At 57.4% G+C, this 57459-nt stretch carries 53 protein-coding genes, 1 tRNA gene and 3 pseudogenes (2 of these 57 running past the window's edge); 26 read left to right on the plus strand and 31 right to left on the minus strand.

The features are described 5' to 3' along the window. Both PSQ90_RS08415 and PSQ90_RS08420 read left to right on the plus strand, forming a co-directional pair. A protein-coding gene (locus PSQ90_RS08415) for a heme biosynthesis protein HemY (protein ID WP_282212940.1) crosses the window boundary here: on the plus strand, positions 1–877 show its 3' portion. It extends 536 nt beyond the left edge of the window; the window shows 877 of its 1413 coding nt (coding positions 537–1413); its start codon lies beyond the left edge, outside the window; the stop codon is at positions 875–877. Between the two features lie 31 nt (positions 878–908). Further along, positions 909–984 (plus strand) — tRNA-Thr (locus PSQ90_RS08420). 165 nt (positions 985–1149) lie between these two features. Here the strand turns inward: PSQ90_RS08420 and hsdR are convergent. From hsdR to PSQ90_RS08485, 13 genes and pseudogenes are all read right to left on the minus strand, one after another. Next, complete coding sequence (gene hsdR, locus PSQ90_RS08425; RefSeq protein ID WP_282212941.1) at positions 1150–3471, minus strand: EcoAI/FtnUII family type I restriction enzme subunit R; 2322 nt, start codon at positions 3469–3471, stop codon at positions 1150–1152. After that, a complete protein-coding gene (locus PSQ90_RS08430; protein WP_282212942.1) occupies positions 3468–3710 on the minus strand; it encodes a hypothetical protein in 243 nt (80 codons plus the stop codon). The genes hsdR and PSQ90_RS08430 overlap by 4 nt, the downstream gene beginning before the upstream one ends. A 29-nt stretch (positions 3711–3739) precedes the next feature. Continuing rightward, positions 3740–4228, minus strand: a complete 489-nt coding sequence (locus PSQ90_RS08435) for a restriction endonuclease subunit S (protein ID WP_282213014.1) — start codon at positions 4226–4228, stop codon at positions 3740–3742. Between the two features lie 255 nt (positions 4229–4483). Further along, positions 4484–4819, minus strand: a pseudogene (locus tag PSQ90_RS08440) (restriction endonuclease subunit S); the annotation flags it as partial. Positions 4820–4901: 82 nt separating this feature from the next. Next, complete coding sequence (locus PSQ90_RS08445; RefSeq protein ID WP_282212943.1) at positions 4902–6350, minus strand: class I SAM-dependent DNA methyltransferase; 1449 nt, start codon at positions 6348–6350, stop codon at positions 4902–4904. 37 nt (positions 6351–6387) lie between these two features. Then, on the minus strand, positions 6388–7500 hold the full coding sequence (locus PSQ90_RS08450) for a tyrosine-type recombinase/integrase (protein WP_282212944.1): 1113 nt from the start codon (positions 7498–7500) through the stop codon (positions 6388–6390). Between the two features lie 479 nt (positions 7501–7979). After that, on the minus strand, positions 7980–9176 hold the full coding sequence (locus PSQ90_RS08455; protein WP_282212945.1) for an aminotransferase class V-fold PLP-dependent enzyme: 1197 nt from the start codon (positions 9174–9176) through the stop codon (positions 7980–7982). A gap of 59 nt (positions 9177–9235) precedes the next feature. Next, complete coding sequence (locus PSQ90_RS08460; protein ID WP_282212946.1) at positions 9236–10438, minus strand: aminotransferase class V-fold PLP-dependent enzyme; 1203 nt, start codon at positions 10436–10438, stop codon at positions 9236–9238. A 14-nt stretch (positions 10439–10452) separates the two neighbouring features. Further along, a complete protein-coding gene (locus PSQ90_RS08465; protein WP_282212947.1) occupies positions 10453–10914 on the minus strand; it encodes a RidA family protein in 462 nt (153 codons plus the stop codon). A 49-nt stretch (positions 10915–10963) separates the two neighbouring features. Then, positions 10964–11705: pseudogene (locus tag PSQ90_RS08470) on the minus strand (amino acid ABC transporter ATP-binding protein). Between the two features lie 5 nt (positions 11706–11710). Further along, positions 11711–12358 (minus strand): amino acid ABC transporter permease, encoded by a 648-nt coding sequence (locus tag PSQ90_RS08475; RefSeq protein WP_282212949.1) that lies wholly within the window; start codon positions 12356–12358, stop codon positions 11711–11713. A 1-nt stretch (position 12359) separates the two neighbouring features. After that, positions 12360–13025 carry an amino acid ABC transporter permease gene (locus PSQ90_RS08480; RefSeq protein ID WP_282212950.1) on the minus strand — a complete coding sequence of 222 codons (666 nt, stop codon included), beginning with the start codon at positions 13023–13025 and terminating at the stop codon, positions 12360–12362. An 83-nt stretch (positions 13026–13108) separates the two neighbouring features. Further along, positions 13109–13987, minus strand: a complete 879-nt coding sequence (locus tag PSQ90_RS08485; protein ID WP_282212951.1) for a transporter substrate-binding domain-containing protein — start codon at positions 13985–13987, stop codon at positions 13109–13111. A gap of 137 nt (positions 13988–14124) precedes the next feature. On the opposite strand from PSQ90_RS08485, the gene PSQ90_RS08490 reads away from it, so the two are divergent. Together PSQ90_RS08490 and PSQ90_RS08495 are read left to right on the plus strand one after the other, a co-directional pair. Continuing rightward, positions 14125–14853 (plus strand): IclR family transcriptional regulator, encoded by a 729-nt coding sequence (locus PSQ90_RS08490; protein WP_282212952.1) that lies wholly within the window; start codon positions 14125–14127, stop codon positions 14851–14853. 75 nt (positions 14854–14928) lie between these two features. After that, positions 14929–16164, plus strand: coding sequence for an NAD(P)/FAD-dependent oxidoreductase (locus tag PSQ90_RS08495; protein WP_282212953.1), 1236 nt, complete (start codon positions 14929–14931; stop codon positions 16162–16164). 33 nt (positions 16165–16197) lie between these two features. Here PSQ90_RS08495 and PSQ90_RS08500 read toward each other — a convergent pair whose 3' ends face one another. The 8 genes and pseudogenes from PSQ90_RS08500 to PSQ90_RS08535 form a co-directional block, all read right to left on the minus strand. Then, on the minus strand, positions 16198–16395 hold the full coding sequence (locus tag PSQ90_RS08500) for a hypothetical protein (RefSeq protein WP_282212954.1): 198 nt from the start codon (positions 16393–16395) through the stop codon (positions 16198–16200). A 297-nt stretch (positions 16396–16692) separates the two neighbouring features. Then, on the minus strand, positions 16693–17760 hold the full coding sequence (locus PSQ90_RS08505) for an ABC transporter ATP-binding protein (protein ID WP_282212955.1): 1068 nt from the start codon (positions 17758–17760) through the stop codon (positions 16693–16695). A gap of 17 nt (positions 17761–17777) precedes the next feature. After that, positions 17778–18617, minus strand: coding sequence for a carbohydrate ABC transporter permease (locus PSQ90_RS08510; protein ID WP_282212956.1), 840 nt, complete (start codon positions 18615–18617; stop codon positions 17778–17780). A 9-nt stretch (positions 18618–18626) separates the two neighbouring features. Beyond that, entirely contained in the window at positions 18627–19604 is a 978-nt protein-coding gene (locus PSQ90_RS08515) for a carbohydrate ABC transporter permease (RefSeq protein WP_407648190.1), read from the minus strand. Continuing rightward, positions 19553–20824, minus strand: a complete 1272-nt coding sequence (locus PSQ90_RS08520; protein ID WP_282212957.1) for an ABC transporter substrate-binding protein — start codon at positions 20822–20824, stop codon at positions 19553–19555. Before PSQ90_RS08520 ends, PSQ90_RS08515 begins: the two co-directional genes overlap by 52 nt. A gap of 38 nt (positions 20825–20862) precedes the next feature. Then, a complete protein-coding gene (locus PSQ90_RS08525; protein ID WP_282212958.1) occupies positions 20863–22038 on the minus strand; it encodes a PLP-dependent transferase in 1176 nt (391 codons plus the stop codon). Continuing rightward, complete coding sequence (locus PSQ90_RS08530; RefSeq protein ID WP_282212959.1) at positions 22035–22796, minus strand: FadR/GntR family transcriptional regulator; 762 nt, start codon at positions 22794–22796, stop codon at positions 22035–22037. The genes PSQ90_RS08525 and PSQ90_RS08530 overlap by 4 nt, the downstream gene beginning before the upstream one ends. A 238-nt stretch (positions 22797–23034) precedes the next feature. Next, positions 23035–25409: pseudogene (locus PSQ90_RS08535) on the minus strand (transketolase-like TK C-terminal-containing protein). Positions 25410–25535: 126 nt separating this feature from the next. Between PSQ90_RS08535 and PSQ90_RS08540 the strand changes: the two are divergent. Further along, positions 25536–26009 (plus strand): Lrp/AsnC family transcriptional regulator, encoded by a 474-nt coding sequence (locus PSQ90_RS08540; protein WP_282212960.1) that lies wholly within the window; start codon positions 25536–25538, stop codon positions 26007–26009. A 249-nt stretch (positions 26010–26258) separates the two neighbouring features. On the opposite strand, the gene PSQ90_RS08545 is transcribed toward PSQ90_RS08540, so the two are convergent. Further along, positions 26259–26756: a GNAT family N-acetyltransferase gene (locus PSQ90_RS08545; protein WP_282209922.1), complete on the minus strand. Its 498-nt coding sequence runs from the start codon at positions 26754–26756 to the stop codon at positions 26259–26261. Between the two features lie 111 nt (positions 26757–26867). Then, the gene (locus PSQ90_RS08550) at positions 26868–27635 is read right to left on the minus strand and encodes a Bax inhibitor-1/YccA family protein (RefSeq protein ID WP_282209923.1); all 768 of its coding nucleotides are present in this window, start codon (positions 27633–27635) and stop codon (positions 26868–26870) included. Between the two features lie 207 nt (positions 27636–27842). Between PSQ90_RS08550 and thpR the strand changes: the two genes are divergently transcribed. From thpR to PSQ90_RS08575, 5 genes are all read left to right on the plus strand, one after another. Then, positions 27843–28391, plus strand: a complete 549-nt coding sequence (gene thpR / locus PSQ90_RS08555) for an RNA 2',3'-cyclic phosphodiesterase (protein WP_282209924.1) — start codon at positions 27843–27845, stop codon at positions 28389–28391. 216 nt (positions 28392–28607) lie between these two features. Next, the gene (locus PSQ90_RS08560; RefSeq protein ID WP_282209925.1) at positions 28608–29129 is read left to right on the plus strand and encodes an invasion associated locus B family protein; all 522 of its coding nucleotides are present in this window, start codon (positions 28608–28610) and stop codon (positions 29127–29129) included. A gap of 100 nt (positions 29130–29229) precedes the next feature. Further along, positions 29230–29730, plus strand: a complete 501-nt coding sequence (locus PSQ90_RS08565; protein ID WP_282209926.1) for an invasion associated locus B family protein — start codon at positions 29230–29232, stop codon at positions 29728–29730. A 100-nt stretch (positions 29731–29830) separates the two neighbouring features. Further along, positions 29831–31033 carry a 23S rRNA (adenine(2503)-C(2))-methyltransferase RlmN gene (gene rlmN, locus PSQ90_RS08570; protein ID WP_282209927.1) on the plus strand — a complete coding sequence of 401 codons (1203 nt, stop codon included), beginning with the start codon at positions 29831–29833 and terminating at the stop codon, positions 31031–31033. 72 nt (positions 31034–31105) lie between these two features. Further along, positions 31106–31525 (plus strand): GNAT family N-acetyltransferase, encoded by a 420-nt coding sequence (locus tag PSQ90_RS08575; protein WP_282209928.1) that lies wholly within the window; start codon positions 31106–31108, stop codon positions 31523–31525. On the opposite strand, the gene PSQ90_RS08580 is transcribed toward PSQ90_RS08575, so the two are convergent. Beyond that, complete coding sequence (locus PSQ90_RS08580) at positions 31522–32169, minus strand: LysE family translocator (protein ID WP_282209929.1); 648 nt, start codon at positions 32167–32169, stop codon at positions 31522–31524. The genes PSQ90_RS08575 and PSQ90_RS08580 overlap by 4 nt on opposite strands. 113 nt (positions 32170–32282) lie before the next feature. Here PSQ90_RS08580 and PSQ90_RS08585 point away from each other — a divergent pair, with 113 nt between their 5' ends. The 8 genes from PSQ90_RS08585 to PSQ90_RS08620 all read left to right on the plus strand — a co-directional run bounded on the left by PSQ90_RS08585 (position 32283) and on the right by PSQ90_RS08620 (position 43739). Continuing rightward, positions 32283–33512 carry an argininosuccinate synthase gene (locus PSQ90_RS08585; RefSeq protein ID WP_282209930.1) on the plus strand — a complete coding sequence of 410 codons (1230 nt, stop codon included), beginning with the start codon at positions 32283–32285 and terminating at the stop codon, positions 33510–33512. A 121-nt stretch (positions 33513–33633) separates the two neighbouring features. After that, complete coding sequence (locus PSQ90_RS08590) at positions 33634–35715, plus strand: putative bifunctional diguanylate cyclase/phosphodiesterase (protein ID WP_282209931.1); 2082 nt, start codon at positions 33634–33636, stop codon at positions 35713–35715. Between the two features lie 284 nt (positions 35716–35999). Beyond that, a complete protein-coding gene (typA, locus tag PSQ90_RS08595; RefSeq protein WP_282213016.1) occupies positions 36000–37811 on the plus strand; it encodes a translational GTPase TypA in 1812 nt (603 codons plus the stop codon). A gap of 5 nt (positions 37812–37816) precedes the next feature. Continuing rightward, on the plus strand, positions 37817–38425 hold the full coding sequence (locus PSQ90_RS08600; RefSeq protein ID WP_282209932.1) for a DedA family protein: 609 nt from the start codon (positions 37817–37819) through the stop codon (positions 38423–38425). A gap of 309 nt (positions 38426–38734) precedes the next feature. Beyond that, positions 38735–39031, plus strand: a complete 297-nt coding sequence (locus tag PSQ90_RS08605) for a YggT family protein (RefSeq protein WP_282209933.1) — start codon at positions 38735–38737, stop codon at positions 39029–39031. Positions 39032–39041: 10 nt separating this feature from the next. Further along, positions 39042–39347: a DUF167 family protein gene (locus PSQ90_RS08610; protein ID WP_282209934.1), complete on the plus strand. Its 306-nt coding sequence runs from the start codon at positions 39042–39044 to the stop codon at positions 39345–39347. A 671-nt stretch (positions 39348–40018) separates the two neighbouring features. Beyond that, positions 40019–42160 (plus strand): sodium-translocating pyrophosphatase, encoded by a 2142-nt coding sequence (locus PSQ90_RS08615; protein ID WP_282209935.1) that lies wholly within the window; start codon positions 40019–40021, stop codon positions 42158–42160. 151 nt (positions 42161–42311) lie between these two features. Continuing rightward, complete coding sequence (locus PSQ90_RS08620) at positions 42312–43739, plus strand: diguanylate cyclase domain-containing protein (RefSeq protein ID WP_282209936.1); 1428 nt, start codon at positions 42312–42314, stop codon at positions 43737–43739. A gap of 5 nt (positions 43740–43744) precedes the next feature. Here PSQ90_RS08620 and PSQ90_RS08625 read toward each other — a convergent pair whose 3' ends face one another. Beyond that, positions 43745–44359 (minus strand): chloramphenicol phosphotransferase CPT family protein, encoded by a 615-nt coding sequence (locus PSQ90_RS08625; protein WP_282209937.1) that lies wholly within the window; start codon positions 44357–44359, stop codon positions 43745–43747. A gap of 6 nt (positions 44360–44365) precedes the next feature. Beyond that, positions 44366–44899 (minus strand): inorganic diphosphatase, encoded by a 534-nt coding sequence (ppa, locus tag PSQ90_RS08630; protein WP_282209938.1) that lies wholly within the window; start codon positions 44897–44899, stop codon positions 44366–44368. A gap of 121 nt (positions 44900–45020) precedes the next feature. Between ppa and PSQ90_RS08635 the strand changes: the two genes are divergently transcribed. Continuing rightward, positions 45021–45581 (plus strand): hypothetical protein, encoded by a 561-nt coding sequence (locus tag PSQ90_RS08635; RefSeq protein WP_282209939.1) that lies wholly within the window; start codon positions 45021–45023, stop codon positions 45579–45581. A 4-nt stretch (positions 45582–45585) separates the two neighbouring features. Here the strand turns inward: PSQ90_RS08635 and PSQ90_RS08640 are convergent, their stop codons facing one another. Next, entirely contained in the window at positions 45586–46026 is a 441-nt protein-coding gene (locus tag PSQ90_RS08640) for a tellurite resistance TerB family protein (protein ID WP_282209940.1), read from the minus strand. Positions 46027–46155: 129 nt separating this feature from the next. Continuing rightward, a complete protein-coding gene (locus PSQ90_RS08645) occupies positions 46156–46446 on the minus strand; it encodes a 4a-hydroxytetrahydrobiopterin dehydratase (protein WP_282209941.1) in 291 nt (96 codons plus the stop codon). A gap of 230 nt (positions 46447–46676) precedes the next feature. On the opposite strand from PSQ90_RS08645, the gene PSQ90_RS08650 reads away from it, so the two are divergent. From PSQ90_RS08650 to PSQ90_RS08665, 4 genes are all read left to right on the plus strand, one after another. Next, positions 46677–48986 (plus strand): putative bifunctional diguanylate cyclase/phosphodiesterase, encoded by a 2310-nt coding sequence (locus PSQ90_RS08650; RefSeq protein WP_282209942.1) that lies wholly within the window; start codon positions 46677–46679, stop codon positions 48984–48986. Positions 48987–49074: 88 nt separating this feature from the next. Further along, positions 49075–49893 carry an N-acyl amino acid synthase FeeM domain-containing protein gene (locus PSQ90_RS08655; protein ID WP_282209943.1) on the plus strand — a complete coding sequence of 273 codons (819 nt, stop codon included), beginning with the start codon at positions 49075–49077 and terminating at the stop codon, positions 49891–49893. 93 nt (positions 49894–49986) lie between these two features. Beyond that, positions 49987–50142 (plus strand): hypothetical protein, encoded by a 156-nt coding sequence (locus tag PSQ90_RS08660; RefSeq protein ID WP_282209944.1) that lies wholly within the window; start codon positions 49987–49989, stop codon positions 50140–50142. A gap of 54 nt (positions 50143–50196) precedes the next feature. Then, positions 50197–51552 (plus strand): di-heme oxidoredictase family protein, encoded by a 1356-nt coding sequence (locus tag PSQ90_RS08665; RefSeq protein ID WP_282209945.1) that lies wholly within the window; start codon positions 50197–50199, stop codon positions 51550–51552. 13 nt (positions 51553–51565) lie between these two features. Here the strand turns inward: PSQ90_RS08665 and PSQ90_RS08670 are convergent, their stop codons facing one another. The 3 genes from PSQ90_RS08670 to acnA form a co-directional block, all read right to left on the minus strand. Continuing rightward, entirely contained in the window at positions 51566–51913 is a 348-nt protein-coding gene (locus PSQ90_RS08670) for a DUF2794 domain-containing protein (protein ID WP_282213017.1), read from the minus strand. Positions 51914–52237: 324 nt separating this feature from the next. Further along, entirely contained in the window at positions 52238–52975 is a 738-nt protein-coding gene (locus PSQ90_RS08675; protein ID WP_282209946.1) for a DUF1223 domain-containing protein, read from the minus strand. Between the two features lie 106 nt (positions 52976–53081). After that, complete coding sequence (gene acnA, locus PSQ90_RS08680; protein ID WP_282209947.1) at positions 53082–55757, minus strand: aconitate hydratase AcnA; 2676 nt, start codon at positions 55755–55757, stop codon at positions 53082–53084. Positions 55758–55935: 178 nt separating this feature from the next. Between acnA and ccmA the strand changes: the two genes are divergently transcribed. The 3 genes in view from ccmA to PSQ90_RS08695 are tightly spaced (at most 9 nt apart) and all read left to right on the plus strand, a layout consistent with a single transcriptional unit that may run on beyond the window. Then, positions 55936–56571 carry a heme ABC exporter ATP-binding protein CcmA gene (ccmA, locus tag PSQ90_RS08685; protein WP_282209948.1) on the plus strand — a complete coding sequence of 212 codons (636 nt, stop codon included), beginning with the start codon at positions 55936–55938 and terminating at the stop codon, positions 56569–56571. Beyond that, the gene (ccmB, locus tag PSQ90_RS08690; protein WP_282209949.1) at positions 56568–57233 is read left to right on the plus strand and encodes a heme exporter protein CcmB; all 666 of its coding nucleotides are present in this window, start codon (positions 56568–56570) and stop codon (positions 57231–57233) included. Before ccmA ends, ccmB begins: the two co-directional genes overlap by 4 nt. A 9-nt stretch (positions 57234–57242) precedes the next feature. Then, positions 57243–57459, plus strand: the start of a protein-coding gene (locus tag PSQ90_RS08695; protein WP_282209950.1) for a heme ABC transporter permease. It continues 542 nt past the right edge of the window; only the first 217 of its 759 coding nucleotides appear in the window; it begins with the start codon at positions 57243–57245; the stop codon falls past the right edge of the window.

A 57459-nucleotide genomic window follows, 5' to 3' on the forward strand; every position in this document is an offset into this window, starting at 1 on the left:
GACGCTCGTCCCAAATGTGGACTGGGCCAGTGCGGCGGTATTTGATGATCTGGTGCGGCAAGGCGCCTGGGCGCAGGCGGTGGGCATGGTCAATGGCGAACCGGCCAATAATCGCGAGGAGCGGGCGCAAAAGCGGCGTCGGCAGGCGGTCATTGAAACGGCGCGAGCACGCGAAAATGAAACCAGTAATGCTCTGGACGCGCTTGATCACGCGCTGACGGCGCTCAAGCTATTGCCCGATTTTGTGCCCGCTGCGTTGATTGCAGCCCGCATCCACATTAATCGCGGCGAAACGCGCAAGGCGATGAGTCTGTTGCGGCGCATCTGGCGCGGCACTGGCCATCCTGACGTTGCCCGGCTTTACGCCCATGCCCAACCCGGTGCCTCGGCGGTTGATCGGCTCAAGCGCACCCGCGAACTGATCGCCACCCCGGTGGCCAATCGCGCGGAGGCGGTGGTTATGGCGCGCGCGGCGGTCGATGCCTATGATTGGGTCCTGGCGCGCGAGGCGCTCAAGTCGTTCGTTGGTGAACAAGCCAGCCAGGGCGTCGCCAGTCTGATGGCCGAAATTGAAGAGGGTCAGTCAGGCGATCAGGGCAAGGCGCGCGAATGGCTGGCCCGGGCGGTGCGCGCGCCGCGTGACCCGGCCTGGACCACCGATGGCCTAGTCAGCGATGAGTGGGAGCCGGTTTCTCCGGTGACCGGCAAGCTCGATGCGTTCGAATGGAAAGTGCCCGTTAGCCTCAGCGCGACCCGCAACCCGACGTCCGCAACCCCAACTCCCATCGCCCCACCGGCGCCGCTCAAGCCAGAACCGGCCAAACAAGATTCAGATGGCGACGTCTTGGCACTTGCACGGGCGGGCAACGCTGAGTAAAAGAACGCCCGTCAGCGCACCCCGCCGACACGCCGCATTAGCTCAGTTGGTAGAGCACATCATTCGTAATGATGGGGTCAGGTGTTCGAGTCACCTATGCGGCACCAGTTAACCAATTGAAATCGTTCAATGTTTGTTGAGTGTTCCTGATCGCTGGAGCGGCAATTGTCCGTGGGGCGCCACCGGGTCGCCACCACTTCAAGAATGCGTGGCTCCATGCCGAGTTCGCGGAGCAAATGGTCGAGCGGTCGATGACACAACCTTCGGCCACATCAGTCCGCATAAAGCTCGTGTTGAACATTCACGAAGGCGTTGCGGATCTCTTCAGTATTTCCCAGTCTGGATTTGGCATCGGCCAGAGTGCCGTAACGGGCCGTCAGGAAGGATGAAAGTTTGGAGAGCGACAGTTCGCTTTCGCCGTGCGCTGCATAGGCCTGCAGGACGCCGATGAGAAATTCGTGCATCTCGTCTTCGGTCGCCGCCAAGGCGCCGTTGGTAACGGCCTCAGCGCGCTGCGCGCGGGTTTTGGCGGGGATAGTGAAGCGGATATAGGCGAGCACGTCGAACAGGTCGCTATCGGGCGCGTCGATCATCTGGCGCATGTCGTTCAACTTGTCGGCGTCATAGCCCCGGTCTGCCAGCACCTCGATCAGCTTTTCGCGGCGGTCGGGGTCGCTCCATTCGGCACGTAGGGCGTCTTCGTCAAGGATCAAGCCAGACAGGTCGCCAAACAGCCGTTCAAAGAACTGTTGCGCTGACATCGGCTTGCCGTCCGGGCCCCAATAGGTCGTGGTGGCGATAAACTGGATTGATCTGGCCTTGCCGTCGGCCAGCTTGATGACCAACCTTTGTACCGGCTCAACCGGGTCAAGATCACTACCCTCCCCGTCGCCTTCGTTGCCGTTCTCGCCTTCGACAACGGCAGGACGGGACACCGGCGGCACCGGCTCCAGCGGCTCGCCGTCCCATCCGGGGTCTTCAAAATTCTCGTGGGCCCGGACGAAATCCCAGATGGTGAAATAGTCCTTGCCGTCATAGGTGCGGGTGCCGCGGCCGATGATTTGTTTGAATTCGATCATTGAGCGAACTGGGCGCATCAGCACGATATTGCGGATATTGCGGGCGTCAACGCCGGTTGAGAGCTTTTGCGATGTGGTCAAAATCGTAGGGATGGTTTTGCTATTGTCCTGGAAATTACGCAGGTGTTGTTCACCGACCGCGCCATCGTTGGCAGTAACGCGGTGGCAATAGTCGGGATTGGTGCTGGTTTTGACCTGATTGATTTGATCGCGCACCAGTGCCGCGTGCTCCTGGGTGGCGCAAAAAACCAAAGTCTTCTGGCGTTGGTCGATCTGGTTCATGAATTCGCGGACGCGGGCAAGTTCGCGGTCGGCGATAATGATGCGATTGTTGAAATCACCCTCGTCAAAGCTGTCGCCGATTTCCACTTCGCCGGAAAGCACTTCGTCTTCGGGGTGATAGACATATTCGTCGATGGTGCTGGCCATTTGACGTACCTTGAAAGGGGTCAGAAAGCCATCCTCGATGCCTTCGCGCAGTGAGTAGGTGTAAACCGGCTCGCCGAAATAGGCGTAGGTATCGGCGTTGTTCTTGCGCTTGGGCGTGGCCGTCATGCCGAGCTGGGCTGCCGGCTCGAAATATTCGAGCAACTTTCGCCACTCGCTCTCGTCCTTGGCGCCGCCGCGGTGGCATTCGTCGATGACGATGAAGTCGAAGAAATCGGGCGGGTATTGCAGATAGATCGGCTGGCTGTCGCCGGTCATGAAGGTCTGGAAGATGGTGAAGAACAGGCTGGCGTTTTTCGGTGGCTTGCCGTGGTTCTTGCGGATGTTGTCGGGGTCGATGCGGGTAATCGCGTCGTTTGGGAAGGCCGAAAAGGCGTTGTAGGCTTGATCGGCCAGAATGTTGCGATCGGCGAGAAACAGGATGCGCGGGCGACGGGTCGGCTCGTTGGTCAGGTTCCACTTGGCCTGAAAGAGCTTCCAAGCAATCTGGAAGGAGATGGAGGTCTTGCCGGTGCCCGTGGCGAGGGTGAGGAGGATGCGCCGGTCACCCTCGGCGATCGCGTCCAGCACGGCAGTAATCGCATTGTGCTGATAGTAGCGTGGGTCCCACTTGCCGCCATCGGTTTCGAAGGCTACCGCGCCGAACGCCTCGCGCCAGGCGTTGTGGTCGGCAAAGGTTCGATCCCACAATTCATCCGGCGTCGGGAAGGGCAGGGCGATGTCGCCTTCCTTGCCCGTCTCTATGTCGATGCCATACCAGTCAAGGCCATTGGATGCGTAGGCAAAGCGGGTCTTGAGGCGCTGCGCATAGTCCTTGGCCTGGCCGACGCCATTGCGGTGGCTGACGCTGGCCTTCTTGGCTTCGAGCACAGCCAGCTTGTGACCCTTGTGGATCAGCACATAGTCGCAGGACAGGGGCTTGCCACGCATGCCGCCGGTCTGAATGCGACCGGGACAGATGACCTCGCGCCGCAACTTCGAGCCGTCGACCTTGCCCCAGCCAGCCGCAGCGAGAACAGGGTCGATGCGCTCGGCGCGGGTGTCGGCTTCTGTCTCGTCGTGGGTCACAACAAACCCTCGATACCCAGCCCAGTCGCTCCGCCTTGGCAGGATGGGCATTTGCGGATGTGGAAATCGGAACCGTTGGCGCCATAGCGATGACCACAGATCGCGCCACCGGGATTGCGGCGCGCGCAGACGAGCACCCATACATATTGCAAATGATCGGTGCCGGGCCGATCGGTGCGCGCGATCAGGATCTGGTCATTCGGGTTGCTATCACCCGGCTTGCGCTGCGATACGGCCAAAGGAACACTCCAATCGGCTTAACTATGGCTCAGGTCAATTCGCCTGCAAAGGCTTTCTGCAATAGGGATTGGCGGAGATCGTGAATGTCTTGCAGGTTGGACTTATACTTTGAATGCAGCGCAGCAGTTGCGATCTCTAGTTCCGCGATATTGGTAACAACCGCTTTCTGTCGATCGATGCTGGGAACCTCGACCGGCATTTCTTTGATGATCCCCATGTTCAAACCGTCCATCACGGAGCCCGAAGCTTGCGCGGATAGATAGGACCGTGCCGCGGGACTGAATAGGAAGTATTGATGCATGTAGTCCGGCAGACATTTGTTCTGGTCCAACGAGATGCAGCATAAATGTTTTGTATTGATTGCGAGCGGAATGTCATCGGGGACAACGGCACAACGACCGCACGTACCCATGATCGTTATTATAACGTCACCCGGCCTGACCCTATACCGCTTAAGCTGCTGATATTTTTCATCGGTGATAAATCGGCTTTTGCCCCAACGAAATTTATTGGCCACCGCGTTGTCGATACCGAGTACCGCAATACCCTCGTCAACAAATTCGCTGTGCAGTAACTGGCTACCAAATGGCCCCGTTCGGACGGCTCCCTTGTCCGGCAGCGCTAGATCAGTGACCGTGGAAAGCAAAGTAGATTGGTCACCAGTTAGGGCCTCAAACTGCGCGGCGGCATAAGACTCAAACAAATCCCGCGCATTCTGCAGATTGGCTTCGGCATTGGCGCGGGCGCGGGCCAGACCCTCGAAGGCCTCGTCCAGAGCCTCAACAATTCGTTTTTGTTCTTTGAGCGGCGGCAGGGGAACGGGGAAATCGGTAATCATCCCCTTCTTGATATAGGGCATCGTGTTACCCAGCTTCTGCCCAAACAGCATAGGCTTAAGACCTGACTCGAAGACGTAGTAGAGAAAGTGCGGGAGTACTGAGTTGAAGTCCATTAGAACATACGTTCTTTGGTAGGCTTCAAACTTTCCGCTGCAGTAGCTTAAATTCCCGACGTCACCATTTCCAGCAATCAGCAGCGCCTCGCCTTCGAACGACCATTCGTCACTGTATGTGTGTTGCTTAGCACAGGTAAAAAACGGGTAGCGCCCCGATGGATTCCCTTGGTTTACGTCTTTTTTCCAGTCCTAACGGAGCAAACATCTTTTACCTGAACTTCCTTCCACCCCGCCCTCACAAGATCCCCCGGATGCTTTCGAGAATCTCGACCGTCTCGGCATCGCGCGCCAAAATGTCGGCGATGATGTCTTCTGGACCGCGCAGAGCTGCGGCTTCTGGCGCATTGGGGTTCTTCACCGACAGATCAAACGTTGCTTCATCCAGATCCGCGCGGTCTAAGATCCAGCTTTTTGGCCCGTTGGGCTGGGTTGGCTGCAACTCAACAAACTCGGCCAGATCGCCATCAGTGAGTGGATTAGTCTTGCCCATGCTGCGACCCGGATCGAGCTGGTAAATCCATATGTCGCGCGTCGGCGCGCCTTTATCAAAGAACAGCACCACGGTTTTAACCCCGGCGCCCTGAAATGTGCCGCCCGGCAGATCAAGAATGGTGTGCAGCGTGCAGGCCTCCAGCAATTCCTTGCGCAGGGCAATGCTGGCATTGTCGGTATTACTCAAAAAAGTGTTTTTGATCACCACTGCGGCGCGGCCACCGGCGCGCAGCTTGCGGATGAAATGCTGCAAGAACAAATAGGCCGTCTCGCCGGTGCGAATAGGGAAATTTTGTTGCACTTCGGGCCGCTCGCCGCCGCCAAAGGGGGGATTGGCGAGGACAATATCGTGGCGGTCTTTTTCCTGAATATCCATCACGTTCTCATTGAGCGAGTTGGTGTGGATAATATTGGGGGCCTCAATGCCGTGCAGGACCATGTTCATGATCCCGATAATATAGGCGAGAGATTTTTTCTCCTGCCCGTAAAAGGAGCGCTTCTGCAGCGTCTCATAGTCCGAGGCGCTGAGGTCGTCGCGGCGCATATGGTCATAGGCTTCGCACAAAAAGCCCGCTGAGCCGACAGCGCCGTCATAGACGGTTTCGCCCATTTTTGGATCGGTAACGGCGATCATGGCGCGGATTAGCGGGCGGGGCGTGTAATATTCGCCGCCATTGCGGCCGGCATTGCCCATGCGGCGAATACGGGTTTCGTAAAGCTGGGAGAGTTCGTGGCGCTCTTCTTGGGTATTAAAGTTGAGCGCATCGACGGTTTCGAGCACGTCGCGCAAAATATAGCCGGAGCGGAATTTATTGCGCAGTTCGGTGAACACCTCGCCGATCTTGTAATTGATCGTTTGTGGCCCGGTCGCCGACTGGCGAAAGCCGCCGAGATAGGGAAACAGTTTTTGATCAACAAAGGCGATCAAATCATCGCCAATCAGCGCAACATTGTGGTCGAACGCGCCATTCTTCTTCGGCGCGGCCCACTGGTCCCAGGTGAATTCGCCCTCGATGATGGGGGTGTAGCTCTTGCCTTCCAGCGTGGCCTGATCGCGGCGATCCGATTCAAGATCGTGCAGATATTTCAGAAACAGCACCCAGGAGATCTGCTCGACATAATCAAGTTCATTGCCAATGCCTTCTTCGGCGCGAAGGTCTTTTTCAATGCTATTAAAGGCGTTTTCGTACATATGAATCAATCAAATCAGTTGGCAGCTATGGAACGCACTATGATGCGCGTGCCTGCAGAAAGGCAAGAACCTGCGCCACAGTTTCGGGATCAGGTTCGCCCGTTTTGCCTTGCGCTGGAGCATTCCGCTGAGCCCAGAGTTCACCCATGATTTCGCTTTGGCGGTGGGCAGATACGGCGCCGTAGCTGGTCAACGTCGTCAACACCTGCTCGTGGCCGAGGTTCTGGCTCCAGGCCTTGAACTCCTCTGGTGTTCGGCAGATTCGTTCACCTAGCAATGCCAGGGTGCTGCGGAAGCTGTGTGGGTTGAAATAGGGCAGCCCTGCTGCTTCGAAGGCCGTCTTGAAGATGCGGCGGATAGCGGCGGCATCCTTCCAGTGCTTGCGATCAAGACCGAGAGCCTCGAAGTGCCCGCTCGCTCCCAGGCCGACGCGCGTGGCGGGAAACAGTGGATCATCAGGACCAAACAGCTGCGTGTTCGTCAGCTCATTGATCCAATCGGTAACGATCTGTACAAAATCGGCGCCGACCGGAAAGAACCAGGAGACAAAGCTTTTGCGCGCCTTGGTCCGCACGGTCCGTGCATCCTGATCGACAGTGCGGCACATCAGGTTGACGTGGCGAAGGGAAAAGGAGGCGATAGCATCGTCCCGCGCGCCGCTGAGCAGCGTAAACGCAAACACCGCGCGATCGCGTCGCTGCAGGATGGTTTCGGCTGGCATGGCGTGCAGAGCGTGCCGAATCTGTTCTACGCTGGGGACGGGCCGCGAACGCGACGCGCCAGCGATGCGCGCATCATTGGCGCTGGTATTGAAATAATCGGCGTCGGAATAGGTGATCTTGGATTTGTAACCGGGCTGACCGGCCAGCCATTTGAAGAACGCCTTGAGCGCCATCAGGCGTGAATGAATGGTTGCAGTGGCCAAGGGCTTACCGGTCGAGATGTTTTTCATCTCGTGCAGTTGGCGTTTGAATTTACGCGCCTGCTCAAGATGGAACTGCTTGAAATCACGGTGGCCCGTGCCCTCTTCAAACAGTGCAATTGCAGCCGCTACCTGGTCCACCGATGACGATGCCATGCGATTGGCCTCCTCGAGATAGGTCAGGTATTTGCGTTTGATGCGTTCATTGGCAGGATGATGCTTAGGCATGGTTGTCGGGCTCCTTGAGGTAGCGCTCATTCAGGCAGGGTTTGGGGCTATCTATTAAGCGCTCGAGACGACCGCGGCAGATCTTCTGACCGACCGGCTTTGATGCGCTGGGCACCCCACCCGGCACATGCACTGGGCCCGCTGAGCCGCACGATGCCTCAGAACGGCGCTCAGGCGGCCCGTGAGGTCGTAGTTCCTCTACGGGAGAACCGCCATTCCAGAGTAACTGGTTGAACAGCACAAATGCCGCGGGAAGTGGGATGTAGCCTTCAGGGATCAAGTCGACCATGGGCGGATATTTGCTGAAGGCGAAACTCGACTCAAGTGAAGATTGCCGCGAATGCTCAAAGAAGAGCTGCGCGGCATTGGTTATGACGGGGACGAAGATACGTTCCCGCGATGCTCACAGTTTGCACCACACCGGTACCGCTTCGGTGGCCGCGTATTCATGCTCTTGAGCTTTTCAAGATGGTTTTTGCTTAATCCGGCCAGTTCAAAATGCTGGCCTCGCGCGCAAGCCAGACCTCTTCGATGGGCATCTCGATGATATCGTTGGCGAGGGCAGCCTTGTCCAGTTCCTCAGTCAGGCGCTCGGCGACCATGAATTCTTGCCCCGGATGCAGATTGCAAGGGTCGAGGAAGAAGTGGCCGTGTTCCACTTCGTGGTCGCGCACGATGACGGGGCGATCCCCGGCGGCTAAACGCGCAGCGAGGTCCCATGCCGAAATATGGGTCTGTTGTGGGTCGATCGCGATTTTCATGCGCTCAAGCGGATTATTGGTCGGATCGGGCACAATTGTTGCCGTGACGCCGGGCTTGCCATCAAGCGCTTGGCTCCACACCTCAAGTGCGGCGCGCTCGCGGGCGCGGATGCCGTCGTGATCCCGGCTTTTCCAAGCGGTCATTGCCGCGATGACGCCCACAATACTCTCCTTGCCGACCTTCATGGCGCGGCCAATGCCCCGGTTTTGCAGATAGGCGGCACGCACCAAATTTTTGCGCCCGGCAACGATGCCTGAGGTTGGGCCGCCCAAAAATTTGTGGCCCGACCAGATTACGATATCGGCGCCAAGGGCGAGGATTGTTGTCATGTCATATTCAGACGCGGCATCGACAATGACCGGCACGCCCTTTTCATGGCAGATATTGATAAAGAGCTTGATGGGGATCTGTCCATAATCAACAACGTGGTGGGACACGACAAAGACGGCGGCGGCGGTTTTATCAGTGATTGAGGCGGCCAATTGATAGGCCGAGGCGGATGTCGCTTGGCCGACGGGAACCACTTTGGCCCCGGTGAGACGGATCATTTGCTCGACCGGCGCGCCAAAGCCGACCATGTGGCCGGACAGAGTGACGACTTCATTTTTGAGGGATCCGGTATCGGGCAGACGTTCAATGGCCAACAGGTCCTGCCCGGTAATGGCGCCCGCAACGGCCTGGGCAATGCCCGATGCGCAAGAGGCTGTTACCAGGCCTGCCTCGGCACCTGTGAGGTCGGCAATGACCTTGCTGGCTTGTTTGTAGAGTTCGCCCATTTCGAAAAACTGATTGAGACTTTGGCTCACCGCCTCGATGGCCTGGGGAACGACAATGGAGGAGCCTAGCGCCGTCATAGTACCGGAAACGTTGATGACCGGGCGTAGCCCTAAGTCCAGACGGATATCATTGGACACGACAAGACCTCAAATTGGGGTGGGACGGATAGCCGGAAAATCGGTGGAGCATGGCACGCCTAATCGGGCCATTTCAAAATGCCGGCAGTTGATTTGGTAGGGGTCGCCATAGCGTTGGCGGGCCGCTCGGCGTCGAATATTTCGGCCAGCCTTGTGGCAACGACATTGGCCTCGCCGGGATGCAAATTGCAGGGGTCGAGCCAAAAAACACCCCGCTCTGCCTGATGCCCACGGACCATAATGGGTGGGGAGCCACTGGCGAGCGTTGTGGCCAGCCCATAAGCGGTAAAGCCGCTTTTGGCCGACACCCGAATTTCAAGACGGTCAAGCGGATTGGCGGTCGGGTCGGGGTTGATTTTGGCCGCAATGCCGGGGCGCCCGGCCAGTGTTTGTTGCCAGAGTTCAAGGGCTGCGCTTTCTTTGGCGCGGATGCCGTCATGGTCGCGTATTTCCCAAGCGTCGAGCGCTGCCATGACCCCGGCAATAGTTTCCTTGCCAGCCTTCATGCCACGGGCAACGCCACGGTTCTGCAAATAACAGGAGCGCACCAGTCCCTTGCGACCGGCGACAAGGCCCGAGGTCGGGCCGCCCAAAAATTTGTGGCCACTATAGATGACCAGATCGGCCCCTTCGGCGATAAAGCGGCGGAAGTCGTATTCCGATGCCGCATCGACAATCACGGGTATGCCCTTGGCGTGGCAGATGGCGGCGAATTCGGGCAGGGTCAGCATGCCATAGGAAATGGTGGAATGGGCGACCACATAGATACCGGCGGCAGTGTTGGCGTTGATGGCCTCATCAAGCTGGTAGGCTTGAGTAGCGCTGACGGAACCCGCAAAAATGGGAGTACCACCGGCCAGCCGGATTGCCTGATCAATGCTGTTGCCATAGCCGACATTGTGGCCGTGCTGGAGGATAATTTCGGATTTAAGCCCGGTGGTATCGAGCGGCAGGCGGTCGATGGCGAGCAATTTATCGCCGGTCATGACGGCGGCCACGGCCATGACAATGCCGCCCGCCGCAGAGCCAGTGACAAGGCCCGCCTCAGCCCCGGTACTGCGGGCAATGGTGGCGCTGGCGGCGCGTTGCAAATCGTCGATTTCGACGAATTGGGGGGCGATTTCGGCCATGGCTTTGATCGCCTCTGGCACCATGATTGAGGCGCCGAGCGTGGTCATGGTGCCCGACACATTAATGATCGGGCGCAGGCCAAGACGCTCGCGGATCGGGGTATTGCTTGGAGTATTAATGAGGGATGCCATGAGAAAAACCTTGCCTAGGCGTGGAGTTCGAAGATGGCTTCGATCTCGACGGTAATGTTGTTGGGCAGTGAGGACACGCCGATTGCCGAGCGCGCGTGCTGGCCAATTTCACCAAAAACCTCGGTGAAGAGGTCCGAGCAGCCATTTATGACCTCGGGATGGCTGGCAAAATCGTCGGTGGCATTCACCAGGCCGAGTAGCTTTACCACTTGTTTGACCTCGCCCAGATCATCAACCGCACCGGCAAGAACTGACAAGATATTAAGCCCGGTGAGTTTGGCATGTTCATAGGCCTGAGCGGTTGAAACATCGACGCCGACCTTGCCGCGATGGAGCGCCCCATCGGCCTCGCGCGGGCCTTGTCCCGAGACAAAAACCAGTGATCCCGCGCGGATGAAGTTGCGGAAATTGCCGATGGGTGGCGCAATGGGAAGCAATTGGAGGCCTAGCGCTTCAAGGCGTGCCGGGTTTGGCATGGGTCGTCTCTTTTCAATTGGGGCAAAGTGGCTCGTCACCTTGCAAGCTCTAATTGGTTGCGGCGCTAAAGCGTGACAGGAAGTTGCGCAGCCGCTCATTATTCTCGACCTGAGCCATCGGCCATAAAGACAATGCGGTGACTGGCATCGCGGGCGAAGGCAATTTCGTGGGTTACCACCAACATGGTCATGCCCTCCACCGCAAGTTGGCGCACGACATCGAGCACTTCATTGACCAGTTCGGGATCGAGCGCCGACGTGATCTCGTCGAGCAGCAGGACCTTGGGGTCCATGGCCACGGCGCGGGCAATGCCGACACGCTGTTGTTGGCCGCCCGATAATTCAGAGGGGAGGCTATCGGCCTTGTGATCCAAGCCGACGCGCGCCAGCCAGTGTTGGGCGATTTCCCGGGCCTCCTTGTGGGGTTTTTTGCGCACGCGGCGGAGGCCGAGCATGATGTTTTGTTCGGCGGTCAGGTGGGGAAATAGGTTGAAGCTTTGGAACACCATGCCGGTTTCGGCACGCATGCCGGCCAGATCGGCCTCGCCGCGTCGCTTGCGGCTGACGCTATCGGTAAAGCCCACTTCGCGACCATCAATTTGGATCGAGCCGCCATCATAGGTTTCTAGGAAATTGACGCAGCGCAAAAGGGTGGTTTTGCCACTGCCTGAGGGGCCAATAATGGTGACGACTTCGCCGGCAACGACGTTGAGGTCAACCGAGGTCAGTACCTGATTTTCGCCGAAGGATTTGTTCAGTTTGTCGATTTGCAAAAGACTGGTCGCGCTCATGCGGCTCACTCCCGAATGTATGAGTAGCGCCGTTCCAAAACCTTGCTGAGGGTGGAAAGGCTGTAATTGATCGCGAAATATAGTAAGGCGCCCAAAATATAGAGCGGTAGTGGCTCATAGGTGCGCCCGATGACCTGATTGATGGCGTGCATCAAATCGACCACGCCGAGCAGGGACACCAGCGCGCTGCCTTTGACGGCGTCGGTAACCCCATTTAGCCATGGTGGCAAAAAGCGGCGGACGGCTTGGGGAAAAATCACGAAACGCAGGCGCTCGCGAAAAACGAGGCCGATCGACATGCCCGCTTCCATTTGGCCCCGCGGAATAGAGAGCACGGCACCCCGGACATATTCGATGACGTGGGCGGATTTGAAGATGGTCAGCGCCGTTACGGCCGACCAGAATGAACTTAGGTTTAGTCCAAGCGCGGGCATGCCGTAATATACAAGGAAGATCAGCACCAGAATGGGGATGCCGCGGATGCCATCGCCGATGAGGCGGATCAGCAGGCGCAATGGCAGTGGGCCATAGATAATGCCGACGCCAAGTATTACGCCGATGATCAGTGACAGGGCAACGACGATGAGTGAGACCAGAATGGTAATACCCAGCCCGTCGAGCAAATAGGGGATGGAATAAAGAACAGCGTCCATATCAGCGCTCCACCCTAAAACGGCGTTCCAAGAGGCGTAGACCGAACAGAATGACGTAGCCGGTAACGACATAGAGCACAGTGGTTACGGCATAAACTTCAACAATGCGGAAGGTCTTGTTGTTAATCCACTGGGCGCCATAGGTCAGCTCAGGGACGGCAATCACCGAAGCGATAGAGGTGTCTTTGAAAAGCGAAATGAAAGTGTTTGAAAGCGCTGGCAGGGTGATACGCGTCATGGTTGGGAGGCGCACATAGATCAGGCGCTGCCAGGGGGTGAGGCCCATGGCCTTGCCGGCATCCATCAGGCCTTTGGGCACGGCGTCGAGCCCGGAGCGGAACACTTCGACGAGATAAGCGCCGGCATAAAGCGAGAGCGTGGCAACGAACGAGACCGGAGCGCTATAGGCGATGTTGACCGCAGTCGGCAGGCCGTAAAACACCAGATAAACCAGCAAAAGCAGCGGCACGTTGCGGATGAATTCGACATAGGCCGAAATCAGGGTCCGGCCAATACGGCCAGCCGAAACGTACCAGATTGCCAGCACCAGACCGATTAGCGCGCCGATCGCAATGGAGATCAGCGCCAGTTCAAGGCTAAGCAGCAGACCGCCGCTCAACTTGTCGAAATTAGCCCAAATCTGAGTGAAGCTGAGTTGATAGCCCATGCTGCCTGCCGTTCGTGCGAGGGGCCGCAATCCGTGCGGGAACCGAGAGCCAGCACCCGGAGGCGCTGGCTGGTGCTGTTGGTTTAGATCGTTGGGAAGCCGGGGGTGCGAACCGGCGCGGCAGAGCCGAAATATTCCTTGAAGGCGGCGTCATAAAGCGCATTTTCATGGCCGAACATGGCGATGGCAAAGGCGGTGTCGACAAATTGCAGCCAATCAAGATCGCTCTGGCGTAAAGCCGCGCCATAAAGCATAGCGCGCCAGGATTTGCCGCTATCGACATAGCGATCAGGATTGCGGGCAACCAACCATTTGACCGTCGACAGATCAACGGCAGCAGCGTCAACGCGACCCGCTTCAAGCGCCTGGATCACGTTGGCCTGGGTGTCGATTTGCATAACCTGAGCATCTGGCAAGACTTCGTGCACGCCGTTTTCGGCATCAACATTTTGCAGGATGGAGACGCGCGTATCGGCACCGCCGGCCAGAAGCTCATCGAAGCTCTTCATTGTGCCCTTGGGACTGGTGAGCAGCGATACACCTTCGACGTAATAGGGGCGCGAAAAGGCGATGATCTGGGCGCGGGCGCCGGACATCGTCATGAACTGGATCGAAATATCGACCTTGCCGGTCACCACGTTTGGAACGCGTTGGGCCGCATCCTGGAGGACAAACTCGATCTTGGTTTCGTCGTCGAACAAAGCTTTGGCCAAAATCTTGCCCATGGTAATGTCCATGCCGACCAGTTCGCCCGCATCATTTTCAAAGTGCCATGGTGCATTGGTGCTGCCGGTGCCTACAATGAGGTGTCCGCGGTCAATTACCTTGCGCAACACGCTGTCGCTGGCTGACTGAGCCATCGCCTGTTGGGCGCTTAATGCCACCAAACCAACGCCACCGGCCAAAGCCGCGCCACCCATACCGAGCTTTAGAAATTCCCTACGTTTTGCAATGTCTGTCATCGTCGCCTCCTGGATTTCCTGTTCCCACCAGCCACGCTCAGATTTGGCGTTGTCTGGTATATCGGACAATGATCCGATATGTAAGACGCTAATGACAAAGTTTATGATTTGCAATAGGGGTGTTTGCAGGAGGCGCTATGACCGCAATTACGACCATCGAAAACAAACCGGAGAAAACCCGCGAGCGCGGCATTGATCGGGTGCTCAAGCTCTTGGCATACCTCAATGAACGTGGGAATCCGGTGCGTGTGGCCGAACTTCCCAAAGCGCTCGGCGCGCCCCGTTCAACGATTTATGAATTGGTGCGCGTGCTGACCGAATCGGGAGTTCTCGAGTTGAGCGGGGACGACAACAAGGTCTATTTCGGTAAACTTATTTATCTCTACGGCATCAATTATTTGCGCGAAAACGACCTGGTCAGACGTGGCTCGGCTGAAGTCGACGCGCTGTCCAAATTGACCGGGGAAACCAGCGAATTGTGCATGTTGCATCGCAACCGGCAGGCGATCGTGCATTCCCATTCGGGGTCGCGCCCGTTGCGGATCAGCTCCGAAGTTGGCGGGCAAATTCCGCTTCCATGGACGGCGTCCGGTCGACTGCTGTTGGCGCAGATGACATCGAGCGAGATCGAGGCTTTGCTGTCACCCGAAGATATGATCTTGCCCAACAAAAAACTGGTGGCGGTCGCCGATTTTGTGGCTGACTGCATTGGCGCGCGCGGCAGCGATATTGTCGCTTCAACGGGTTTGATCAGTAGCTTTACGCAATGCCTGGCTTCACCGATTAGGGGGTTGATGGGCAAGTTCTTGCCACCATTTGTCTGGTGTTGCCGATGGATGTTTATGGCGACAGGCTGGAGGAGTTAAAGCAGATCCTGATTGCCAGTAGCCGTAAACTGTCAATGCAGGCGTAATGGGTTTTCGGTGGGTGAGAAAATGTAAATGAAAGCCGATGTCATCGTTTTGGGGGCTGGCATTGTTGGGGTTAGCGTTGCCATCCATCTAAGCAAACGCCATCGTTCGGTGGTGCTGATTGATCGACGGGGGGCCGGCGAGGAGACCTCGTTTGGCAATGCCGGGTTGATCCAGCGAGAAGGCGTGGCGCCGCATTTGTTTCCCCAGAATTTGCTGACGCTGCTGAACTATGCGCGCAACCAAAGCACTGACATGCGGTTTCAATGGCGTGCCCTGCCGCGCCTGTCGAACTTTTTGCTCCAGTATTGGTGGTATTCGCGCTCGGCGTCCTATCGGACCATCGTGGAAGATTATGCCAAATTTATTGCCCATGCGGTGAGTGAGCACGCGCCGCTGATCGAGGAGACCGATACCCATGACCTCATTGGCAAGGCCGGTTGGATGGAAGTCTATCGAAACGATAAAAGTTTTGCGGTGGCGCGGGCTGAAGCGGAAGAACACCGTCGATTTGGGCTGACCCACAGGGCGTTTGATGGCGCGGGCTTAAGGGCGCAAGAGCCGGGGATCGCTGGCGAATTGGCAGGTGGCATCCACTGGACCCAGCCTTGGACGGTTCGTGACCCGCTGGCGCTGACTCAAGCCTATCTTGGCCTATTTCGCAAACTAGGCGGCCAGTTCATTATGGGGGATGCCGCGACTTTGCGCCCGGCAAATGGGGGCTGGGAGGTCGATAGTCATAGCGGGGCGATTATTGCCAAAGACGCCGTTGTGGCGCTGGGGCCATGGTCCGATATGCTGCTGCGTAAATTTGGGCGGCGGCTGCCGCTTGGCGTCAAGCGCGGCTACCACATGCATTACGCGCCACGGGACAACGTCAGACTTTCCATGCCGATTTATGATGAGGCGGGTTTTTTGGTCGTGCCGATGCATCGCGGAATTCGCCTGACCACCGGTGCTGAATTCGCCCTGCTCGACGCGCCGTCAAATCCAGCCCAACTGGATCGCGCTGAGCAGATCGCCGCTGTGTCATATTCACTGGGTGAGCGGCTCGACGCGAACCCATGGATCGGCGCGCGTCCCTGTACTTCCGACATGAAACCGATCATCGGTCCCGAGGGACGCCCGGGCCTGTGGCTGGCGCTGGGCCACGCCCATCACGGCTTGACACTCGGCCCCGCGACCGGGCGCCTGCTGGCGGAGATGATGACTGGCGAGACGCCGTTCATCGACCCAACGCCCTACGCCGTTTCCAGATTTGGATAGACACTTGAGTTTCCAAGGCGTAGCGCCGATCACTCAAATACCCGTCCCGAGAAGTTTCCGGCGACACCGGTTCATGACGTCACCCAACGTTGGGAGATGCAAATCGTTATACGCGACCGGAATTGGATTGCCTTTGCGGTCAACGGGATCAAACTTGGCGAATTCAAGGGTGATTTCGCCAACCACCGGATCAGCCTCATTGTGATCTTCGGTGTCATAGCGTTCAGGCATCTTTAGGCCGGACCTCCTCTGCCTGCTCATCGCCTTTGGCATGGGCAGCCGAAAACTGCTTCCGCCACACGTAAAGAGAATGGCCGCTGACGCCCAGATGCTGCGAAGAAGTCGTGTACACAGTCTGATCTGCGATCCTCAAAAATGATGGCGACGAAAACGTCATGATCGCCGCGACGTCAGGTTGCGCCTCTGTCCTTGAAGCACAGCAAAATCGCCACATCATCAACCCCAGGCCGTGCCCGACCATCCGCCTGTCGGCGACTTAATCCGAGCCACATCATCTGACGACGGACACTAGACACCGACGCGAATAGCGGCGCCAGTGTCGTTGAACAGGTGGATGTGGGGTTGGTCGAAGGCAAGTGCGATGGCATCGCCAATCTTGATGTCCATGGTGCCGTTCAGCCGCGTGACTAGAAGTCCCCAACCCGAAACATTGGTGTAGATCATGGTGTCCGAGCCCAGCCGTTCCACAATCTCGACTTCTCCTTGACATTGGCCGGGGCCATTGGTGGCGATCTGAATGTGTTCAGGACGTATCCCGAGACTGACCTGTTGATCTGATATGGCATAGGCCGGAAGCGGCAGGAACGTACCGTTGGGCAGGATGATGCCGCCATTGGCAAACGAACAGTCAAAGATGTTCATTGTTGGCGAGCCAATAAAATTGGCGACGAACAGATTTGCGGGCTTTTCGTACAACTCAATCGGCGTGCCAACCTGCTCGATATTACCCAAATTCATCACAACGATGCGATCGGCAAGTGTCATGGCTTCTACTTGATCGTGGGTGACGTACACCATCGTGGTGCCGAGTTCTCGGTGCAGGCGCGCGATTTCGAGCCGCATACCCACGCGTAGCGCGGCATCGAGGTTGGAGAGTGGTTCATCGAACAAGAATGCCTTGGGATTCCGCACGATGGCGCGGCCCATCGCAACGCGCTGACGCTGCCCTCCCGAGAGCGCCTTGGGCAGACGATCGAGAAAAGGTGTCAGTCCAAGTTTGGTGGCTGCCTTTCCAACCCGGTCGGTTTTCAGCGACTTTTTCTCTTTGCGGATCTCCATGCTGAAACCCATATTCCGCTCCACGTTCATATGTGGATAGAGCGCGTAAGACTGGAAGACCATGGCGATGTCTCGGTCGCGTGGCGGTTTTGCATTAACCCGTTCAGCATCGATGACGAGGTCGCCGCCGGAAATGCTTTCCAACCCAGCAATCATGCGTAGCAATGTGGATTTTCCACAACCGGACGGGCCGACCAGTACGACAAATTCACCGTCGAAAATATCCAGGTCGAGGCCAGAGATGACTTCCACAGCGCCGTAATTTTTAGCGATATTGTTCAGTGTGATAGTGGCCATCTTGTATTCCTTACATATCAGCCTTTGACGGCACCCGCGGTGAGGCCCTGCACCAAGAATTTTTGGATAAAGATGAAGAACAGGCAACTTGGAATGAGCGCCAAGACGCTGGCTGCCATCATCTGCCCCCAATCGACGGAGAACTTGGAGATAAAATTCAACAGCCCCACCGGGAATGTCATCGCGTCATTCTTGCTGATCAGCATCAGTGCAAAGAGCAATTCTGACCAGGCTGCGGTGAAGACGAAGCCGAGCGTTGCCGCAAGGCCAGGCAGGGTGAGTGGGAAAATAATCTTGCGCAGTGCCTCGAAGCGGGTGCAGCCGTCCATCATACCCGCCTCTTCAAGGTCCTTGGGGATCCCGTCGAAAAACGATTGCATCAGGAAGGTGGCGAAGGGGATGTTAAAGGCGGTGTAGACCGCGATGAGGCTGAAAAGTGAGTTGAGCAGACCGAGCTTGCTGACGACGGTGTAGATTGGCGCGATCAAAATGAGCAGCGGGAACATTTGCGTCAGCAGCATGGCAAAAACGATGATGCCCTTGCCGCGAAACTGGAAGCGCGACAATGCATAACCTGAGGCAGCAGCGATCAGTGTGACGATGGCTGCCGTACTTAGCGAAACGATGACCGAATTGGCGAAGTAGAACATGAAGTTGGTCTTGAGGATTACACTCTCAAAATTATCAAGCGTCGCACGGCTTGGCCAAAGCGAGACCCCTTCGGTGTAGAGCAGGTCTCCGGGCGTGACAGCAATCTTGACCAGCCAGAATATCGGAAAAAGCGCAAAAGCAAGATAAGCCATGAGCGCTAGATAGTGGGCGACAGAACCGGCGCGACTGGTGAGCGTGGCGTTCATCGGCGGCCCCTAAATTTTCACGAGAGTCTGGCGCATCCGTAAAAGGATGCCAGCGTACAACAAGAGCAGAAGAAGTAGCACCACCGAGATCGCGGACGCGTATCCGAAGTCGAGCTTTCGGAAGGCAGTGGTAAAAATGTAGGTTGGTAGAATTTGGGTGGAATTCGCGGGTCCGCCCCCCGTCATGATGTAGACCAAGTCGGCAAAATTGGCCACCCAGATGGTGCGCAACAGCACGGTAATGGCGATCATCGGCGCCAAGAACGGCAAGGTAATTTTGGTAAAGCTCTGCCACACAGAGGCCCCATCCATTGCCCCTGCCTCATAGAGTTCATCGGGAATGGACTGGAGTGCTGCCAACAGCGTTACCGCAAAGAACGGCACGCCAAACCAGACATTGGCAATGACTGGTCCCCACATGGCGTTCTGCGGATCTGCCAACAGATTGTCGGGTTGCTCGAACAGGCCCAGCGCCACCATCCAATGCGAAATTGGACCAATAATGGGGTTGAACAGCCACGCCCAGGTAAGTCCGGTCAAGAAACCAGGCACAGCCCAAGGCAATAGTACGAGGGCCTGAACAATACGGCGGCCGAAGAATGGTCGGTTGAGGAGCAGCGCCAGCCCGAGGCCGAGGAAAAACTGCAGCGACACCGAACTGACAGCCCAAAACAGGGTGTTGCGCGCTGCACCCCAGAATCGCTTGTCATCGATGAGCGCCTCGAAATTGGTCAGTCCGGTCCAAGAAGGCCCCGTCGAACTGATTAATGTGTAGTTCTGAAAGGCGAATGATATGCCGATGACCAGCGGCACGAACATAATGAGCGCGATCAGGATGATTGCGGGGCCAAGATAGAGGTAAGGCTCGAAAACGGCCCCAATCCAATTCTGAAAACGCCCCGGGATAATTCCCGGGGCCCGCCGTGCAGTGGTGCTCACTGATTGGCCTTCCACTTCGCGTATTCGGCAGTCAGAATTCCGGCCCATTCATCGGCCAGGTCCTGCGCGGTACGTTGACCAAGCAGGGCTTCCTGCGACGTTTCTGGGACGGTCACGCTGGCAAATTCAGAGAAGCCTGCCAGATAAGTCGGCATGATAGTTGGCACGTAATTTGAGTTGTTGAGCTCTTCAAACCAACCCTTGAACTGTTCGGTTGCATAGAATGGGTCTTTGTCGGCCCCGGTGTGAATCGGCAGAACGCCGACCCGCTTGGCGAATATGGCATTGCTTTCTGGACTGGACAGCGACGCAATCAGTGCGAAGGCCTCGTCCTTGTGTTCGGATGCGTTGAAAATCGACCAACCGGAATAACCGATGGTGGGGAACGCTTTGCCGGACGGACCCGTTGGCATTGGTGCAACGGCGAAATCTTCGGCAGGCATCCGTTCGGAAACGGCGATCAGCGCATCGGGATCCTGATCAAGAAAGGCACACGTGCCTGAATAAAAACCAGCGACAATTTCGTTAAAGCCCCAAGTCACAGCATCCTTGGGTGCATAGCCTTTCTGGTATAGATCAAGCAGGAACTGAATGCCTTTGACGGAGCCCGGCTCGTTAATGCGGCTCTTACCGTCGGCGGTGAAAAACTCGTTGGTGCCATTCTCGACTGCGGCCATCATGATCCAGCCGTTGGTGCCACCGACCCCACCACGCAGGCAGTAGCCATACTTGCCGGGAAGAGCAGAAACCTTTTTCGATGCTTCCATGAATTCGTCCATGGTTGCGGGTGGCGCTGTTACACCGGCCTCAGCCAGCAATTTTTTATTGTAGAACATGGCCCGCAGATAGAACCCGTATGGGATCATATATGTCTTGCCATCGACCAGCGTTGCCATGTCGATCGTCTTTTGAGTCAAGGTTTTGGCCCCATCCCATGTGGGTAAATAGGTTTCCAGATCAACGAGTTGACCGGACCCACCATACTGGGCGACCCAAGTATCGGGCATTTCGATAACGTCGGGAATATCCCCGCCTGCGACCATGGTCGCAACTTTTTCGAAGGCCTGCCCCCAGGGCAGCGACGTGATCTCGACAGTGACGCCTGGATTGGAGGCTTCAAATGTGCCGATCATCTGCTTCAGCGTTTCTGTCCGCTCCGGGCTGGTAATTACTTCGACCAGCTTGAGCGTGGTTTCGGCCATGGTCGCGGTTGCGCTGAGCATAACACTCAGGGCAACCACGCCGACGGATACCATCAGTTTTCTCATAGTCTGTTTCCTTCCCTATTGGTCTTTGCCCTCTCCCCTCAGAGACGGCTCTTGCTAAGTGCCTGTGCGATATCGGCCCAAAGTTCTTCAACATTTTCCAAACCAACGCTCAGCCGAACCAGGTTCTCGGAAACACCAAACTCATCAAGCGAGTTACGTTCCGATTTCTGCTGCAAACCGGCCTTGGTAGGAAACATTATGGTTTCAAATCCGCCCCAACTAACGCCCAATCGAACAATTTCGAAAGCGTTGCAAAAGCTGCGGATGTCGCCTTTTTCGCTCAACTCGAACGACAGCAGTCCCGAGCTGCCATGCAGGGTGGGCGTTGAACCGGCCTTGGCGAAATTGACCTTTTGGATCAAGGCGTGATTGGCCAAACGCTCGGCTATGAGCGCTGCCGATTTACCGTGGCGTTCCATGCGCAGATCAAGTGTGCGCAGGCCACGCACCAGCAACCAGGCATCGAGCGGCCCCAGCTTGGCACCAAACAGCGGCACGATCGTATTGATCACGGTCTGCATGGCGGCATGCGAACCCGAAACGACACCAGCGACTGTGTCGGAATGACCTGAAATATATTTGGAGGCTGAGTGCACCACGAGGTCGATGCCGTGCCTCAAAGGCAATTGATTGACCGGGGTAGCCCAGGAATTGTCAATCATGGTTTTGGCGCCGTGCGCCTTGGCGTGCGCCACCACCTTGGTGATATCGACAACATCAAAGGTAACGCTGACCGGACTTTCCAGCACCACCAACTTAACCCCGTCATAAATGGACGGGTTATTTTCAAGCTCGGCGGCTGAATGGTAGGTGGTGGTGACGCCGAACGCCGTCATCACCCGCTCCAGAAGCCGGTAGGTGTCGGGATAAATGTTGCGCACGCAAATGATACGGTCACTTTGCTTGACAACTGACAGGATCGCTCCAGCAACGGCGGCAATACCGGAAGCAAAACCGGCAGCGCAATCTGCGCCCTCCGCCTTGGCGAACAGGCGCTCAAACTCACGCACCGTGGGATTGTCGATGCGGCTATAGAACGGGTGATCAATTTCCTCGCGGAAACGGGAGACCAGTTCGTCATAAGATTTGAAGGTAAACAACGATGTTTGATAGATGGGCGGGACGGGTGAGCCCATCTCGTTGGGATAACACTCCGCCATCGCGGTCGCTAGCGAAATGGGCAGGTCGGTGGTGGACCGGCAATCTGTATTCATTTGATGGTTTGCCTTACTTCTTCTTCAACAAGATCGATGATGGCCTCGATGGCGTGGACCGCGCGGTCCGGGTCGCCTGCCAAAACCGCGTCGCATAGTTCACCATGCAGCGCGAACGAGGACATACCAATGTCGTCCTGTCCGAACGGGACCCTGTAGATGCGATGGAAAGCACCATCGAGTTCGCGAATAAGCTGGCCAAACAGCGGATTACCCGAAGCATCATAAATGGCGATGTGGAAGGCCGCGTCCGCATTGCGCCATGGCCGTCCAGAATCGAGCGTCTGCATCAACAGATCATATTTTTCTCGGATCAGATTGCGCTGTGCCTCGGTGGCGTGCAGCGCGGCCTCACGCATTACTGCCACTTCTAGTGCGCGGCGAACTTGGGTGGTACGCAGCAGCGCCACGCCCTCCAACTGCAAATTGAAGGGAACGTTAAAGGTGTGCGAATTCACCTCAGCAACCAGATAAGTCCCCGCGCCCTTGCGGCGGCGGACGATGCCAAGGCTTTCCCAGCCCCTTAGCGCTTCGCGAATGGTGGAACGGCTGACCTGCAGACGCTCGGCCAAAGTCGTTTCGGACGGGATAAGGTCTCCAACGAGCAGCCCTGCCTGCTCGATCATGGTCGCAAGCGCATCCAGAACCGCGGTATTTCGAGTTTGATTGATTATGGGCTTGAGAAATGACGCGGCTTCAGCTGAAGCGCGCTTGTCACCTTGGCGATCGCCAGCGTTTTTGCTCGAACGACTTCCCACCTAAAACTCACTCCTCCAGTCCTGAAGATCGTACCTGTAGGTTATCAGTTGTCGGACAGGTTGTATATGCAATGGTAATGACTTTTTTGAGTTGGCCCGGACTGAGGCCAATTCGAGGTAACGCCATCATTCTGCTGAAATATGGCGCTGCTCTTCAAGGCCACACTCCCTGTTCGGTTCACAGCGCCCGCTTGTCGACGAAACAGTAAAGCCCGTTCCCCGCTGTCGATTACTTCTGTCATACCCAGTTTGTGCTGCGACCGGCCGTCAGTTCATTGACCTTTTCAACAATGCTTTTCGTATCAATTCCGAAGTGTCGGTAGAGGTCCGCAATCGTCCCGGTTTGCCCAAAATGTTCGACTCCCAGTGGAATTGTTCGGTGTCCCTGCACAGAACCGAGCCAGGCCAGTGTCGCGGGATGACCGTCGATGACGGTTACCAATCGGCAATGTTGTGGCAATTGCTGCATGAGACGCTCGACATGGCCGATTGCTCCACGATTGCCGCGCGTGCGAGCGCGTTGCGCGGCTGTCCATCCGGCGTTCAGTCTGTCGGCCGAGGTCACCGCCAGTACACCGATATCGCGACGATGCTCCGCCAGCAGCCCCGCTGCCTGAATGGCCTCCGGCGCAACGGCGCCCTGATAGACAATCGCCACGTCACAGTTGGGGCCAGGCTGGCGAAGCCAATATGCCCCGTCGATTACGCCTTGCCGCCAATCTTGGGTGGAACGAGGCTCAGGTTGTTCGATTGGATTGGTCGATAGCCGCAAATAGATTGCCCCCCGGTCTCGTCTCGCAACCAGGTGCGCTCGTCCGGAACGTCCTCCCCGCTTCGTTGCACGTAGCCGAAGGCCCATTCCATGATGACGGCCAGCTCATCGGCAAATGCAGGCTCAAACGCTGCCAAGCCGTCCTGGCTCATTCCAATTAACGGCGTGCCTATAGATTGGTGCGCGCCGCCTTCAGGGGCCAGAGTAACGCCCGACGGCGTTCCGGCAACGATGAAGCGCGCCCCTTGATAACAGGCGTAGTTGAGTGCATCCAAACCACGGGCGACGAAGGGGTCGTAAAGCGTGCCAACAGGGATCAGGCGCTTGCCAAACAGCGAATGAGCCAAGCCTGCTGCGCCCAAAAGCAGAAACAGGTTCATCTCGGCAATACCAAGTTCGATATGCTGCCCCTGGGGTGTAAACTCCCATTTTGCAGTTGAAGGAATACGGTGTTCAATGAAGGCATCTGCACGCGGGGCGCGTGCAAATAGCTTACGCCGGTTCACCCAGGGGCCGAGGTTGGTTGTTCCTGTCACATCAGGAGAGGTTGTCACGATACGTTCCGCGAGTGGACTATTGCCCTTCGACAGTCCATCGAGGATCTTGCCGAAGGCCATCTGCGTCGAAATCTCACGTTCGGGATCAAGCTTTATAGGCGGCACCGGCAAAGTGTCATCAACATAGCGCCTGCGGCCTTTTGCAAAGAAGGGAACCTGATCCAGGTACGCTTGCAGTGCAATTTTGTCGTCGACAGCTGCAAACTTGTCCCACTCCTGCCCTTCGGGCACTCCAAGGTGCTTTTGCCATTCAGCCATCTGGGCTTTGGTCATAAGCCCACCATGGTTGTCCTTGTGGCCAGCAATGGGCGTGCCCCAGCCCTTGATGGTATAGGCGAGAAAGCAGGTTGGGCGATCATCAGTCACGCTCGCAAACACCTCGGACAGCGTCGTCACGCAGTTCCCACCAAGGTTTTCCATCAGGGCCGCAAGTTCTGCGTCAGATCGTTTGCCGATCAGCGCGCTTACCGGCCCCTGATCACCGAGCTCCTCTTCCAACCGCTTCCGCCAAACCGCGCCGCCTTGATAGGTCAGCGCTGCATATTGCTGGTTCGGGCAGGCGTCGATCCAGTCGCGCAGGGCAATGCCGCCCTCTTCCTTAAACGCGGCGCGCTGCAGAACGCCATGCTTAACCCGAATGACATGCCAGCCGAAGGCTTCAAAGATTTTTTCAATCCGCCCGAACAGGCCCTCGTGCACAACACCATCTAGTGACTGACGGTTATAATCTATGACCCACCAGCAGTTGCGCAGATCGTTCTTCCAGCCTTCTTGCAGCGCCTCGTAAACATTGCCTTCGTCCAGTTCGGCATCGCCGACCAGCGCCACGTGCCGACCGAGCAGTAAATCGCGTCCCCAGTCTTTGGTCTGGATATAATCCTGAATGATTGATCCGAATGCGGTGATCGCCACGCCCAGCCCCACGGACCCCGTGGAGTAATCGACATCGCTTATGTCCTTGGTGCGACTAGGGTAGCTCTGGACACCGCCAAATCCGCGAAAGTTCTGCATTTTTTCAAGAGTCTGATTGCCCATCAGATATTGCATGGCGTGAAAGATCGGCGAGGCATGAGGTTTGACCGCAACGCGATCCTCTGGACGCAATGCAGAAAAATATAACGCCGTCATGATTGACACCATCGAGGCCGAACTCGCCTGATGGCCACCAATTTTGATGCCGTCCACTTTGGGGCGGATGTGATTGGCGGAATGGATCATCCAGTGCGAGAGCCATAGAAGGCGCGCTTCGATAGTTTTGAGATGGAACGCGTCGTCGTGGGTCATGAAAAAGTCCTGCAGAGAGACGTTGTCTCGCATAACTATATCAACGACATCACACATGTTTTCGTTCTTTTTCGCTCGATTTTGTTGATTTTTTGGTTATTTATATCAAAAAAATTGGAGTTTGTGATGATTGCGACTAAGTTTGATCCGCACGACATAGCCATCCTCCGGCTTTTGCAGCGCGAAGGCCGGATATCGATCAACGACCTTGCCGAGAGGGTCGGCCTTAGCCCCAGCCCGGTTGCACGGCGCCTCCGCATTCTGGAGGAAGCGGGCATTGTCACAGGCTATGCCGCGCTAATTGACGAGGCGGCCCTTGGCTACGAGTTTTCGGTGTTTGTATCGGTCAAGCTCGACCGGCAGGTCGATGACGCTCTGGCGCGGTTTGAATCCGCTATACGGAGCTTTCCTGAGGTCGTCGATTGCTGGCTGATGACGGGAAATCGCGACTATTTATTGCGGGTAGCTACCCGTGGGCTCGCCGACTTTGAGCGCTTTCTGACGGGCACCTTCACCAAAATCCCGGGCGTGGCCTCAATCGAAAGCTCAATACCGCTACGCAGGGTAAAAGCCGGGCTGGCACGCACTCTTGATAGCTAGAAACCGAATGAACAACGTTCAACGCAAGTTGCTGCGCACGTTGGCGCCAGGGACGTGAGAAATTGTCTGCGTTGAGCAACACTGGTTTTTACATGCCTGTGTTTAAACTCTCTGTCCACCTTTGCCGCTCGCACGCGCGGGTAAACCGCAAGAAAGCTGCCTGCATGGGGCTGAGTCGCGTGCACCTGCCAATGGGCTGCGCGATGGATCATCCAGGCGCTCGGATTAGTTGTGTGCGTCCAGTTTCCCCTAAAGACTGCGCTGCATATGAACGATATCGAGCCATTGGTCGAATTTTAGCCCCAGACCGGTGTGCAGGCCGATGTGGCTGAAGCCGAATTTTTCGTGCAGGCGAATGGAGGATTGGGTGCCGGCGGTGATCACGGCGATCATTTGTTTGAATCCATAAGCCTGGCTCTGGGCGATCAGCTCGGCCAGCATGGTGCCGCCAAGGCCCTTGCCGACGGCGTCGGGATGCAGATAAAGCGAATCCTCGCAGGTAAAACGGTAGGCGGGGCGGGGGCGGTAGGTCGAGGCATAGGCGTAGCCCAAAACCTTGTCGTCTTGCTGCGCCACGATCACTGGATGGCCCTGCGCCAGCATGGCCCCGAACTTGGTCGCCATCTTTGCTTCACTGGGGGCTTCGGTATCAAAGGTGACGACCGAGGTTTCCACATAGTGGCGGTAAATGCCGGTGATGGCGGGAATGTCACGCCAGGCAAATGGGCGCAGGATCGTTTCAGACACGGTGCTACTCTCAAAAAATAGTGCGGGCCGCGGTCCTTTTAGACCGCGGCCCGATTATCCGTCCAACCAAATCCTTGATCAGCTGATCAAGGCCGGGATCAACGTCCTGTCTTAGTTGCGATTGCCGAACAGGCGCAACATCATCAGGAACAGGTTGATGAAGTCCAGATAGAGCGACAGGGCGCCCATGATTGCATTCTTGGCCATGACGTCGGCGCCGTGGCTTTCCGAATAGCTTTCCTTGATCTTCTGGGTATCATAGGCGGTCAGCCCGACAAAGATCAAAACGCCAACCACCGAGATGATGAAGCCCATCAGACCCGAGGGGAAGAACATGTTGACCACAGAAGCAATGATCAGCCCGATCAGGCCCATCATCAGGAACGAACCGAGCTGGGTCAGGTCGCGCTTGGTGGTGTAGCCGTAAAGGCTCATCGCGCCGAAGGTTGCGGCGGTGATGAAGAACACTTTGGCAATGGATGCGCCGGTGTAGACCAGAAAGATCGACGACAGCGACAGGCCCATGACGGCCGCAAATGCCCAGAACACCATCTGTGCGGTGCCGGCGCTCATCTTGTTGATGCCAAAACTGAGCACCATCACGAAAGCGAGCGGCGACAGCATGACGACAAACTGCAGCGGGCTGCCATAAAGCAGCGCCCCGAGTTGGGTCACATAGGTGCCGTTGGCGAGCTGGCCGACGGCGTTATCAGCCGTGCCGATTGCCATCGAGTTGACGAAATAGGCGACGACGCCGGTAACGATCAGCCCGATGCCCATATAATTGTAAACGCGCAGCATGTAGCTGCGAAGACCCTCGTCAATAGCCGCGGCCGAGCCGGCCCGCGTATTGAGGGTCTGACGGTCATATTCAGCCATGAGTAATGTCCCTTTCCCATCAAACTGTTGCGGAAACTTTTGCCCGCCGGAGGCGTCGTTTGCGCGCCACTTGCCAACAATATGGATGCATGATCACCGCTTTACAAGTCGGATCGCTCGGGTGTGACGATAAGGGACTGGGCGTTTTGGCGGATTGTGTTAGCGTCGGGCTATCGAATCGCGCAGTTTCTTGAAGAGGAGGGCGCCATGCCCCGGCTCTTTACCGGTCTTGAAGTGCCGACGGATATCGGCTTCGCGCTGTCACTCAAGCGGGGTGGCCTGCAGGGCGCACGCTGGCTCGATCCGGAAAATTATCACATCACCCTGCGCTTTATCGGCGACGTCGACAATGGCACCGCCAACGAGGTGGCTGACAGTCTGGACCGGCTGACAAGTTCGGCGGCTTTTTCGATAAAACTCAATCACCTGGGCGCTTTTGGCGGCGACAAACCGCGGGCGCTCTACGCCGGGATGGAAGGTAATGAGGCGCTTTTGCGGCTGCAGGCAGCGCAAGAGCGGATATTGCAGCGGGCGGGTCTTACCCCCGAGGGGCGCAAATTTGTGCCCCATGTTGCCCTGGCCCGGTTGCGCGGGGCTACGGCTGGCGATCTGGCGCGGTTCATGGCCATGGCTGGACGGTTCGAGCCATTGAGTTTTGCGGTACCGCGCTTCGTGTTGTTTTCGAGCCGCGATTCGGTGGGGGGCGGACCGTATCTGATCGAGCAGAGCTACGCCTTGAGCGAATTTGTGGCCTGAAGCCGCTCACGCAACTGTTAGCGAAAATTTAACTCTAGGAGCGCAAACCCGAAAAACGGTCTGTGTCCCGCCAAATTGCTGTCACCTTTGACGCCCATTTGCGTGGCTATTAGTTCAAATGTGGCGGCCTTTGACTCCTTGGTAACCATGTTCTGGTCATGCTAGCGGGCGGCAAACCAGAATGTTGGGCCCACTCGAATAAAAGGATGGAATACAATGACGATCAAAAACCTTGGCCCCCTAATTGGTCTGGCAGTCGGCGGTTTCCTGGCCTTGGCCCCCCACGCTATGGCGCAAGAAGCGGTTGCTCTGGGCGAGTTCAATGCATGGGAAGCCTGGCAAGGCAATGATACCAGCGGCATGACCTGCTATATTTCGGGTGTGCCCCAATCCAGCCTGCCAGCCGGGGCTAATCGGGATCCGATCCATTTCATCATCATTCACCGCAAGGCGATGGGCATCAAGAACGAGGTCCAGACGATCATCGGCTATCCGTTCAGCACCACCAAAGCCAACGCCAGCGCCACCATTGACGGCAAATCCTATCCGATGGTGACCGAAGGCTCGGCCGCATGGCTTGCCTCGACCGCTGATGAGGGTGGTTTTGTGACCGCCTTCAAGGCTGGCAGCAAGCTGGTCGTCAAGGGCACCAGCCAGCGCGGCACCACCACCACGGATACCTATTCGCTCTCCGGGGCAACTGCGGCGATGAATGCCATTGATGCGGCGTGCAAATAAAAGCCTTTCGGTGATTGCTCGCGGCGGCCAAACCGCCTATCCGGGTTGGGGCGCGGTTAAATCGTGGCGCCCGGCCCCCTTTTGAGAACGAGGCTTACCGATGAAATTCCGCTCGCTTCTGGCGTTTAGTCTTGTTTTGGCGATGTCGCAGGCAGCTAGTGCCGAAACAGTCCGCCTTTTGGGTGACTACCGGGACTGGTCGGCCTATGCCTCGACCGACACCACCAACAAGGTGTGCTTTGCCATGAGCAAGCCCAAGACGGTGGAACCCCAGCCCAATGGCTACACCCAGGCGCAGATTTACGTTGCGCATCGCCCGAGCGAAAATGTCACCAATGAATTCAATCTGGTGGCGGGCTTTGACTTCGCTCCGGACAGCAAAGCAACGGTCTCGATTGGTGGGCAGAGTTTTTCCCTGTTCACGCAAAAAGACGCGGCCTGGCTCGATGATGCCGGCCAGAGCGCCAATCTGGCCGGGGCCATTCGCGCCGGTTCAACCCTTGTGATTGAGGGTACATCAGCGGGCGGCATCAAGATCAAGGAAACCTATTCGCTTTCGGGCGCGACCGCGGCGTCGCAGGCGATTGCCGGTGAGTGCTGAAGTGCTTCTGGCATAGCTGGTAAGCACAGCGTTACTTTGCCTAAGTCTGCCCGATATGGTATTGGCCGCGCCATTCCCCTGGTTCCGGACATTTGGCCCCATGAGCTTTGCGCTTGATCTTGACCATTCGACTGCCGTGCGCCCCACAGCGCCCGGGCGGCCTTCGCTTATCGGATTGAGCAAGCTGCAGCTGGCGGCGGCCCTGGCTGGCGTTGGCATTGCCGAAAAAGAAAGCCGGATGCGGGCCAGCCAGTTGTGGAACTGGCTCTATGTCAATGGCGTCACCGATTTCGACAGGATGAGCAATATTGCCAAGCCGGTGCGCCAGCTGTTGGCCAATCAGTTCATTCTGGATCGGCCCGAGATTGTTTCAGAGCAGATTTCATCCGATGGCACGCGCAAGTGGCTGTTCCGGTTTCGGGATCCGGCCAATCCGCGCCTGCCCCCCGTCGAGGTGGAAACCGTCTATATTCCCGAAGCGGATCGGGGCACGCTTTGCGTGTCCTCGCAGGTTGGCTGCACGCTGACCTGCACTTTTTGCCATACCGGCACGCAAAAGCTGGTGCGCAATCTGAGCGCAGGCGAAATTTTGGGACAGATATTGATGGCCCGTGAGCGGTTGGGGGATTTTCCCGGCGGCAGCCGTCCGGCAGATGGCGGCCTTGTGCCGGGTGGCGATAGCCGCGCCATTACCAATGCGGTGATGATGGGCATGGGCGAGCCGCTCTACAATTATGAAAACGTCAAGCAGGCGCTGCTGATTGCGTCTGCCGGTGACGGGATGAGCCTTTCCAAGCGCCGCATCACGCTGTCGACCTCGGGCGTTGTGCCCTTAATCGAGCCGACGGGTCGGGAAATCGACGTGATGCTGGCGATTTCGCTGCATGCGGTCAATGATGATCTGCGCGATGTGCTGGTGCCGATCAACAAGAAATATCCACTGGCCGAATTGCTTGAGGCCTGCCGCAATTATCCGGGCCTGTCGAACGCGCGGCGCATTACCTTTGAATATGTGATGCTCGATGGCATCAATGACAGCGATGCGGATGCGCGCGAACTGGTGCGGCTTTTGGCGGGCATTCCGGCCAAGATCAATCTGATCCCATTCAATCCCTGGCCCGGCACCAATTATGGCTGCTCGCCGTCGTCGCGGATCGAGCGCTTTGCCGATATCGTCAACAAGGCCGGTTATGCCAGCCCGGTGCGCACCCCGCGCGGTCGCGATATATTTGCCGCCTGCGGCCAACTCAAGTCTGAAAGCGAACGGCTGAGCAAGAAGGATCGCGACGCGCTGGTTGGTTAAAACTCCTTGGCTTGGTTCATGGACCATGGTTGCATGTCCATGGTGGCAACAAGCATTGGCGGGGGTCGATCCATGCCCATTTCCTATCGACGCATCGGCGCCGATGATACGGCCCTTTTGGCCGGTGTTGCCGACGGGGTCTTTGACGAACCAATCGATCCGAAGCGGCTCAAAACCTATCTTGGGACGCCGGGCAATCTGATGGTTCTGGCCTTTGATGGCGATCTGGTGGTCGGGCAATGCGTTGGTGTGGTGCATCACCATCCCGACAAGGTCAGCGAACTTTATGTCGATGAGGTGGGCACCGCGGATGCCTATTTGCGGCAGGGGATCGCGCGCGCCTTGATGGCTGAATTGTTCCGTTGGGGTCGCGAAACGGGCTGCGCCGAGGCGTGGCTCGGGACCGAAGTGGATAATGAGGCGGCCAAGGGTCTTTATCGTGCCCTTGGTGGGACGGAAGACACGATCAAATATTACGAGTTCAAACTTTAGCGCCGTCCCTCGGCCAAAAGGATGGTCGCGGCAAAGGCGATGAAGACGGCGGCAAAGCTCCAGTTGAGCGCGCGGCCGACCCATTGTTTTTCCCGCAATATCTTGGTCAGCCATTCGGCGGCCAGCACCACGGCAATGACAATCGGCAGCGAAACGGTGACAAATTCGACGCCCAGAAACAGCAGTTTGCCTGAAGCATCCGAATCATGGGCGGACACGAACTGGGGCAGGAAGGTCACGAAAAACAGCGCTACCTTGGGATTGGTCAAATTGATGCCAAGGCCGGTCATATAGCTATGGGCCATGCGCGGCGGCTTGCCGGCCCGCCGGTTGAGCGTCAGGGTCGTGCCGGAGCGGATGGCCTGAATGGCCAGCCAGATCAGATAGAGTGCCCCAACGATCTTGAGCGCCCAAAAGGCGGCAGGCGCGGCAACAATCAGCACCGAAATGCCAAAGGCAACGAGCGCGGTATGCACCGCAATGCCCGAGATTGCCCCAAATACTGTGGCGAAGCCGTGCAGGCGGCCATAATTCATGGTGCGCGAAATAAATAACGCCATATCGGGGCCGGGAGTGACTGCCAGCAACAGGGCGGCAAGGGCAAAGGTCAGGACGACCGGCAGGTCAGGCACAAAGGCGGGCATTCAAATCCACTCAAAACCAAAAATCTTGAGCCGGACAATTGCACGCGCCCTGCGGCTTGAATAGGGTGCGGCCAAATTTGCCCGGCGGACGGGCCATCGAGCATGGGTTTGCAATGACAAAAGACATCAAAAAAGTAGTGCTGGCCTATTCGGGCGGTCTGGATACTTCGATCATCCTGAAATGGTTGCAGGAAACCTATGATTGCGAAGTGGTGACCTTTACCGCTGATCTCGGGCAGGGCGAAGAGCTGGAGCCAGCGCGCAAGAAGGCCGAAATGATGGGGATCAAGGATATCCGCATCGAAGATTTGCGCGAGGAATTCGTTGCCGATTTCGTCTTTCCGATGTTTCGCGCCAATACGGTTTATGAGGGCGAATATCTGCTCGGCACCTCGATTGCGCGGCCATTGATCGCCAAGCGGCTGGTGGAAATTGCCCACGAGACTGGCGCCGATGCGGTGTCGCATGGCTCGACCGGCAAGGGCAACGACCAGGTTCGGTACGAGCTTGCGGTCAACGCACTCGATCCAGGCCTCAAGGTCATCGCGCCCTGGCGGGAATGGGATTTGCAGTCGCGCAACAAGCTCATTGAATATGCCGAAAAGAATCAGATCCCCATTGCCAAGGACAAGCGGGGGGAAGCCCCGTTCTCGGTCGATGCCAATCTGTTGCACACTTCATCGGAAGGCAAAGTGCTCGAAAATCCCGGTGAGGTTGCGCCGGATTATGTCTATCAGCGCACCGTCAATCCCGAGGATGCCCCCAACACTCCTGAAACTCTCACCATTGGCTTTGAAAAAGGCGATGCGGTTTCGGTCAATGGGGTCAAGCTTTCGCCCGCCATGTTGCTGACCAAGCTTAACGAACTGGGCGGCAAGCACGGCGTTGGGCGGCTCGATCTGGTAGAAAACCGGTTTATCGGCATGAAGTCGCGCGGCGTCTATGAAACCCCGGGCGGCACGGTGTTGCTGGCTGCCCATCGCGGCATTGAATCGATCACGCTGGATCGGGGCGCGGCGCATCTCAAGGATGAGATCATGCCCAAATATGCCGAGCTGATCTATAATGGCTTCTGGTATAGCCCGGATCGGGAAATGCTGCAGGCGCTGATCGACAAGAGCCAGGAACTGGTCACCGGCGAGGTGACGCTCAGGCTCTACAAGGGTTCGGTCAATGTGATTGCCCGCACCTCGCCATTCTCGCTCTATTCGGAAGATCTGGTGACCTTTGAAGAGGGATCGGGCACCTATGATCATCACGATGCCGAAGGCTTCATCAAGTTGCAGGGTTTGCGGCTCAAGACCTATGCGGCGCGCGCCCGGCTGATGGCCCAGCGCAACTAAGGATTTCGGGACGGCCCCGGCTTTGGGCCGTCCGTTTTCGTACTAAGCAATCTTAAGCCCTCATTAAGTATAACCGCCTAAATTTTGGTTCAGGGAACGCGTTGGGGCGCGAAGGATCGAAGTGCAAGCAGAGGACGCTGGCAAGGAACAGACTTTGGCCGACGCGCTGCTGCTTGATGCAGCGCTCGAAGCCATTCCCTTTGGCTTTTGCGTCTGGAGCCCGCAGTTTCGCATGGTAATGTGGAACCGCAAATATCGCGATATTTATGGGTTCACCCTGGCCCAACTCTGGCGCGGCATGACGCTGGAGGAAGTGGTCGAGCTTTCTGTTCGGCTTGGCAATCATCCAAGAACCGACGCGCAGACTTTTTACGAACAATATACCGCAGGCCTTTTGGGCAATCGCGCCGGGGAGCGGGTCAAAAGCCGGGAACTGGTGCAGGACGGGCGATGGATCGAGACCGCCCATGTCTATTCCGTGGGTTTGGGGTGGGTCGTGACCCACGAGGACGTTTCCGAGCAAGTGGCGCGCGACCAGTTGCAGCAAAAGCGCGAACGCGAACTGGAGCGGCAAAATCTGCGGCTGGACGCGGCGGTCAATAATATTTCCCAGGGGCTGGTCATGTGCGACTCGCTGGGCCGCCTGATCGTTTGCAACCAGCCCTATGCCAACATCTACAAGCTGCCGCCGCGCCTGTTGCGGCCGGGCACCGCCATTGAAGACATCCTGTTGCATCTGTTTGATCGTGGGCTGGAGACCAGCGAGGGGCGTGACGCCTATCTCGAGTGGCGCCGTGACGTCGGTTCGCGGGCCGAATATGGCAAAAAAATCCATCAGTTTGCCGGGCGCACCATCATGATGCAGCAGCATCCGATGAAGGATGGGGGCTGGGTAACGACCCACGAAGACATTACCGAGCAGCGCCAGAACGAGGAGCGCATTCGCCATCTGGCGCGTCATGACGCGCTCACAGATCTGCCCAATCGCATCGAATTTCTCGAACAGATGGCGCGGACCGAGGCGGGCGCCCGACGGGGCGAGGTCGCGGCGGTCATGTTCATAGATCTGGACCGGTTCAAGGCGGTCAACGATACTTTGGGCCACGCCATTGGCGATGAAGTGCTCAAGCAGGTTTCGGCGCGATTGTGGGGGGCAACGCGGGAAACCGATGTGCTGGCGCGGCTGGGGGGCGATGAATTTTCCCTGCTGATCCGGCCCATTGATACACCCGAGCAGGTGGCGCGGGTGGCCGAGCGGATCGTCAAATCGATCCGGGCGCCGATTCATATTGATGGCCAGCAGATCGACATTGGCGTCAGCATCGGCATTGCCATGGCGCCGGGCGACGGTATCGAAGCCGATACGCTGATGCGCAACGCTGACCTGGCGCTATACAAGGCCAAGAACGAAGGACGCTCGACCTTCCACTTTTTTGAAAGCGGCATGGATGCGGCGTTGCAGCAGCGGCGCGCCATCGAGGCCGGGTTGCGTCAGGCGCTGGCCAATGATGAGTTGCATCTGATGTTCCAGCCGATATTCGGGGTGCGGGAAAACGCCATCACCTGCGCTGAAGCATTGCTGCGCTGGGAGCATGAAGGGCAGATCATATCCCCGGCCGAATTCATTCCCATCGCTGAGGAAACCGGTTTGATCGTTTCCATCGGGGAATGGGTATTGCGTCAGGCGTGCCAGTTGGCCGCTGACTGGCCCACCAACGCGCGCGTCGCCGTCAATCTGTCCCCCGTCCAGTTCAAAAGTCAGGATCTGGTTGGGCAGGTGCGATCCGCGCTTGCCGATGCGGGAATGTCGGCCAGTCGGCTGGAACTCGAAATTACGGAATCGCTGTTGCTGAGCGAAAATGAACAGACGCTGGCGAGCCTGCACGAATTGCGCGCCATGGGCGTGCGCATCTGTCTTGATGATTTTGGCACCGGCTATTCCTCACTAAGCTATTTGCGCAGTTTTCCGTTCGACAAGATCAAGATTGACCGCACCTTCATGCGCGGGCTGACGACGCGAAAAGACAGTCTGGCGATCATCCAGGCCATTGTGGGACTGGGCCAAAGCCTTGGCATGACCACCACGGCTGAAGGGATTGAAACGCAGGAACAACTTGAAATGGTTCAGGCGCAGGGATGTGATGAAATCCAGGGCTATCTGTTCTCCCCCCGATTCCGCGCAAAAAGCTTGAGCGGTTGTTGAGCGCTGAACGGGACCGGCTGCAGCGGCGCGCATAGCGGGCAGACCGCGCCTATTGCGGGGCATTGAGCGGGCGGATTGGCACGGTTTTAGGGGCCATGCAGGTCAGAGTTGCGTGACAAGACCTTGTCTGCAGCCTCGCCATGGGGTATGGCAGCCCCGAATGCGCCACCCGGGAACGGGTTGGGCGCTTGTTTGTTTCCCGCACGGTCCTGGTCGTTAAACGGTCCCCACGTAAAGTGAGCACCTTCGGTTTCGGGATCATGCCAACAATGGCTGACCAACCGATGTCTTTGCGCAATATTGCGATTATTGCCCACGTTGACCATGGCAAGACCACCCTGATCGACGTCCTTTTAAAGCAATCCGGCTCGTTCCGCGAGAACGAACGCGTTGAAGAACGCGCCATGGATTCCAACGACATCGAGCGCGAGCGCGGCATCACCATTCTGGCCAAGGTCACATCACTGATGTGGAAGGACCAGCGCATCAATATTGTGGACACGCCCGGACACGCCGACTTTGGCGGTGAAGTCGAGCGCATTCTGTCGATGGTTGATGGCGTGGTTATCCTCGTTGATGCGGCCGAAGGGCCAATGCCCCAGACCAAGTTCGTTTTGGGCAAAGCCTTGGCTCAGGGCCTGCGCCCCATCGTTGCCATCAACAAGATCGACAAATCCGACGAGCGGCATCTCGAAGTGCTCGAGGAAATCTTTGATCTGTTTATTGCGCTCGACGCGACCTCTGAACAGCTCGATTTCCCGGTGCTTTACGGTTCGGCCAAGCAGGGCTGGATGAGTACCGAGCCTGAGGGGCCAAAGGAAAGTCTGGCGCCGTTGCTCGACAAGGTGCTCGACTATGTGCCCGAGCCAACTGTTGAGGCTGGCCCGTTCCGCATGCTGGTTACCACCATTGAGCGCAACCCGTTCCTGGGCCGTATCCTGACGGGTCGCATTTTTTCGGGCGCCGTCAAGGCGGGTGAGCCAATCCATACGCTTAGCCGCGACGGCAAGATCATCGAAAAGGGCCGTGTCTCGAAGGTTCTTGCTTTCCGCGGTCTGGAGCGTACCCCGGTTGATCTGGGCGAGGCGGGCGATATTGTTTCAATCGCCGGGCTCGAAACCACAACGGTTGCCGATACCATTTGCGTACCGTCCGTTTCCGAACCTCTGGCCTCCAAGCCCATTGATCCGCCAACCCTTTCGGTAACGTTCCGCATCAATGATGGGCCGCTGGCCGGTCGCGAAGGCGACAAGGTGCAGTCGCGCGTCATTCGTGAACGACTGATGCGCGAAGCTGAAGGCAATGTCGCGATCAAGGTGACGCCGGGCGACGACAATGATTCGTTCGATGTGGCGGGCCGTGGCGAATTGCAGCTGGCAGTGCTGATCGAAAACATGCGTCGCGAAGGCTTTGAGCTGACCATCGGTCGCCCCAAGGTGCTGATGCAGGATCGCGATGGCGTCAAATATGAGCCGATCGAAGAAGTCATTATCGACGTTGACGACGAGTTCACCGGCTCGGTTGTCCAGAAAATGACCGAACGGCGCGGTGAATTGGCCGAAATGCGTGCCTCGGGCGTTGGCCGGACGCGCATTCGCCTTTATGTGCCGACCCGTTCGCTGATCGGTTACCAGCCTGAATTGCTCAGCGATACGCGCGGTACGGCGATCTTTAACCGCCTGTTCCATGAATTTGCGCCCTACAAGGGCGACCTGCCCGGTCGTCGTACGGGTGTTCTGATTTCCAATGGCACCGGCCAGTCGGTGGCTTTTGCGTTGTGGAATCTGGAAGACCGTGGCGCCATCATGATTGATGCCGGCGTTGATATTTATGAAGGCATGATCATCGGCGAGCACAGCCGCGAGAATGACCTTGAGGTTAATGCGCTCAAGGGCAAGCAGCTCACCAACATCCGGACCCAGTCCAAGGATGAAGCGGTGCGCCTGACCACGCCCAAGAAGCTGACGCTGGAACAGTCGCTGGGCTATATTGCCGAAGACGAATATGTCGAGGTCACGCCCAAGTCTATCCGGCTGCGCAAGATCTTCCTTGACCCCAATGATCGCAAGCGGGCGTTGCGCGCCAAGGCGAGCTAGGCTCAATGAGCGAGTGGATCATATCGGTTGTCACTGACTGGGGCTATGTCGGGGTCTTCCTGATGATGGTGCTGGAAAATGTCTTTCCGCCCATTCCCTCGGAATTGATCATGCCATTTGCCGGTTTTGCCGCCGCCAATGGCGATCTCAACGTGGTTGGCGTGGTGCTGGCTGGCACCGCCGGATCGATTTTCGGCACCCTGGCCTGGTACTATGCGGCCCGCCTGTTGGGGCTTGAGCGCTTTCGGGCGCTTTGCAACTGGTTTGGCCGCTTTGCCACCATTTCCGAGCAGGATATCGACAGCGCCGTGCACTGGTTTGGCCGTTACGGGCGCTGGGCGGTCCTGTTCGGGCGGCTGGTTCCCGCCATTCGCACGCTGATTTCGGTCCCCGCAGGGTTGGCCGCCATGTCCCTGCCGCAGTTTCTGGTGGTCTCCACCATCGGCACGGCGCTGTGGACGGCGTTTCTGACCGGGGCCGGCTATGTGCTGCATGACAATTATGATCGTGTCGAAGGCTGGCTCGACCCGGTGACGACGGCGGTAATCGTGCTGGTTGTTGTCATCTATGTCTATCGCTTCGTTACCTGGAAGCCGATCAAGTCGATCGGCTAAAAGGCGTCGCAAATTGCATGGTTTTCGCATTCTGCAATGGCAGCTTGCGCAAAAAGCGAAATTTATCAATGTATTAACCGTAAGATTGCCGGAAACCGGTCGCTTTTGAACTGGCACGGTTCGTGCAGTGTCCTTGCCAGCCGGGTTTTGTTTTGCGTACCGGCGTCAGTCATTCGAGCCTCGCCCGTTTTGCCCGGTGCGGGGCTCATTTGCAAAGCGCACTTGTCGACTTGGGCGGTCAGCCTTACATAGGTGACGCACCATTGCGGCGCTCGGTTCAGGCGCCAAACTTATCTACGGGATGAATTGATGATCGCATTGCTCCAGACCCTCTCGATGATTCTCAATCTGGTTTGGTGGGTCTTTCTCATCATGATCATTTTGAGCTGGCTGATCAGTTTCAATGTGATCAACACCCGCAACCGGTTCGTGGCCAGTCTCTGGCAGATCGTCAACGCCATTACCGATCCGATCCTGGCGCCCATTCGCCGGATCATTCCGCCGATGGGGGGGCTGGACCTGTCACCGCTGATCGTATTCGTGGCGATTTTCTTCCTGCAATCGTTCCTGGCCAATGATCTGCCGCGCCTGATGGGGCTGTATTAGGCCCCAGCCATTGGCGCTCTGCTATCGGCGCGAGGCTGATGGGCTGAGCCTTTTTGTCCGCGTTACGCCCAATGCGGGGCGCAATGGCATTGATGGCATCGAGGTGCGCGACGATGGTTGTGCGGTGTTGCCGGTGCGCGTCAGCGCCGTCCCCGACAAGGGCCGCGCCAATCTGGCGGTCATTGCGCTCCTCGCCAAACAATTCGGGCTTCCCAAATCAGACATTTCGGTGACCGCCGGTGCGACTGCGCGCCTCAAGACGCTGTTCTTTAGCGCCGAGCCAGACCGAATCATCCAGCAATTGACGGCGCTTTAGTCGAACCTTGCCCACCCTCGCCTAATCGCCCCGCCCCCATTCACACTGTCACCTTTGTCACGCCGCCACCTCCCCCTCTCGGTGTCACCACGGGCTTGACCCGGGGCCCATCGTGATATCTTTCCGCCCGCACGGCTGGTTGCGGCATGTCATGATGGATTCCGGCCTCCGCCGGAATGACACGGTGAGGGTGGAAGGTCAGCGCCAGACCCACACCCCAAAACCCAAACTTATCCCCACGCCCAAAACCTCTGCCACAATGGTTTCACTCCCCACGCGATTGCGGGGTCGCGACGAACGGTCCGTGGGAGAGCAGATGGGTGGGAGGCGGTCGCGCGCTCCTGGGTCCGTGTGACGGGTTTGTCCGGCCAGGCTGGAACAAAGCGCTCCATAGTCCTGAAAGCCCATCGCATGCGGCGAGACCAGTCTCGTAACTTAAAAATCACATGAGGCCGGTTCTCGCCGCATGTCGCAATCTTTTAAACCGCAGGCCTCGTGCCCGGCGGGCATTTGTGCTGCTCGCAACAAAACATCGCAATTTCCATTGCTTAAGCGGCAAATCCGAATAATCATTCGGAAGAGGGAAGTCTCAGAAGGGCTCAAGCTTTGCGATTGGAGGATCGCTGCGCTTTGGCGGGGACTTTTAAAGGATAAAAATTGAGGGATGTTCTATGACTTTGGCACTTTGGCTGATCGTCGTCTGCGGCGCTCTGTCTATCGTTTATGGCGTGGTTACCACGCAGGCCCTGCTGGCCGCTGATTCGGGCAGCGCGCGGATGCAGGAAATTTCCGCCGCGGTGCGCGAGGGCGCATCGGCTTATCTCAAGCGTCAATATACAACCATTGCCATTGTCGGCGTGGTCATCCTGATCGCGGCATATTTCCTATTGGGCATTTATGCAGCCATCGGTTTTCTGATTGGGGCGATTCTGTCTGGTGCGGCTGGTTTTATCGGCATGAATGTGTCGGTTCGCGCCAATGTGCGGGTTGCGCAGGCGGCTACGACGTCGCTGGCCAAGGGGCTGGATCTGGCGTTCAAATCGGGTGCCGTCACCGGCATGCTGGTGGCCGGTCTTGGCCTGTTGGGGGTAACACTCTATTTCATGGTGCTGACTGGCATGGGGTTTGCGCCTACCAGCCGCACGGTGATTGATGCACTGGTGTCGCTATCGTTCGGGGCGTCGCTGATCTCGATCTTTGCCCGGCTGGGCGGCGGTATCTTTACCAAAGGTGCCGACGTTGGCGGCGACATGGTCGGCAAGGTCGAAGCAGGCATTCCCGAGGATGATCCGCGCAATCCCGCAACCATTGCCGATAATGTCGGCGATAATGTCGGCGACTGTGCCGGTATGGCCGCCGATCTGTTTGAAACCTATGTCGTTACAATTGTTGCGACCATGGTTCTGGCAGCCATCGTTCTGCCCGATGCCTTCAAGCTGATGGGCATGGTTCTGCCACTCGCCATTGGCGGTGCCTGTGTCGTGACCTCGATCGTTGGCACCTATTTCGTCAAGCTCGGTCCATCGGGCAACATCATGGGGGCGCTCTACAAGGGTATCATCGCTACCGGCGTCTTGTCGCTGATCGCCCTGCTGCCAGTTCTCTGGATGGTGTTTGGTGACCTCAATGTCGAAATCGCCGCCATCGGAAAAACCTTTACCCCGATGAGCCTGTTCTGGTGCGGGGCGGTCGGTCTGGTGATTACCGGGCTAATCATCGTCATCACCGAATATTACACCGGCACCGATCGTCGTCCGGTCAATTCGATTGCCGAGGCTTCGGTTACCGGGCACGGCACCAACGTCATCCAGGGTTTGGCGGTGTCGCTGGAATCAACAGCGCTACCGGCGCTGGTGATCATTGCGGGCATCATCATCACCTTCTCGCTGGCTGGCCTGTTCGGTATCGCTTTTGCGGTGGCAACCATGCTGGCACTGGCTGGTATCATTGTGGCGCTTGATGCGTTTGGACCTGTCACCGACAATGCTGGTGGCATTGCCGAAATGGCAGGACTTGATGCCTCGGTCCGTCACAATACCGACGCGCTTGATGCGGTGGGCAACACCACAAAGGCCGTCACCAAGGGCTATGCCATTGGCTCGGCTGGACTTGGCGCTCTGGTGCTGTTTGCAGCCTATACCCAGGATTTGAACTATTTCGCCGGGCTCGAAGATGCGCCCGCGATCTTCAAGGGCATGGGTACGCTGACCTTCTCGCTGGCCGATCCATATGTCGTGGTTGGTCTGCTGTTTGGCGGCCTGTTGCCGTTCCTGTTCAGCGGCATGTCGATGACAGCGGTGGGGCGTGCAGCTCAATCGGTCGTGGTTGAAGTACGCCGCCAGTTCAAGGAACGTCCCGGCATTATGGCGGGCACGGAAAAGCCCGACTATGCGCGGGCGGTCGATATGCTGACACGGGCCGCGATCAAGGAAATGATCGTGCCATCCCTGTTGCCGGTCTTAAGCCCGATCGTGGTGTTCTTCCTCATCAACTGGATTGCGGGCCCAGCGGCTGGCTTTTCAGCGCTGGGGGCCATGCTGATGGGCGTTATCGTGACCGGGCTGTTTGTGGCTATCTCGATGACCGCCGGTGGTGGTGCCTGGGATAATGCCAAAAAGAGCTTTGAAGACGGCTTTACCGATAGTCACGGGGTCAAGCATGAAAAAGGCTCGGAAGCCCACAAGGCCTCGGTCACCGGCGATACGGTCGGCGACCCGTACAAGGATACCGCTGGCCCAGCCGTCAACCCGATGATCAAGATCACCAATATCGTGGCGCTGCTGCTTTTGGCGGTGCTGGCGCATCTGGGTTAGTACGGCACTAGATGAGAGAAGGCCGGGGTGTTCCCGGCCTTTCCGCCACTGGCAAAAAATGAGCCGAATTTATGCCCGGCCCGTCAGAAAGTCTTAAGCTACAATAGGCTAAGTTCAGGTCCTGCCGTTAACCAGGGGCCGCTGATATTTCATGAAAGCCGCTAGAAAGAGCCAAAAAGGCCAATCGTGGTTTTCCCCGACACCAACGGCTGATTCTGGCGACGATGCCATAGACCGGTTGTTGGCAAGGGTGCGGGATCGTCTTGGCATGGCGGCGGTTGTTATCTGCCTTGATGAGGACGACCATCTTCACAGCCAGTGCCGCGACGGTTCCATGGCGGCGTGTCTCGGTCAGGGAACTCTGTTTGCCAGTATGGCTCGCGTTGGCCCCAAGCCGCTGATTGTGCCCGACGCTACACTCGATCCCCGCTTCTGGCTCGATCCTTTGGTGACGCGGGCGCCCCATATTCGCTTTTATGCCGGCATTCCGTTGTTCGCGGGGGCTGACCGGCCGATTGGCCTTTTGTCTTTTTATGACCAACGGCCCCGCAGCGCCGAGCTTGCCACTGCGCTGACCGAAATGGCCGGCGAAGTGATGGCGATTGCCGCGCAACGCCGGGCCCGCCAGACCATCGCCCGACTTGAAACCAGTCTGCGCGTCCGTATTAACGAGTTGGATGCGTTGGCCGGCCATGTCACCAGCAATCTGGAATTGTTCGAGCGGGCCTCGGCAACGGCCCGGATCGGGGTCTGGCAATGCGATCTGGCGGGCGACGTGCTGCACTGGACCGATGGCGTCTATGACATGTTCGATCTGCCGCGCGGCAGCCAGCTAAGCCGGGCAAAAACGCTTTCCTGCTATACCGAAACCTCCCGTGCGGCGCTGACACAGGCGCGCAGCGCGGCCATCCAGAACAGGACCGGCTTCGATCTGGACGTTGAGATCAATACCGCCAAGGGCAATCACCGCTGGATCAGGATTACCGCAACGCTTGATTGTCTCAAGGGCGAGCCGGTGCGCATCTACGGGATGAAGCAGGATATTACTGAGGAAAAGATTTTGGCCGACCGCACCCGTTATCTGGCCGAGTTCGACCTGATGACCGGGCTGGCCAATCGCGGCCAGTTTCAGGCCTTGATCGACAAGAACCAGTCCGGTGCCCTGATGCTGATCGATCTGGATGGTTTCAAGCAGATCAATGATCGTTTCGGGCACCATGCAGGTGATGAATGCCTCAAGGTTGTGGCTCAGCGCCTTCGGGAAGCGTGTGGGGAAGCCCAATTGGTTGCCCGCATTGGCGGCGATGAATTCGCCGTCCTGCTGGCCCACGGATTGGCACACGATACGGCGTCCAGCCTTGCCGCAGAAATTGTTCGGCAATTGGCGGGCCGTTTTACACTGGGCGATATTGAACTTCACCCCAATGCTTCGGTCGGCGTCGCCTTTGCCAACGGCCAGTCGCCCGATGATCTATTCAAGCTTGCCGACACCGCCCTTTATACGGCCAAGGCCGAAGGTCGGAACACTTTCCGCATCGCCGACAATGTGGCGGTGCCGTCGATTAAGGCGGTCGGGTGAATTGGCTAGCCCGCTGCCAACCGCTCAAAGGCACTGGGTCGGGCAATGCCCCCGTCCAATTTTTCGGCAATGGTTTTGGCGCATTGCGCGGGGTCCATCTGATCGGCATGAACGCAAAGATCATAAATGCCGGGCCGGTGCACCGCCGTTTGCCAACGTTTTACCGGGGCCGGTGCCGTTTCGCCGCCGAGATACAATCCGCCGTTCGGTTCGGCATTGCGCCGCGCCATGATGGTTTCGAGCCCGCAATAGACGCCGACAAACAACACCGGCAACCCACTCAACTGGCGAGCACAGGCAGGCAGGATGCCAAGGGGCCGGGAATAGCCGTCGTGATGGCCGACATCGACCACGACATTAAGGCCGAGCCGTGCGTGGGCATTGATCGCGCCATAAAGCGCGGCAAAAAGGCTGGGCAGGAGCGGTTCGAGATCGGGTCTTTCGCCGCCGGGCCGCAAGCCGATACCCGGCAGGAGCGAACTTGGCAACATGGCGTTGCAGGCGTCGACACCAAGATTTATCCAGACCCCGTCGAACTGGTTCTGGATGGCCCGGGCAATCGATGTCTTTCCGGCGCGCGGGGCACCGTTAAGAATGACGATTTGACCGGGCGCCTGCATTTTCGTCTATCTGGCTTTGGCGTGCATATCCACCGAATCAAGGATAACCCGGCGCGCATCGGCCAGATTGCCGATGCGATCGATCTTGGCCCATTTTCCGGGCTCGAGATCCTTGTAGTGGGTGAAGAAATGCTTGACCCGCTCGACCTGAATTGCCTGAAGGTCGCCGACATCGAGAATGCTGTCATACATGCGGGTCAGTTTGGAGACAGGTACCGCGAGGATTTTTTCGTCCTGTCCGCCATCGTCTTCCATGAACAGAACACCAACCGGGCGGCAGCGAACCACGGCACCGGGCACCAGCGAGCGCGAGTTCATGACAATGATATCGAGCGGGTCGCCGTCGCCACAAAGCGTGTGGGGGATGAAGCCATAATTGCCGGGATAGCGCATCGGGGTATACAGAAAACGATCCACAAACAGGGCGCCACTGGCCTTGTCTATTTCGTACTTGATTGGCTCGCCGCCCATCGGCACTTCGATGATTACATTGAGGTCGTCGGGCGGGTTCTTGCCGGTTGGGATTGCATCGATGTTCATGATCGTTCAGTTCTCATTCAGGTCGGTGGCAACACAGTGCTCGCGTTCTGCCCAGCCAACGCGCCAATTGCAACCCATAACCTTGTCGGTGCAGCCATGCACATAAGGAGATTTGCCCCTCATGCCTAAAAAAATCGCCTTGGCCAATATTGTTCTGGCCGCTTTCGTGCTGCTTGGTGCACCCGCCCGCGCGGCTGTCATCGACAGCGGCTACACTGACATCAACCTTGATGATTGTACCATCATGAACGCCGACGATTTTGGTGCCAGTTGGGCCTGTCCCGGCTATCGCGGCTATCCCGTCTACGTCGCAGAAGGCGATTTGCGCTTTATGGTCAGCTACGGCTTCAAAGCGCCGGACGAATTTGCTGCCACCCAGACGCCGCCCCCATTCAATCATCCAGGCACCAAGCTGGAATGGCGATTGTCCAATGCCAGCGGTGATTTCAGGCCAATTGCCACGATATTGCGCTTTTTCGTTGATGATCAGGAGAGCGAGAAGGACAAGCAGGTTCTGGTGATTACCCAGCTAGTGCCGGGCAATAGCTGTCACATTGGCTATGTCGATGCCTCGTCGATCAGCAATGCCAATATCGCAGCACGCGCTATCGCCGATACCGCGGGGAATTTTGATTGTCGCCAGGACCAGCCCGAATTCAGCAGTCCATTTACGGCCTGGTAGCCGCTCAGTCGGCGCGTTGTTTGCCGATCTGATTACGCAGGATAGTGCGGTCGCGAGAGGAGACGCCAATCAGCTCGGCGATGCGCCAAACCATGTTGTCCTCAAGCTCGTGGTTTTTCTTGTCAGCAAAAACCACCAGCCACATCATCCGGATAATCTCGATGCGTTCATCGCTGTCGAGTCCGGAAAGGGCGGAGGTGAAATTGTAGAGATCGACGGCATCGGCGTCGCGCGCCATCGCCTGGCGGATCAGGGTGTCAACCGAAGGTTCATCGAGCCCATACTGGTCCTGCAACACCTCTTTTACGGCCGACCGCTCCTGGTCTGTTGCTTGACCATCAACGGCGGCCAAATGAACGAGCAAGGCCGCAACGGCCAATTTTGGATCATGCCCGACCGCCGCCGCTTCGGGCTTGGCAAAAATGCGGGTCAAAGCTTCGAACATGGCGCAATCTCCGGACAGTACGCCGCGATGGCGCTTGTCGGTCTATCTAGTCTTCCGAGCCCGGCGTCTCAACCTGTGCCGCGGCCAAACACTCACTCTTGATCGGCGTTGAGCTTTGCCCGCCACACCTCAAATCAGTATTTCATCAATAATTTTTGCCAGAGCCGTGTCTTTTTGGGTAAGTCCGCCAGCGTCGTGACTGGTCAGTATTATGGTCACTTTGTTGAAGCTGTTGGTCCAGTCGGGGTGATGGTTGGCCGATTCAGCCGCCAGCGCCACGCGACACATGAAGCCGAATGCTTCGGAAAAATCCTTGAACTTGAAGACATGACTGATGCTGTCGCCGACATCGTCGTAGACCCAACCATTAAGCGTCGCCAATGCTTTATCGCGCTGCTTGTCGGTCAATATTTCGGCCATCTTAGTCTCCCAAACTCAGGATGATATGGATAGTCTCACAAAGTGACTGTTCCAAGGCCAACAACGCGTCGCGAACGAGAGTCACAGCAATTTTCAAATCAACTTCAACCCTTAAGCAAGTGTTCACCTTAGGGGCGGGTTTTTCAATGAAACCGAACGCCATAGTTGGATAGACACAAGTTTTTAACTTGCCGGGCGTCAGTTGAAGCCATTGAAAGGAGCTTGGCTAAGTGCTGACTTCTGCACGCAAATCATTGCCGACACTGGATTATGTGTCGATTGTGCGCTCGGTCTATGGTGATCGGCGGGCGTTGCTGTTTGGCGCATTTGCCAGCGCGGCGGCGGCCGGGCTTTCTGCCTATCGCAGCCAGTCCTTTGCCCTGTTCCTGATCGCTGTTGCCTTTGTCGCGGTAGGTTTCATCCGGTACCACAACATGCGCGCCTTCTGGCGAGCAGCAATTGACAGCGAAGATGTTGAAGCTGCCGAATACTGGGAAATTCGCGCCACCATTGGTGGGGGCATGGTTGCCTTGGTCTACGGACTTTGGTGTCTGGTGTCGATGCTGCTGGTCAGCGATCCATATGCAGAGTTAGTCAGTATCAGTCTTTCAATGGCTGCGATGGTGGGGGTGTGCGCGCGCAATTTCGGCCTGGATCGGCTGGTGGCCATCCAGACAGTTTTGTTGAGTGTACCGTTGGCGATGGGCCTCTTCTTCCGGGGTGATTTCTATCATCCGGTACTCGCCGGCCTGTTGGTTATCATGCTGATCAGCTTTCGAAAGCTGGCGACCGATATCCGCACCATTCTGCTTAGCGCAGTGCATGGGCGTGTCGAGGCCTCTCGGTTGGCGGGCGAGCTGGATATGGCCATGCGCACGCTTCAGCACGGTTTGTGCATGCTGGATGAGCAGGGGCGCGTACGTGTTGCCAATGACCGGGCGGTTCGACTTCTTGGGCTTCTGGGTATCGATAATATGATCGGTGCCAACTTCACCGATGTCGCCCAGAAACTGAGTGAAAGCGACATTGTTTCCGAAGCGGTGGTTCGGCGGCTTATGAGTCTGGTGGCCAAGCGCGGCACGGGCAAGATTTTACTATGTTTGCCCGGCGACCGCTATTGCGAGGTGACCATCAGTTCGCGCCGCACCAATACGGTTCTGTTGTTTGAAGACATCAGCGAGCGTGTCGCGGCCGAAGAGCGCATCAATTACCTGGCGCGCCACGATGGTCTGACCGGATTGCCCAATCGGACCCACTTCACCACCGTTGTGGCAGAGGATCTGCAGGATCGACGTGAGGCTGCCAGCCTCGGGGCGCCGGATCGTATCGTGGCGCTGACCATTGTGGATATTGACGATTTCAAACACGTCAATGATGCGCTGGGTCACGTGGTGGGCGATCAGCTCCTCAAGGAAGCGGGGCGCCGTTTGCGTGAGGCGGTGGGCTCGCAGTGCACTTTGGCGCGCTTGGGTGGCGACGAATTCATCATCTACCGCAATCAGATGATCGACCCAACAGAGGCTGAACAGGATGCTGAAGCCATTCTGCGGGCGTTTGCCCAGCCATTCGCGCTGGTTGAGACAGCGATATCGGTTAATGTCAGCGTGGGCGTGGTCGTCAATCCACCAATCAGCGACGATCTGGACGGGCTGATGGCCAAAGCCGATCTGGCGCTTTATGCAGCTAAGGGCGATGGCAAGGCCAGGAGCCAGATCTTCCACGCGCAGATGGATGTTGATTATCACTATCGCCAGCGACTCAAAGCAGACCTGCAAGAAGCAATTACCAATGGCGCTCTGACATTGGCGTTTCAGCCGCTGTTGGATTTGGCAACCAACAAAGTGGTGTGTTGCGAAGCATTGGCCCGCTGGGATCACCCTTCGCTCGGCTCGATTAGTCCAACGGTATTTATCCCGCTGGCCGAAGAGACGGGCCTGATTACCGACATTACCAATTGGGTTTTGTCGGCGGCGGCGCGTCAATGCCAGAACTGGCCCGCGGACATCAGTGTTGCGGTAAACATATCGGCGCGCGATTTCCGCGGCGGTGACGTTGGCCAAATGGTGACGAATGCGCTGGAAACGTCGGGACTTGCCGCGCATCGGCTTGAAATCGAGGTCACTGAAAGCGCCTTGATTGAAGAGCGCGATCTGGCCCAGGCGGTGCTTGATATGCTGGTCGAGCGCGGAATCGGTATCGCACTTGATGATTTCGGCACCGGCTATTCGTCCCTCAGCTATCTTCAGGCGCTGCCGTTCTCCAAACTCAAGATCGACCGCAGTTTCGTGGCTGATATTGCGACCAACCCACGCTCGCGGCGGTTGCTTGCCAATGTGGCCCGGTTGGGACGAGATCTCGATTTGACGGTAGTTGCCGAGGGGATTGAGACGGCGGAGCAATTGAAGGTACTGCAAGACTACACCAGTGTCGATCTTGTGCAGGGGTTCCTGTTTGGTCGTCCGCTGGCGGCCAGTGGCATCGGGGCCCTGATCGATCAATTGAACGATCAGACGTTCGATAATTTTCGCAAACACGGTTAACGCGCGTTAACCTATTCTAATTTATGGCTATTGCTCGCGTTCGAGCAAGGTTTTGGTCCGTCACGCCGTTGCGGTGGCAAAAACCCGCATGTTCATTTCCGACGTTCTGGCGTCTATATCCCTGCCATATGGCGGCGGGGGCTTGGCTATGCGGACAGCGACCCAATCACCAGCAGACGGGGTTTCCCGGTTTGCTGGGACTTTGATCGATTTGCTCGATAGGGTGGAATATCGGCGCGTCAGCGTCGATGATGAATTCGATCCGGTCTATCACTTGCGATACCAGGCGTATCGACGCGAAGAGTTTGTGCCGACCAATCCACAATTGATCACCCGCGATGAATTTGACGAGGCCGATAACTGTTACTGTTTCGGGGTCTATATCGATGAATCGCTGGTCAGTTCGGTCAGATTTCATCATGTGACGCCGACTGATCCGACGTCGCCGGGACGCTCGGTCTGGCCCGATGTTCTTGATCCGGTGCTGGCCGATGGCCACAGCTATATTGATCCAAGCCGCTTTACGACGGATCACGACGCTTCACTGGCATTTCCGGCGCTGCCCTATCTGACGCTGCGCATTGTGGCGATGGCGTGTGAGCATTTTGACGCTCGCTATTGCATTTCGGCCGTGCGGCCCGAGCATGCCCCTTTCTACAAACGAATATTTGGATCGCATCAACTGGGGGATGAGCGTAACTTTGCCGAGCTACAGTTTTCAATGCGCTTATATGCGGCCGAAGTGCCGATCATCCGAAATCGGGTCGCTGATCGCTACCCGTTCTTTATGTCTACGGCAGGCGAACGCGAACGTCTGTTTTCTGATTGGGCAGCCAAAATCGATCCGATTGCTCCAACGGCGCGACTGGCTCATCGGTTGCGCCTGCTCGATCCGGAAAACAACTAGGCAAGTGCGGCAAAAGCCTTTGACAAAGCATGCCGATCTTGGCTCAAATGAACAAAGGCAGGCACCCCCAAGTCTGTGGATGGAGGAAATCGAATGAGCCAAACTGAATATCCTGCGTGGGTCGAGAAAAATCCCGATGCCAGTGTTGTCAACACGCTGGCCAATCTGGCAGGGGCGATGATTGCACTTTGGAGTATTGCGCTTCTGGTGTTCATTTATGCAGCGTTTCATCAGCTTCCCGCATATTAGGGACTGATAAGGCGCACACTTGCGCCACAGGCGGCGGCAGGCCTATGCTGCCCCATGATTAAGTCTGGCCCAGGATTTGATCGTGCCGGTCGGCTGGCGATTTGGCTGGTGGTCATTTTGCTGGGTGGTCCGGTTCTGGCGCAAGCCACCACCAATAGTCGACTCAGTTTCAGCCATCTTATTGCGGGCCTTGATTCAACTTTCGTTGCCAAGTTCAACTATGGTCGGGGGATATTTGAGCATCAATGGTCCCGGTCAACGCATCCCGATGGGACCGCGACTGGCCTTGGGCCTTTTTACAATGGTGTGGGGTGCGCGCAGTGCCATGTGCGCGACGGGCGGGGTCAGCCTCCCGGACCTGACGCACCAGCGATATCGGGCTTTGTCATGCAACTTGGCGTCCCTGTGGCCGCCAATGGGCCGCAGACGCCCGACCCGCGGTATGGGTTGCAGCTTCAGGAACAGGCAACCGCCGGCGTCCTCCCCGAGGGCCGCATTACGATCACCTACGATGATGTTCCTATGCAACTGGGCGATACCACCGTGCAATTGCGCAGCCCCAACTATGAGATAGTCGACTTGGGCTATGGGCCGTTGGCACCGGATGTTCGGCTGGGTCCGCGGATTGCGCCGCCAATATTTGGATTGGGTTTCGTCGCGGCGATCGATGCAGATGACATTATTGCCAATGCCGACGAATTTGACGCCGATGGCGACGGCATCAGCGGTCGTGCCAATTTCGTGACCGACAAGGCGTCGGGAGCGTTGGTGCTGGGGCGGTTCGGTTGGAAAGCCAGCGCACCGAGTATTCGTGCGCAAGCCGAGCGGGCGGCTGCTCTGGATATGGGGCTTAGTTCTCCAGCCCATGGCGATCCTGATGGAGACTGCATGCCGGGGCAGGGCATCTGTGAGGCAGAGGGTTCGGAGCGGCCTGAGCTTGATGAGCAGTCGGTGCGCCTGATCGAATTTTACGTTTCGCATTTGGCCATCCCTGCCAGTCGGGATTTGCAGAGTATTGGCGCCGTTGCGGGCCGCGAAGTTTTTGAGGCCATCGGCTGCGCTGCCTGCCATGTTCCAGAATTTGTGACGACGGGCGAGGATGAAGTGTTCAAGGGCAAGCAGATCCGGCCCTATTCCGACTTTCTTTTGCATGACATGGGGCCAGACCTTGCTGACGGCATTACCGTGGGACGGGCGAGTGAGGCGGAATGGCGCACCGCTCCGCTTTGGGCGATCGGACTCAGTGCGGCTGTCAGTGGCCGAGAAACCTATTTGCACGATGGGCGGGCCCGCACATTGAGCGAAGCCATTCTATGGCATGGTGGGGAAGCCGCCGGCGCTCGGGCGCGGTTTCAGGGGTTGAGTGAAGGTGCGCGCCAGGTGTTGCTTGAATTTATTGCCGCGATTTGATGCCTGCCGCTTTCTAGCGGATCAGCACCAGTTGCGGGTCCAGCACCCGTAGAACCTGCCCCAGATCGTGACCCCGCTTTAAGATGCGGCCCTGCTGGTTGGTCACTGAGAATTGTCCCTGACGGTTACGCAATTTCGGGGTTTTCTCGATCAGGAATAATGGCCGTTCGGAAACGCGGGCGTAAATGGAAAATACGGCACGTTCACGCAGGAAATCCATTGCGTAGTCGCGCCAGTCGCCAGCGCTGACCTTGCGGCCATAAACGGCAAGAATGAGGGTAAGCTCGCGTCGGTCAAACGCCACCATCGGCGCAGGTTTTGCCGTGCTGGTGGGCGCGGACCGGTCATTGGCGTGGACCAGGGCGATAACGCCGGATTTGTCGCTGTTGTTATGGCCCTCGGCCACGCGCGCTCTCCCATGACAGAGCCGTCATGATTGCGGCATTCGCTGATTTTGGCAATGGGTGAATAAAATGAGGATACTAAATTACCTCATTTTGGTCACAGTTTGAACCCGCTTGTGCCGAATTGCACTGTCACAAATTAACCATTGCCTCCAGTGATCGGCAAGCGGGCCGAATGAGCCCCCAAACCTGAAGCCTGTTTGCCGATCGCCTTATTTACCAAGTCTAGTTAATCCCGTTCCGCCCCCAGGAGCGGGATTTTTTTGCTTTGATGGCATTGGTCAGTTCTCGATGGCAGCAGCACCAATGATCGGGCCGGGCAGGTTGCCATGCTCCTGCTGCACCAAAATCGCGATACCGCTATTGGGTGACTGAAGCAATTCGCCCAGCGGAAGTTTCAGTTCAGCGCCCGTTTCGGGTTCCCACATGCCGAGCATATGTCGGCCTTTGACCACGTTGGAATAGATCATGGTCTTGCCAGCATTTTCGCCGCGCTCGATGACCACGCTAGAGCGGGTTGCATAGCTCACAAGCCAGACAGTAGCCTTGCCAGCACCCGCTTTTCCGGCAATTGACACCTTGAGCATGTCATTGCCCATTCTCAGATCGATGGGCACGGCCAGGGCGGCGTCGCTCAGGGCGCCTGTCACATCATTCTGGCGTGATCCAACAACGCCGGTCGTGCCGTTGATGACCATTTGCGGGGTGTATATGCGCGAGGATTCCCAATTTTTGGCGTAGGCGCGCTGATATTCGGAATTTTCCGGGGAGCCGAACGTGTCAGGCCAGCCGATATAGTCCCAATAATCGACGTGATAGGCCAAGGCAATTACGTCGTCGTCGGCGCTCAGGCGCGTCAACAGTTTGTCCGCCGGTGGGCAGGACGAACAGCCCTGGCTGGTGAAAAGTTCGACCACAGCCTTGGCCTGCAGTCGGTTTTTTTCGGCCAGCGCCGGTGCGGCGAGGAGCATTGTGGCGGCAAGGCTTAAGCTGAAAGCCAGAAGGGAAGTTGTTCGCATGCGATGTTGTAAGGCCAGCCCGATGGTTCTTGCCAGTCAAATCAGGGTGAAGGCAAAAAAATGACGACCCGTAGGTCGCCATTTGGCTTTTCAATGCGGCAGGATCTTAGGCGGCAACGAGGCTTCGCAAGACATATTGCAGGATGCCTCCGTGGCGGTAGTAATCCAACTCAATCGCAGTATCGATGCGGCAGCGCGTTGTGATGGTGCGTTCCTTGCCATCGGCTGAAACGATCTGGACGCTGACATCGGCGCGCGGCGCAATCTGGGTAATGCCCTGAATGGTGACGGTTTCGCTGCCATCCAGACCAAGAGTTTGCCAGCTTTCACCGTCGGCGAACTGCAGAGGAAGCACGCCCATGCCCACGAGATTTGAGCGGTGGATGCGTTCAAAGCTCTGGGCGATGACGGCGCGGATGCCCAAAAGGTTGGTGCCCTTGGCGGCCCAGTCACGGCTGGAGCCGGTGCCATATTCCTTGCCGGCAAATACGACCAGAGGGGTGTTTTGCGCCTGATAGGCCATTGCCGCGTCATACATGGCCATCTCAGTGCCATCGGGGCCTTTGGTGAAGCCGCCTTCGACGCCGGGCACCATCTGGTTCTTGATGCGGATATTGGCAAATGTGCCGCGCATCATGACTTCGTGATTGCCGCGGCGGGCGCCGTAGGAATTGAAGTCACGCGGGGCGACCTGATGCTCCTCGAGGTAGCGGCCGGCCGGGGTGTTGCCCTTGAACGATCCAGCCGGAGAAATATGGTCGGTGGTGATCGAGTCAAGGAACAGACCCAGAATACGCGCCTTATTGATATCGGTGACCGGCGCTGGTTCCATTTTCAGATTCTCGAAATATGGCGGGTTCTGTACATAGGTTGAACCCGAGTTCCAGCCGTAGGTCTCGGCGTCATCCACAGCGATGCCCTGCCAATGGGTGTCGCCCTTGAAGACGTCCGAATAACGGCCCTTGAACATTTCCTGGGTCACGTGGGTACGCACTATGTCCGCGACTTCGTGATTGGTGGGCCAGATGTCTTTGAGATAGACGGGCTTACCGTCAGAGCCGGTGCCCAAAGGTTCGGTCGTAATGTCGATGTTCATCGAACCGGCCAAGGCGTAGGCCACAACCAATGGCGGCGAAGCGAGGAAATTGGCCTTGACGTCGGGATTAACCCGGCCTTCGAAGTTGCGGTTTCCTGAAAGTACTGAGGCTGCCACCAGATCCCCGGCCTGAACAGCTTTGGAGATTTCGGCGGGCAGCGGCCCGGAATTGCCGATACAGGTGGTGCAGCCATAGCCGACCAAATTAAAACCGATGGCGTTGAGGTCGTCGGACAGACCCGCGCTATCAAGATAATCGGTCACCACCTGCGAGCCGGGGGCAAGCGAGGTTTTGACCCACGGTTTGCTATCGAGGCCCAGCGCCCGTGCCTTGCGGGCAACCAACCCGGCAGCGACCAGAACGGAGGGGTTGGAGGTGTTGGTGCAGGAGGTGATGGCGGCGATTACAACGTCGCCGTGGCCGATTGCATAGTCCGTGCCGTCGACATTGATCTTTGGATCGTCGGTTTTTGAGAACTCGGTGGGCAGCGCCTTGGCAAATGCCGATTTGGCGGCGTCGAGCGCGATGCGGTCCTGCGGGCGTTTTGGGCCCGAAATCGAGGGTACAACAGTTGTCAGGTCAAGTTCGAGCGTCGAGGTAAAAACCGGATCGGAGGAGGCTGTCTCACGGAACATGCCTTGCGCCTTGGCGTAGGCCTCAACCAGTGCGACGCGGTCGGCCTCGCGACCAGAGGTGGTCAGATATTGCAGGGTGTCGGTATCGATAGGGAAAAACCCGCAGGTTGCGCCATATTCGGGCGCCATGTTGGCAATGGTTGCCTGATCTTCAAGCGAGAGGAAATCGAGGCCGGGGCCGAAAAATTCAACGAACTTGCCGACGACGCCCTTCTTGCGCAGCATTTCGGTGATGGTGAGCACCAGATCGGTGGCGGTAATGCCTTCATTGATCTTGCCGGTGACCTTGAAGCCCACAACTTCGGGGATCATCATGGTGATTGGCTGGCCGAGCATGGCCGCTTCGGCTTCAATGCCGCCAACACCCCAGCCGAGAACCGCCAAACCATTGACCATAGTGGTGTGGCTGTCGGTGCCAACCAGCGTGTCGGGGTACGCAATAGTTTCCCCGTTTTCGTCTTTGGTCCAGACGGTCTGGGCCAGATATTCAAGATTGACCTGATGGCAGATGCCGGTGCCGGGAGGCACAACGCGGAAGTTGTCAAAGGCTTTCTGGCCCCAGCGCAGGAACTCGTAGCGCTCGCCATTGCGCTGATATTCCAGCTCGACGTTCCGGGTGAAGGAGCCAGCGGTGCCGAAACTATCGACCATGACCGAGTGGTCGATGACCAGATCAACCGGCACCAGCGGGTTGATCTTTTGCGGATCAGCGCCAAGACCGGTGGTCGCGTCACGCATGGCGGCAAGGTCGACCACGGCAGGCACGCCGGTAAAGTCCTGCATCAGCACGCGTGCGGGGCGATAGGAAATTTCGTGTTCGGACTTGCGGGTCTTGAGCCATTTGGCAACTGCCAGAATGTCATCCCTGGTAACGGTGCTGCCATCTTCAAAGCGCAACAGGTTTTCCAGCACCACCTTCATCGAGTGTGGCAGGGCGGAAATGCCCTCCAGACCATTCTTTTCGGCCAGTGGCAGCGAAAAATAAGTGTAGGTCTTGCCGCCCACATCGAGGGTGGTTTTTGAATTGAAGCTATTCAGAGATGAGGTCATGGTGCCCGCCTTTTAGCTAGGTTCCAAAGGCGATACGGCCAGGCCAAGAGGGGCAGGTCTGCCCGGTTTGGCACGAGGGCGCAGCGCCTTTGCTGGAATGAGTCCAATCTGGAAGGGCTTATACCCAAACAATTTGGTGCTTGCCAGTGCGGACTTTGTTTCAATACGACATGGGGTCATGACAGATCGGCAAGCCTTTGAGAAAATCATCTTGCGCGCTGCGGGGCTTAGCGGCCAACGTGGCGACAATATCCTTTTTGCCGGGCTCGATTTTGAGGTTCCGGGCGGAGCGGCATTGGCGCTACGCGGCCCCAACGGGGCGGGCAAGACTACATTGCTCCTGACGCTGGCAGGTTTGATTACACCAGCGGCAGGCACAATTGAGTTTGATGGCCCTGATTCCGAGGGGCCACCAATTCTGCATTTTTGCGGGCATCATAATGCAATCAAGCAACGGCTAAGCGTTTTTGAGAACCTTGAGTTCTGGGCGGCGCTAAACGGTGGCACCGGTAATAGCGTTCCGGCGGCATTGGACCGTGTGGGGCTTGGCGCCATTGCTTCGGTGGATGCGGGACATTTGTCAGCCGGGCAGGGAAAGCGGCTGGCGCTGGCGCGGCTTCTGGTTAGTCATCGGCCTGTCTGGCTGCTCGATGAACCGATGGCGGCGCTCGATAGTGCGGGCGACCAACTGATCGGCGTGCTGCTTGACGAACATCTGGCCGCGGGCGGCGTAGTGATTGCGGCAACGCACGATGATTTGCCGCTTGGCGATACTGCACGTGGCCGAGTCCTGCGGCTGGGGGCAGCCTCATGAACGCTTTTGGGGCCGTTTTGGCACGAGAGTTGAAATTGGCAGCACGCAGCGGCGGCGATGTGCTGACGCTGGTACTGTTTTTTGTGATGATCGGGGTAATCGTGCCGTTTGCAATGGGCCCCGACAAAGCGATGCTGTCGCGATTGGCCCCGGCGATTGTCTGGATTGCCGCGTTCCTTTCGATGCTGCTGGGGCTGGATCGAATGTTTCGTGCTGATCATGAGGATGGCACACTGGTTCTGTTGCGGCAGGCCGATCTGCCGTTTTCAGCAATTGTTGGTGCCAAGGTGGCTGCCCACTGGCTATTGACCGCGCTGCCCCTGATTATTGCCAGCCCTTTGCTGGCGATCATGCTGGCCATGGACATGCCAACATTGGGAAGGGCCGTCGTTTCATTATTGGTTGGCACACCGGCACTGGTGGCGCTGGGGGCCATTGGGGCAGCGGTAACGGTATCAATCCGGCGGGGTGGGCTGATTGCGCCGGTGCTGATCCTACCGATGGCCATACCCATCCTGATTTTCGGAGTTGGCACGATTTCGACGGGTGCCGGACCTGATCAATCGGACGCGGCACTGTTGTTTCTTGCGGCAATCAGTCTCATGACAGCGGCGCTGGCTCCCTTTGTGGCCGCGCTTGCGATAAAGTGGGGGGAAGATTAAGGGCCTCCTATGAGCATTGATACCAAATCCAGACAAGGCTGGTTCAGCCGCATTGCCCATCCCGGCCAGTTCATGGCCTGGACGCAGCCGCTGTTGTGGCCGCTGGTGGGGATCACGGCGGTATTGTTTGTTGTCGGGCTCTACTATGCCTTTTTCAATTCGCCCGAAGACTATCAAATGGGCGAAACGGTGCGCATCATGTATGTGCATGTCCCCAACGCCTGGC

Origin of the sequence: Devosia rhodophyticola, from assembly GCF_028816475.1 — a bacterium.
GTDB lineage: Bacteria > Pseudomonadota > Alphaproteobacteria > Rhizobiales > Devosiaceae > Devosia > Devosia rhodophyticola.

What these genes read in the sequence shown, in the direction of transcription:
- ppa (WP_282209938.1), bottom strand. Translation starts at nt 44,899, where the DNA reads ATGAACATCGATGCAATCCCAACCGGCAAGAACCCGCCCGACGACCTC.
- PSQ90_RS08565 (WP_282209926.1), top strand. Translation starts at nt 29,230, where the DNA reads ATGAAATTCCGCTCGCTTCTGGCGTTTAGTCTTGTTTTGGCGATGTCG.
- PSQ90_RS08605 (WP_282209933.1), top strand. Translation starts at nt 38,735, where the DNA reads ATGATCGCATTGCTCCAGACCCTCTCGATGATTCTCAATCTGGTTTGG.
- PSQ90_RS08675 (WP_282209946.1), bottom strand. Translation starts at nt 52,975, where the DNA reads ATGCGAACAACTTCCCTTCTGGCTTTCAGCTTAAGCCTTGCCGCCACA.
- PSQ90_RS08500 (WP_282212954.1), bottom strand. Translation starts at nt 16,395, where the DNA reads ATGCCTGAACGCTATGACACCGAAGATCACAATGAGGCTGATCCGGTG.
- PSQ90_RS08460 (WP_282212946.1), bottom strand. Translation starts at nt 10,438, where the DNA reads ATGGCATCCCTCATTAATACTCCAAGCAATACCCCGATCCGCGAGCGT.
- PSQ90_RS08640 (WP_282209940.1), bottom strand. Translation starts at nt 46,026, where the DNA reads ATGTTCGAAGCTTTGACCCGCATTTTTGCCAAGCCCGAAGCGGCGGCG.
- PSQ90_RS08580 (WP_282209929.1), bottom strand. Translation starts at nt 32,169, where the DNA reads ATGCCCGCCTTTGTGCCTGACCTGCCGGTCGTCCTGACCTTTGCCCTT.
- PSQ90_RS08575 (WP_282209928.1), top strand. Translation starts at nt 31,106, where the DNA reads ATGCCCATTTCCTATCGACGCATCGGCGCCGATGATACGGCCCTTTTG.
- PSQ90_RS08490 (WP_282212952.1), top strand. Translation starts at nt 14,125, where the DNA reads ATGACCGCAATTACGACCATCGAAAACAAACCGGAGAAAACCCGCGAG.
- PSQ90_RS08445 (WP_282212943.1), bottom strand. Translation starts at nt 6,350, where the DNA reads ATGTACGAAAACGCCTTTAATAGCATTGAAAAAGACCTTCGCGCCGAA.
- PSQ90_RS08585 (WP_282209930.1), top strand. Translation starts at nt 32,283, where the DNA reads ATGACAAAAGACATCAAAAAAGTAGTGCTGGCCTATTCGGGCGGTCTG.
- thpR (WP_282209924.1), top strand. Translation starts at nt 27,843, where the DNA reads ATGCCCCGGCTCTTTACCGGTCTTGAAGTGCCGACGGATATCGGCTTC.
- PSQ90_RS08515 (WP_407648190.1), bottom strand. Translation starts at nt 19,604, where the DNA reads ATGGGCCGGAATTCTGACTGCCGAATACGCGAAGTGGAAGGCCAATCA.
- PSQ90_RS08520 (WP_282212957.1), bottom strand. Translation starts at nt 20,824, where the DNA reads ATGAGAAAACTGATGGTATCCGTCGGCGTGGTTGCCCTGAGTGTTATG.
- PSQ90_RS08550 (WP_282209923.1), bottom strand. Translation starts at nt 27,635, where the DNA reads ATGGCTGAATATGACCGTCAGACCCTCAATACGCGGGCCGGCTCGGCC.
- typA (WP_282213016.1), top strand. Translation starts at nt 36,000, where the DNA reads ATGTCTTTGCGCAATATTGCGATTATTGCCCACGTTGACCATGGCAAG.
- PSQ90_RS08620 (WP_282209936.1), top strand. Translation starts at nt 42,312, where the DNA reads ATGAAAGCCGCTAGAAAGAGCCAAAAAGGCCAATCGTGGTTTTCCCCG.
- PSQ90_RS08450 (WP_282212944.1), bottom strand. Translation starts at nt 7,500, where the DNA reads ATGCCTAAGCATCATCCTGCCAATGAACGCATCAAACGCAAATACCTG.
- PSQ90_RS08615 (WP_282209935.1), top strand. Translation starts at nt 40,019, where the DNA reads ATGACTTTGGCACTTTGGCTGATCGTCGTCTGCGGCGCTCTGTCTATC.
- PSQ90_RS08485 (WP_282212951.1), bottom strand. Translation starts at nt 13,987, where the DNA reads ATGACAGACATTGCAAAACGTAGGGAATTTCTAAAGCTCGGTATGGGT.
- PSQ90_RS08540 (WP_282212960.1), top strand. Translation starts at nt 25,536, where the DNA reads ATGATTGCGACTAAGTTTGATCCGCACGACATAGCCATCCTCCGGCTT.
- PSQ90_RS08495 (WP_282212953.1), top strand. Translation starts at nt 14,929, where the DNA reads ATGAAAGCCGATGTCATCGTTTTGGGGGCTGGCATTGTTGGGGTTAGC.
- PSQ90_RS08635 (WP_282209939.1), top strand. Translation starts at nt 45,021, where the DNA reads ATGCCTAAAAAAATCGCCTTGGCCAATATTGTTCTGGCCGCTTTCGTG.
- acnA (WP_282209947.1), bottom strand. Translation starts at nt 55,757, where the DNA reads ATGACCTCATCTCTGAATAGCTTCAATTCAAAAACCACCCTCGATGTG.
- PSQ90_RS08525 (WP_282212958.1), bottom strand. Translation starts at nt 22,038, where the DNA reads ATGAATACAGATTGCCGGTCCACCACCGACCTGCCCATTTCGCTAGCG.
- PSQ90_RS08665 (WP_282209945.1), top strand. Translation starts at nt 50,197, where the DNA reads ATGATTAAGTCTGGCCCAGGATTTGATCGTGCCGGTCGGCTGGCGATT.
- ccmA (WP_282209948.1), top strand. Translation starts at nt 55,936, where the DNA reads ATGACAGATCGGCAAGCCTTTGAGAAAATCATCTTGCGCGCTGCGGGG.
- PSQ90_RS08600 (WP_282209932.1), top strand. Translation starts at nt 37,817, where the DNA reads ATGAGCGAGTGGATCATATCGGTTGTCACTGACTGGGGCTATGTCGGG.
- PSQ90_RS08510 (WP_282212956.1), bottom strand. Translation starts at nt 18,617, where the DNA reads ATGAACGCCACGCTCACCAGTCGCGCCGGTTCTGTCGCCCACTATCTA.
- PSQ90_RS08625 (WP_282209937.1), bottom strand. Translation starts at nt 44,359, where the DNA reads ATGCAGGCGCCCGGTCAAATCGTCATTCTTAACGGTGCCCCGCGCGCC.
- PSQ90_RS08645 (WP_282209941.1), bottom strand. Translation starts at nt 46,446, where the DNA reads ATGGCCGAAATATTGACCGACAAGCAGCGCGATAAAGCATTGGCGACG.
- PSQ90_RS08660 (WP_282209944.1), top strand. Translation starts at nt 49,987, where the DNA reads ATGAGCCAAACTGAATATCCTGCGTGGGTCGAGAAAAATCCCGATGCC.
- PSQ90_RS08655 (WP_282209943.1), top strand. Translation starts at nt 49,075, where the DNA reads ATGTTCATTTCCGACGTTCTGGCGTCTATATCCCTGCCATATGGCGGC.
- PSQ90_RS08505 (WP_282212955.1), bottom strand. Translation starts at nt 17,760, where the DNA reads ATGGCCACTATCACACTGAACAATATCGCTAAAAATTACGGCGCTGTG.
- ccmB (WP_282209949.1), top strand. Translation starts at nt 56,568, where the DNA reads ATGAACGCTTTTGGGGCCGTTTTGGCACGAGAGTTGAAATTGGCAGCA.
- rlmN (WP_282209927.1), top strand. Translation starts at nt 29,831, where the DNA reads ATGAGCTTTGCGCTTGATCTTGACCATTCGACTGCCGTGCGCCCCACA.
- PSQ90_RS08475 (WP_282212949.1), bottom strand. Translation starts at nt 12,358, where the DNA reads ATGGACGCTGTTCTTTATTCCATCCCCTATTTGCTCGACGGGCTGGGT.
- PSQ90_RS08465 (WP_282212947.1), bottom strand. Translation starts at nt 10,914, where the DNA reads ATGCCAAACCCGGCACGCCTTGAAGCGCTAGGCCTCCAATTGCTTCCC.
- PSQ90_RS08560 (WP_282209925.1), top strand. Translation starts at nt 28,608, where the DNA reads ATGACGATCAAAAACCTTGGCCCCCTAATTGGTCTGGCAGTCGGCGGT.
- PSQ90_RS08480 (WP_282212950.1), bottom strand. Translation starts at nt 13,025, where the DNA reads ATGGGCTATCAACTCAGCTTCACTCAGATTTGGGCTAATTTCGACAAG.